54 protein-coding genes and 1 riboswitch (2 of these 55 only partly in view) are annotated in these 56,167 nt (G+C 67.9%); of the genes, 28 read left to right on the top strand and 26 right to left on the bottom strand.

Translation table 11 applies throughout. The features are described 5' to 3' along the window. The 5 genes from C5F75_RS22550 to C5F75_RS22530 all read left to right on the top strand — a co-directional run. Positions 1-158, top strand: partial view of an ABC transporter substrate-binding protein gene (locus C5F75_RS22550; protein ID WP_059574367.1) — the 3' portion only. The gene continues 793 nt to the left of window position 1, outside the view; the window shows 158 of its 951 coding nt (coding positions 794-951); its start codon lies beyond the left edge, outside the window; its stop codon occupies positions 156-158. A gap of 53 nt (positions 159-211) precedes the next feature. Next, positions 212-1,261 carry an LLM class flavin-dependent oxidoreductase gene (locus C5F75_RS22545; RefSeq protein WP_104012758.1) on the top strand — a complete coding sequence of 350 codons (1,050 nt, stop codon included), beginning with the start codon at positions 212-214 and terminating at the stop codon, positions 1,259-1,261. 10 nt (positions 1,262-1,271) lie between these two features. Further along, positions 1,272-2,627: an LLM class flavin-dependent oxidoreductase gene (locus C5F75_RS22540; RefSeq protein WP_059574365.1), complete on the top strand. Its 1,356-nt coding sequence runs from the start codon at positions 1,272-1,274 to the stop codon at positions 2,625-2,627. A 61-nt stretch (positions 2,628-2,688) separates the two neighbouring features. After that, positions 2,689-4,488: an amino acid ABC transporter permease/ATP-binding protein gene (locus tag C5F75_RS22535; RefSeq protein ID WP_081066521.1), complete on the top strand. Its 1,800-nt coding sequence runs from the start codon at positions 2,689-2,691 to the stop codon at positions 4,486-4,488. Between the two features lie 34 nt (positions 4,489-4,522). After that, complete coding sequence (locus tag C5F75_RS22530; protein WP_059574364.1) at positions 4,523-5,455, top strand: ABC transporter substrate-binding protein; 933 nt, start codon at positions 4,523-4,525, stop codon at positions 5,453-5,455. Positions 5,456-5,530: 75 nt separating this feature from the next. On the opposite strand, the gene C5F75_RS22525 is transcribed toward C5F75_RS22530, so the two are convergent. Both C5F75_RS22525 and C5F75_RS22520 read right to left on the bottom strand, forming a co-directional pair. Further along, positions 5,531-6,625 (bottom strand): LLM class flavin-dependent oxidoreductase, encoded by a 1,095-nt coding sequence (locus tag C5F75_RS22525; protein ID WP_059574363.1) that lies wholly within the window; start codon positions 6,623-6,625, stop codon positions 5,531-5,533. A gap of 70 nt (positions 6,626-6,695) precedes the next feature. Continuing rightward, the gene (locus C5F75_RS22520) at positions 6,696-7,664 is read right to left on the bottom strand and encodes an ABC transporter substrate-binding protein (protein ID WP_059574362.1); all 969 of its coding nucleotides are present in this window, start codon (positions 7,662-7,664) and stop codon (positions 6,696-6,698) included. A gap of 297 nt (positions 7,665-7,961) precedes the next feature. Between C5F75_RS22520 and C5F75_RS22515 the strand changes: the two genes are divergently transcribed. The 3 genes from C5F75_RS22515 to C5F75_RS22505 all read left to right on the top strand — a co-directional run bounded on the left by C5F75_RS22515 (position 7,962) and on the right by C5F75_RS22505 (position 11,206). Then, positions 7,962-8,879, top strand: coding sequence for an alpha/beta hydrolase family protein (locus C5F75_RS22515; RefSeq protein ID WP_104012757.1), 918 nt, complete (start codon positions 7,962-7,964; stop codon positions 8,877-8,879). Beyond that, positions 8,876-9,307: a MarR family winged helix-turn-helix transcriptional regulator gene (locus C5F75_RS22510; RefSeq protein ID WP_059574360.1), complete on the top strand. Its 432-nt coding sequence runs from the start codon at positions 8,876-8,878 to the stop codon at positions 9,305-9,307. The genes C5F75_RS22515 and C5F75_RS22510 overlap by 4 nt, the downstream gene beginning before the upstream one ends. Positions 9,308-9,760: 453 nt before the next feature. Next, a complete protein-coding gene (locus C5F75_RS22505; RefSeq protein ID WP_059639505.1) occupies positions 9,761-11,206 on the top strand; it encodes a sialidase family protein in 1,446 nt (481 codons plus the stop codon). Positions 11,207-11,266: 60 nt separating this feature from the next. Here the strand turns inward: C5F75_RS22505 and adhP are convergent, their stop codons facing one another. Then, on the bottom strand, positions 11,267-12,295 hold the full coding sequence (gene adhP, locus C5F75_RS22500) for an alcohol dehydrogenase AdhP (protein ID WP_104012756.1): 1,029 nt from the start codon (positions 12,293-12,295) through the stop codon (positions 11,267-11,269). Between the two features lie 413 nt (positions 12,296-12,708). On the opposite strand from adhP, the gene C5F75_RS22495 reads away from it, so the two are divergent. Then, on the top strand, positions 12,709-14,793 hold the full coding sequence (locus C5F75_RS22495) for a TonB-dependent receptor (protein ID WP_258048580.1): 2,085 nt from the start codon (positions 12,709-12,711) through the stop codon (positions 14,791-14,793). A 450-nt stretch (positions 14,794-15,243) separates the two neighbouring features. Next, positions 15,244-16,650, top strand: coding sequence for an alpha,alpha-trehalose-phosphate synthase (UDP-forming) (gene otsA, locus C5F75_RS22485; protein ID WP_059574355.1), 1,407 nt, complete (start codon positions 15,244-15,246; stop codon positions 16,648-16,650). 125 nt (positions 16,651-16,775) lie between these two features. On the opposite strand, the gene ftsH is transcribed toward otsA, so the two are convergent. After that, on the bottom strand, positions 16,776-18,752 hold the full coding sequence (gene ftsH / locus C5F75_RS22480) for an ATP-dependent zinc metalloprotease FtsH (RefSeq protein ID WP_060310918.1): 1,977 nt from the start codon (positions 18,750-18,752) through the stop codon (positions 16,776-16,778). A gap of 473 nt (positions 18,753-19,225) precedes the next feature. Here ftsH and C5F75_RS22470 point away from each other — a divergent pair, with 473 nt between their 5' ends. Beyond that, complete coding sequence (locus C5F75_RS22470) at positions 19,226-20,890, top strand: acid phosphatase (RefSeq protein WP_104012753.1); 1,665 nt, start codon at positions 19,226-19,228, stop codon at positions 20,888-20,890. A gap of 98 nt (positions 20,891-20,988) precedes the next feature. On the opposite strand, the gene C5F75_RS22465 is transcribed toward C5F75_RS22470, so the two are convergent. Together C5F75_RS22465 and C5F75_RS22455 are read right to left on the bottom strand one after the other, a co-directional pair. Beyond that, a complete protein-coding gene (locus C5F75_RS22465) occupies positions 20,989-22,854 on the bottom strand; it encodes a phosphoenolpyruvate carboxykinase (GTP) (protein ID WP_104012752.1) in 1,866 nt (621 codons plus the stop codon). Between the two features lie 622 nt (positions 22,855-23,476). Further along, entirely contained in the window at positions 23,477-25,063 is a 1,587-nt protein-coding gene (locus tag C5F75_RS22455) for an isocitrate lyase (RefSeq protein WP_059574351.1), read from the bottom strand. Positions 25,064-25,466: 403 nt separating this feature from the next. Here C5F75_RS22455 and C5F75_RS22450 point away from each other — a divergent pair, with 403 nt between their 5' ends. From C5F75_RS22450 to C5F75_RS22425, 7 genes are all read left to right on the top strand, one after another. Beyond that, a complete protein-coding gene (locus C5F75_RS22450; protein ID WP_104012751.1) occupies positions 25,467-25,988 on the top strand; it encodes a YbaK/prolyl-tRNA synthetase associated domain-containing protein in 522 nt (173 codons plus the stop codon). Further along, positions 25,985-26,623, top strand: a complete 639-nt coding sequence (locus C5F75_RS22445; RefSeq protein ID WP_060310914.1) for a helix-turn-helix transcriptional regulator — start codon at positions 25,985-25,987, stop codon at positions 26,621-26,623. Before C5F75_RS22450 ends, C5F75_RS22445 begins: the two co-directional genes overlap by 4 nt. A 51-nt stretch (positions 26,624-26,674) precedes the next feature. Continuing rightward, positions 26,675-27,649, top strand: coding sequence for a threo-3-hydroxy-L-aspartate ammonia-lyase (locus C5F75_RS22440; protein ID WP_104012750.1), 975 nt, complete (start codon positions 26,675-26,677; stop codon positions 27,647-27,649). 14 nt (positions 27,650-27,663) lie between these two features. Continuing rightward, on the top strand, positions 27,664-27,894 hold the full coding sequence (locus tag C5F75_RS36435; protein WP_146075221.1) for a hypothetical protein: 231 nt from the start codon (positions 27,664-27,666) through the stop codon (positions 27,892-27,894). 57 nt (positions 27,895-27,951) lie between these two features. Further along, positions 27,952-28,144: riboswitch (cobalamin riboswitch) on the top strand. A 215-nt stretch (positions 28,145-28,359) separates the two neighbouring features. Continuing rightward, positions 28,360-30,288, top strand: coding sequence for a TonB-dependent receptor domain-containing protein (locus C5F75_RS22435; protein ID WP_104012749.1), 1,929 nt, complete (start codon positions 28,360-28,362; stop codon positions 30,286-30,288). Positions 30,289-30,416: 128 nt separating this feature from the next. Then, positions 30,417-30,968, top strand: a complete 552-nt coding sequence (locus C5F75_RS22430) for a TetR/AcrR family transcriptional regulator (protein WP_257220613.1) — start codon at positions 30,417-30,419, stop codon at positions 30,966-30,968. Between the two features lie 22 nt (positions 30,969-30,990). Beyond that, positions 30,991-31,986 (top strand): alpha/beta hydrolase, encoded by a 996-nt coding sequence (locus C5F75_RS22425; RefSeq protein ID WP_104012748.1) that lies wholly within the window; start codon positions 30,991-30,993, stop codon positions 31,984-31,986. A 131-nt stretch (positions 31,987-32,117) separates the two neighbouring features. On the opposite strand, the gene C5F75_RS22420 is transcribed toward C5F75_RS22425, so the two are convergent. Next, positions 32,118-32,750, bottom strand: coding sequence for a LysE family translocator (locus tag C5F75_RS22420; protein WP_104012747.1), 633 nt, complete (start codon positions 32,748-32,750; stop codon positions 32,118-32,120). A gap of 116 nt (positions 32,751-32,866) precedes the next feature. Between C5F75_RS22420 and C5F75_RS22415 the strand changes: the two genes are divergently transcribed. Beyond that, entirely contained in the window at positions 32,867-33,328 is a 462-nt protein-coding gene (locus C5F75_RS22415) for an Lrp/AsnC family transcriptional regulator (protein ID WP_059585082.1), read from the top strand. A 177-nt stretch (positions 33,329-33,505) separates the two neighbouring features. Here C5F75_RS22415 and C5F75_RS22410 read toward each other — a convergent pair whose 3' ends face one another. The 5 genes from C5F75_RS22410 to C5F75_RS22390 all read right to left on the bottom strand — a co-directional run bounded on the left by C5F75_RS22410 (position 33,506) and on the right by C5F75_RS22390 (position 36,183). After that, positions 33,506-33,853 (bottom strand): copper-binding protein, encoded by a 348-nt coding sequence (locus tag C5F75_RS22410; RefSeq protein WP_104012746.1) that lies wholly within the window; start codon positions 33,851-33,853, stop codon positions 33,506-33,508. Between the two features lie 53 nt (positions 33,854-33,906). Beyond that, complete coding sequence (locus tag C5F75_RS22405) at positions 33,907-34,698, bottom strand: DUF2182 domain-containing protein (protein ID WP_104012745.1); 792 nt, start codon at positions 34,696-34,698, stop codon at positions 33,907-33,909. Next, positions 34,695-35,339 (bottom strand): DUF1326 domain-containing protein, encoded by a 645-nt coding sequence (locus C5F75_RS22400; RefSeq protein ID WP_059585079.1) that lies wholly within the window; start codon positions 35,337-35,339, stop codon positions 34,695-34,697. The genes C5F75_RS22405 and C5F75_RS22400 overlap by 4 nt, the downstream gene beginning before the upstream one ends. A 167-nt stretch (positions 35,340-35,506) precedes the next feature. Then, on the bottom strand, positions 35,507-35,716 hold the full coding sequence (locus C5F75_RS22395; RefSeq protein WP_104012744.1) for a hypothetical protein: 210 nt from the start codon (positions 35,714-35,716) through the stop codon (positions 35,507-35,509). A gap of 218 nt (positions 35,717-35,934) precedes the next feature. After that, positions 35,935-36,183 carry a hypothetical protein gene (locus tag C5F75_RS22390; protein ID WP_059585077.1) on the bottom strand — a complete coding sequence of 83 codons (249 nt, stop codon included), beginning with the start codon at positions 36,181-36,183 and terminating at the stop codon, positions 35,935-35,937. A 102-nt stretch (positions 36,184-36,285) separates the two neighbouring features. Here C5F75_RS22390 and C5F75_RS37680 point away from each other — a divergent pair, with 102 nt between their 5' ends. Both C5F75_RS37680 and C5F75_RS22380 read left to right on the top strand, forming a co-directional pair. Continuing rightward, on the top strand, positions 36,286-36,507 hold the full coding sequence (locus C5F75_RS37680; RefSeq protein WP_104012766.1) for a hypothetical protein: 222 nt from the start codon (positions 36,286-36,288) through the stop codon (positions 36,505-36,507). Positions 36,508-36,678: 171 nt separating this feature from the next. Next, on the top strand, positions 36,679-38,049 hold the full coding sequence (locus tag C5F75_RS22380; RefSeq protein ID WP_060009377.1) for an MFS transporter: 1,371 nt from the start codon (positions 36,679-36,681) through the stop codon (positions 38,047-38,049). A gap of 184 nt (positions 38,050-38,233) precedes the next feature. Here C5F75_RS22380 and infA read toward each other — a convergent pair whose 3' ends face one another. From infA to C5F75_RS22365, 3 genes are all read right to left on the bottom strand, one after another. Next, positions 38,234-38,497, bottom strand: coding sequence for a translation initiation factor IF-1 (gene infA, locus C5F75_RS22375; protein ID WP_006483034.1), 264 nt, complete (start codon positions 38,495-38,497; stop codon positions 38,234-38,236). Between the two features lie 464 nt (positions 38,498-38,961). After that, the gene (locus C5F75_RS22370; protein WP_006483056.1) at positions 38,962-39,165 is read right to left on the bottom strand and encodes a cold-shock protein; all 204 of its coding nucleotides are present in this window, start codon (positions 39,163-39,165) and stop codon (positions 38,962-38,964) included. Between the two features lie 281 nt (positions 39,166-39,446). Then, positions 39,447-39,797, bottom strand: a complete 351-nt coding sequence (locus C5F75_RS22365; RefSeq protein ID WP_226093947.1) for a type II toxin-antitoxin system VapC family toxin — start codon at positions 39,795-39,797, stop codon at positions 39,447-39,449. A 161-nt stretch (positions 39,798-39,958) separates the two neighbouring features. Between C5F75_RS22365 and C5F75_RS22360 the strand changes: the two genes are divergently transcribed. Beyond that, the gene (locus C5F75_RS22360) at positions 39,959-40,999 is read left to right on the top strand and encodes an acyltransferase family protein (protein WP_059585075.1); all 1,041 of its coding nucleotides are present in this window, start codon (positions 39,959-39,961) and stop codon (positions 40,997-40,999) included. A 318-nt stretch (positions 41,000-41,317) separates the two neighbouring features. On the opposite strand, the gene C5F75_RS22355 is transcribed toward C5F75_RS22360, so the two are convergent. Both C5F75_RS22355 and C5F75_RS22350 read right to left on the bottom strand, forming a co-directional pair. Continuing rightward, complete coding sequence (locus C5F75_RS22355) at positions 41,318-41,734, bottom strand: type II toxin-antitoxin system VapC family toxin (protein ID WP_179231777.1); 417 nt, start codon at positions 41,732-41,734, stop codon at positions 41,318-41,320. Then, positions 41,721-41,957: a FitA-like ribbon-helix-helix domain-containing protein gene (locus C5F75_RS22350; RefSeq protein ID WP_059585143.1), complete on the bottom strand. Its 237-nt coding sequence runs from the start codon at positions 41,955-41,957 to the stop codon at positions 41,721-41,723. Before C5F75_RS22350 ends, C5F75_RS22355 begins: the two co-directional genes overlap by 14 nt. Before the next feature lie 491 nt (positions 41,958-42,448). Here C5F75_RS22350 and C5F75_RS22345 point away from each other — a divergent pair, with 491 nt between their 5' ends. Together C5F75_RS22345 and C5F75_RS22340 are read left to right on the top strand one after the other, a co-directional pair. After that, positions 42,449-43,726 carry an acyltransferase family protein gene (locus tag C5F75_RS22345; RefSeq protein WP_059585073.1) on the top strand — a complete coding sequence of 426 codons (1,278 nt, stop codon included), beginning with the start codon at positions 42,449-42,451 and terminating at the stop codon, positions 43,724-43,726. 100 nt (positions 43,727-43,826) lie between these two features. Further along, positions 43,827-45,215: a DHA2 family efflux MFS transporter permease subunit gene (locus tag C5F75_RS22340; protein WP_059585072.1), complete on the top strand. Its 1,389-nt coding sequence runs from the start codon at positions 43,827-43,829 to the stop codon at positions 45,213-45,215. Positions 45,216-45,224: 9 nt separating this feature from the next. Here the strand turns inward: C5F75_RS22340 and C5F75_RS22335 are convergent, their stop codons facing one another. Then, entirely contained in the window at positions 45,225-45,605 is a 381-nt protein-coding gene (locus C5F75_RS22335) for a DUF4377 domain-containing protein (RefSeq protein ID WP_059585071.1), read from the bottom strand. Positions 45,606-45,899: 294 nt separating this feature from the next. Here C5F75_RS22335 and C5F75_RS22330 point away from each other — a divergent pair, with 294 nt between their 5' ends. Further along, positions 45,900-47,096, top strand: a complete 1,197-nt coding sequence (locus C5F75_RS22330; protein ID WP_059585070.1) for a tyrosine-type recombinase/integrase — start codon at positions 45,900-45,902, stop codon at positions 47,094-47,096. Between the two features lie 133 nt (positions 47,097-47,229). Here C5F75_RS22330 and C5F75_RS22325 read toward each other — a convergent pair whose 3' ends face one another. From C5F75_RS22325 to C5F75_RS22295, 7 genes are all read right to left on the bottom strand, one after another. Continuing rightward, positions 47,230-47,448: a YXWGXW repeat-containing protein gene (locus tag C5F75_RS22325; RefSeq protein ID WP_059585069.1), complete on the bottom strand. Its 219-nt coding sequence runs from the start codon at positions 47,446-47,448 to the stop codon at positions 47,230-47,232. A gap of 58 nt (positions 47,449-47,506) precedes the next feature. Continuing rightward, positions 47,507-48,664: a DUF1501 domain-containing protein gene (locus C5F75_RS22320; RefSeq protein WP_059585068.1), complete on the bottom strand. Its 1,158-nt coding sequence runs from the start codon at positions 48,662-48,664 to the stop codon at positions 47,507-47,509. Between the two features lie 2 nt (positions 48,665-48,666). Continuing rightward, positions 48,667-50,061, bottom strand: coding sequence for a DUF1800 domain-containing protein (locus tag C5F75_RS22315; RefSeq protein ID WP_059585067.1), 1,395 nt, complete (start codon positions 50,059-50,061; stop codon positions 48,667-48,669). Between the two features lie 220 nt (positions 50,062-50,281). Then, on the bottom strand, positions 50,282-50,785 hold the full coding sequence (locus C5F75_RS22310) for a periplasmic heavy metal sensor (RefSeq protein ID WP_060009371.1): 504 nt from the start codon (positions 50,783-50,785) through the stop codon (positions 50,282-50,284). Beyond that, on the bottom strand, positions 50,782-51,201 hold the full coding sequence (locus C5F75_RS22305) for a hypothetical protein (RefSeq protein ID WP_059585065.1): 420 nt from the start codon (positions 51,199-51,201) through the stop codon (positions 50,782-50,784). The genes C5F75_RS22310 and C5F75_RS22305 overlap by 4 nt, the downstream gene beginning before the upstream one ends. Then, a complete protein-coding gene (locus C5F75_RS22300) occupies positions 51,198-51,983 on the bottom strand; it encodes an RNA polymerase sigma factor (protein WP_081066381.1) in 786 nt (261 codons plus the stop codon). Before C5F75_RS22300 ends, C5F75_RS22305 begins: the two co-directional genes overlap by 4 nt. A 226-nt stretch (positions 51,984-52,209) precedes the next feature. Beyond that, positions 52,210-52,509 (bottom strand): YXWGXW repeat-containing protein, encoded by a 300-nt coding sequence (locus tag C5F75_RS22295; RefSeq protein ID WP_059585141.1) that lies wholly within the window; start codon positions 52,507-52,509, stop codon positions 52,210-52,212. Positions 52,510-52,829: 320 nt separating this feature from the next. Between C5F75_RS22295 and C5F75_RS22285 the strand changes: the two genes are divergently transcribed. From C5F75_RS22285 to yddG, 3 genes are all read left to right on the top strand, one after another. After that, the gene (locus tag C5F75_RS22285; RefSeq protein ID WP_059585064.1) at positions 52,830-54,515 is read left to right on the top strand and encodes a purple acid phosphatase family protein; all 1,686 of its coding nucleotides are present in this window, start codon (positions 52,830-52,832) and stop codon (positions 54,513-54,515) included. A gap of 100 nt (positions 54,516-54,615) precedes the next feature. Further along, positions 54,616-54,771 carry a hypothetical protein gene (locus C5F75_RS37320; protein WP_226093946.1) on the top strand — a complete coding sequence of 52 codons (156 nt, stop codon included), beginning with the start codon at positions 54,616-54,618 and terminating at the stop codon, positions 54,769-54,771. 310 nt (positions 54,772-55,081) lie between these two features. Beyond that, positions 55,082-56,026, top strand: coding sequence for an aromatic amino acid DMT transporter YddG (gene yddG, locus C5F75_RS22275; RefSeq protein WP_143328754.1), 945 nt, complete (start codon positions 55,082-55,084; stop codon positions 56,024-56,026). Positions 56,027-56,092: 66 nt separating this feature from the next. Here yddG and C5F75_RS22270 read toward each other — a convergent pair whose 3' ends face one another. Then, a protein-coding gene (locus C5F75_RS22270) for a LysE family translocator (RefSeq protein WP_059585139.1) crosses the window boundary here: on the bottom strand, positions 56,093-56,167 show its final stretch. 558 nt of this gene lie beyond the right edge of the window; 75 of the gene's 633 nt are visible here — the last part of the coding sequence; its start codon lies beyond the right edge, outside the window — the gene reads right to left on this strand; it ends in the stop codon at positions 56,093-56,095.

Genomic DNA, 56,167 nt, shown 5'->3' with positions numbered 1-56,167 from the left:
CGACGCGCCGCGGCAGCGGCCTCGCCGATCCGCTGACCGTCGCGCTGAACGGGCTGATCAAAAGCGGCCGCTACCGGCAGGTGCTCGATCGCTGGAACCTCGCATCCGAAGCGATCGACCAGTCGCGCACGAATCCGCCCGGGCTGCCGAAGAGCTGAGCGCCGCGCGCCCGCAACCGTCCATCCACGCTCACGCAGGAACGTCGCTCACCATGTCTTATTCGCTTTCGCTGCTGGACAAGAGTCCGATTGCCGACGGCGCGACCGCCGCCGATGCGCTGCGCTTCACCACGACGCTCGCGCAACGCGCGGAACAGCTCGGCTACGCGCGCTTCTGGGTCGCCGAGCATCACGGCACGCCGGGTTTCGCCAGCTCGGCGCCGGAGATCGTCGTCGCGCACCTGCTCGCGCACACGTCGCGCATCCGTATCGGCTCCGGCGGCGTGATGCTGCAGCACTACAGCCCGTTCAAGGTGGCCGAGACATTCAAGCTGCTGGCCGCACTCGCGCCGGGCCGCGTCGATCTCGGCATCGGCAAGGCGCCCGGCGGGCTGCCGCTGACCACGCGCGCGCTGCAGTGGTTCCACGACAAGGCGCGCAAGCCCGATTTCGCGGGGCAGCTCGCGGAGCTCGACGCGTTCCTCGGCTGGGGCGTGGCCGAAGATCATCCGCTCGCCGGCGCGGTGGCGATGCCGGCGCCGCCGCAGCTGCCCGAACGCATCCTGCTCGGCGGCTCGCCGGACAGCGGTGCGCTCGCCGCGCGCAACGGCTGGCGTTTGTGCTACGCGGGCCATTTCAACGGCGACGACGCGAATCTCGAACGCTCGCTCGACGCGTACCGCGGCGCGGGCGGCGAGAAGCCGCTCGTCGCGCTGTACGCGGTCGCCGCGCCGACGCGCGACGAGGCCGAGCAACTGATCGGGCCGCTGAAGATTTTCAAGCTGCAGTTCGCGGGCGGCCAGAGCTTCAACCTCGCCAGTGCACAGGCGGCTGCGGAATTCGCGCGGCAAAGCGGCGCGTCCGACTACCGGATCGACGAGTTGCGCCCGACGGTACTCGCCGATACGCCCGAGCGCATCCACCGCGCGCTCGACGCATTGAGCCGGCGGCTCGACGTCGATGCGTTCGTGATCGATTCGCCGGTCACCGACTACGCGGCGCGGCTCGCGTCGGTCGAATGGCTGGGCGGCGCGCTGTCCACCACCCCGTTGCACGCGGCCCTCAGCGCCGGCCGCTCCCTCTCCCCCGACCAGAACGCATGACGCTCCCATCATGACGACCCGACGATCGATCCCCTTCGGCCTGATGCTGCAAGGCGCAGGCAGCCACATGAACGCATGGCGGCATCCGAGCAACCCGCCGGATGCCAGCATCAACCTCGACTTCGCGATCGGCGTCGCACGCAAGGCGGAAGCCGCCGGCATCGCGTTCGCGTTCGTCGCGGACGGCCTCTACATCAACGAGAAGTCGATCCCGCACTTCCTGAACCGCTTCGAGCCGCTGACCGTGCTGTCGGCGCTCGCGGTCGCGACGAAGAAAATCGGGCTCGCGGGCACGATCTCGACGTCGTACAGCGAGCCGTTCACAGTCGCGCGCCAGCTCGCGTCGCTCGACGCGATCAGCGGCGGGCGCGCGGGCTGGAACGTCGTGACGACGCCGCTCGAAGGCACCGCGAAGAATTACGGCAAGGCGCACCCGGATCACGAGCTGCGCTACGAGATCGCCGACGAATACCTCGAGGTCGTGCAGGGGCTGTGGGACAGTTGGGACGACGATGCTTTCGTGCGCGACCGCGCGACCGGCCGCTTCTTCGATCGCGACAAGCTGCATACGCTCGATCATCACGGCCGCTTCTTCCAGGTCACGGGCCCGCTGAACATCCAGCGCTCGCCGCAGGGGCAGCCGGTGATATTCCAGGCCGGCTCGTCCGATACCGGCATCGGCCTCGCGGGCAAATACGCGGATGCCGTGTTCACGCATTCCCCGTCGATCGAGGAAACGGCCGCGTTCACGCGGCGCGTGAAACAGAGCGCGATCGAGCACGGGCGGCAGGCCGACGACGTGAAGATATTCCCCGGCGTCGGGCCGATCGTCGGCCGCACGGCCGCCGAAGCGGAGGACAAATACCAGGCGATCCGCGACCTGCTGACGATCGACGAGGCGCTCGCGTACCTCGGCCGCTATTTCGATCACCACGATTTCACGCAGTACGCGCTCGACGCGCCGTTCCCGGAACTCGGCGAGCTCGGCCGCAACAGCTTCCGCTCGACCACCGACCGGATCAAGGCCGATGCGAAGCGCAAGGGCCTGTCGCTGCGCGAGACGGCGCTCGCGGTCGCGACGCCGCGCCCGAACTTCATCGGCACGGCCGAGCACGTTGCCGACGAGCTGATCCGCTGGCACGACGCAGGCGCGGGCGACGGCTTCATCCTCGGCTTTCCGGTGCAGGCGCAGGGTGTCGACGATTTCATCGAGCTCGTGATCCCGGTGCTCGAGGCGCGCGGCCGCTACAGCCGCGACCTGCCCGGCGCCACGCTGCGCGACCACCTCGGCCTGCCGCGCAAGGCGAGCCGCTACGCGACGCCCGGCGCCGCCGCCCAGGAAACGGCCGCCGTAGCGCACGCCTGACGCGCCGCGCCGCCCGTGCGCGGCGCGCCCGCCGATCGACCGATTCGAGGATGCCAACGACATGAGCGACACGACCCACCTCGGCGGCGCGCTGCCGCCGCTCTCTTCCCCCGGCGCACGCGGGCCCGGCACGCGTTTGCGGATCGTGCCCGCGCGCCACCGGTCGCGCACGGCCGGCACCGTGCTCGCGCTCGCGCTGATCGCGATCACGCTGCATTCGATCCTCGGCAACCCGCAATGGGGCTGGCCGGTGTTCGCCGAATGGTTCCTGTCGCCGCCGGTGCTGTCGGGGCTCGCGCGCACGCTGGTGCTGACGCTGCTCGGCGCGGTGTTCGGCTTCGTGCTCGGCGCGTTCGTCGCGCTGGCGCGGCTGTCGCGTTCGCGCCTGCTGTCCGCCAGCGCGTGGACCTTCGTGTGGCTGTTCCGCTCGATTCCGCTGATCGTGCTGCTGCTGATCCTGAACAACCTCGGCTACCTGTACGAGCACGTGCGGCTCGGTGTGCCGTTCACCGACATCGTGTGGTTCGACACGCCGACGACCGACCTGATCAGCCCGTTCCTCGCGGCCGTGCTCGGCCTCACGCTGAACCACGCGGCGTTTTCCGCGGAAGTGATCCGCGGCGGCATTCTCGCGGTCGACCAGGGCCAGCTCGAAGCCGCCGCCGCGCTCGGTCTGCCGCGCGGCCGCCAGACCTCGCGGATCGTGCTGCCGCAGGCGATGCGCGCGATCCTGCCGACCGCGTTCAACGACCTGATCACGCTCGCGAAAGGCACGTCGATGGTGTACGTGCTCGCGATGCCCGAGCTGTTCTACACGGTGCAGGTGATCTATCGCCGCAACCTCGAAGTGATTCCGCTGCTGATGGTCGCGACCGTCTGGTACCTGATCATCCTGACCGTGCTGTCCGCGATCCAGGTGCAGGTCGAGCGGCACTATGCACGCGGCGCGCTGCGCAATCCGCCGCCGTCGGTGGTCACGTTCGCGCTCGCGCGCGTCGGCGGGCTGTGGCGGCGTGTCGCGTCGCGCCGCGCGGCCTCGATCGCTCGTGCACACAGCAATGCCGGCACGCATGCCGATACCGCTGCGGCCGTCTCGCGCACCGGCGGCGAAGTGGCCGTGCATGGCGTGTCGAAGCAGTTCGGCATGCAGCGCGTGCTCGACAACGTGTCGTTCGTCGCGCCGCGCGGCAGCGTGACCGTGATCGTCGGGCCGTCGGGCTCCGGCAAATCGACGCTGCTGCGCACGATCAACCATCTCGAACGCGTCGACGACGGTTTCATCGACATCGACGGCGAACTGATCGGCTATCGCCGCGACGGCGACGTGCTGCACGAGCTGAAGGAGCGCGACGTGCTGAAGCGGCGCACGGCCGTCGGCATGGTGTTCCAGAACTTCAACCTGTTCCCGCACCTGACGGTGCTCGAGAACCTGATCGAAGCGCCGGTCGCCGTCACCGGCGTGACGCGCGATGCGGCCGAGCACACCGCGCGTACGCTGCTCGCACGGGTCGGCCTCGCGGACAAGGCCGACGCGTACCCGCGCCAGTTGTCCGGCGGCCAGCAGCAACGCGTCGCGATCGCGCGGGCGCTTGCGTTGCGTCCGAAGGTGCTGCTGTTCGACGAGCCGACGTCGGCGCTCGATCCCGAACTCGTCAACGAAGTGCTCGACGTGATCAAGGAACTCGCGCGCTCGGGCACGACGCTCGTGATCGTCACGCACGAGATCGGCTTCGCGCGCGAAGTCGCGGACCACGTGCTGTTCATGGAGCGCGGGCGCATCGTCGAGGCCGGGCCGCCCGCCGTCGTGCTCGACGCGCCGGCGCATGCGCGCACCCGCGCGTTCCTGTCGCGGGTGCTGTGATGCGCGCCGCTCCCGACTCGCGAGGTGCCGCACGATGACCGATCGACGCCAGTTCATCGTGGCCGCGCTGGCCGCGGCATCGGGCCTGCCGTGGCATGCGGCGCGCGCGGCGGCCGCCACTGCCGACCTCGACCCGCGCCAGGCCGGCCGCCTGCGCGCCGGCCCCGACGACGCGGCCATCCGCGCGGCCAGCGGCTACCGCTGGGTGCGCGACGGCGCGTTCACGGTCGCGATTTCACCGCACGCGCCGCCCGTGTCGACCTATGCGACCGACGCCCGCACCGTGGTCGGCGCCGATCCCGACTATGCGCAATTGGTCGCGGACACACTCGGCCGCACGCTCGTGCTGGTGCCGATCGCGTGGGCCGACTGGCCGCTCGGGCTGACGTCCGGCAAATACGATGCGGTGATCTCGAACGTCGGCGTGACCGAGAAGCGCAAGGAGAAATACGATTTCACGACCTACCGGCTCGGGCTGCACGGCTTCTACGTGCGCACCGGCAGCCCCATCGCGAAGATCGCGGAGCCGAAGGACGTCGCGGGTTTGCGCATCATCACCGGCGCCGGCACGAGCCAGGAGCGCATCCTGCTCGAATGGAGCAAGCGCAACGTCGCGCAGGGGTTGAAGCCGGCCGAGCTGCTCTATTTCGACGACGATGCGACCGCGCGCGTCGCGCTGCTGTCGGGCCGGGCCGATGCGGAGCTGAACCCGAACGCATCGCTCGCGTACGAGGCCGCGCGCACGGGCAAGATCCGCCGCGTCGGCGTCGTCAATGCGGGCTGGCCGGCGAATGCGGACGTCGCGATCGCGACGCGTCGCGGCAGCGGGCTCGCGCCCGCGCTCACGCTCGCGACCAACGCGCTGATCGGCAACGGCCGCTACGGGCAGGCGCTCGCGCGCTGGGGTTTGCAGAGCGAGGCGATCGCGCGGGCAGAGACCAATCCGCCGGGGTTGCCGTCGTTCTGAGCGTTTCGTTCAAAACCATCGCCCCGGCATGTCGTCACGGACATACCGGGGCGATTCGATTGACTTGTCGTTCCCCTACGCGGGCACCGCGGACCGGGAGCGATCGAGTTCCGCAATGTGCGCGTGAATCGCCGGGATCAGGTCGCGCCCGTAGGCCAGCGCATCGTCAAGCGGATCGAAACCGCGAATCAGGAACGTCGAGACGCCGAGCCGGTAATACGCGCCCAGCGCTCGCGCAACCTGTTTCGGCGTGCCGACCAGCGCGGTCGAATTCCAGCGTGCGCCGGTCAGGTTCGCGACACCCATCCACAGCCGCTCGTCGAGCACGTCGCCCTGCGCGGCGGCCGCCATCAGCCGCTGCGAGCCCGCATTCTGCGGCGCGTGGCCGTCGATCGGCTGGCCGTTCGCGAGCCGCGCCGCACGCACGCGCTCGCGGGTCGCCTCCGCTTTCTCCCACGCGGCCGCCTCGGTATCGGCTACGATCGGCCGGAACGACACGCTGATGCGCGGCACACGCCCGAACGGCGCGGCGGCGGCCCGCACGCGCGCGATCTGCTCGCGCACCGCGTCGAGCGGCTCGCCCCACGTCATGTAGACATCCGCATGCTCGCCCGCGACCGCGAGCGCAGCCGGCGACGAGCCGCCGAAATAGATCGGCACATGCGGTCGTTGCGCGCCCTTCACGACCGGCGACGCACCGCGCAGCCGATAGAACGGGCCGTCGTGATCGACCGGCGCATCGGCCAGCCAGATCCGTTTCAGCACGTCGAGATATTCGCCGGTGCGGCGGTAGCGCGCATCGTGCGGCACGAAATCGCCGTCGCGCTGCAGGTCCGCATCATCGCCGCCCGACACCACGTTCAGCGCGAGCCTTCCACCGCTGAACACGTCGAGTGTCGCGATCTGCCGCGCGGCGGCCGACGGCACGATCACGCCCGGCCGGTGCGCGAGCAGCAGGCGGATGCGTTCGGTCGCGGCGGCCGCGAACGACGCGACGATGAAGCCGTCCGCCGCGTTGCTGAAATGGCCGATCAGGATCTGGTCGAAACCGGCGGCCTCGTGCGCCCGCGCGAAGCGGCGCACGTAGTCGGGCTGGACGGCCGCGCCGCCCGGTACGTCGACCTCCGCGCCGGGTGTCGCGGTGATCATGCCGATGATGTCGACTGGCATGTCGGGATGTCCTTGGGTATGTCGATCAGGAATCGCGGGAATCGCTGCAATCGTGACGCGGGCCGCCCGGTCACTGCGCGGCTGCCGTCTTTTGCGCGGGCGCGGCGAACGCGCCCGCATACGAGCGGTCGAGCAGCTTCGACGTGTCGTACGCGGCCGGAATCACGCCGGCCTTGTACAGGAAATCGGCCGTGTTCTGCGCATCCTTCGCGGCCGTTTCGTCGACCGGGCCGACGCGCTGTTTCGCGTTGTCGAGCCAGCGATACGCGACGTCGGGTTCGAGCTTCGCGCGCTTCGCCCACAGGTCCGCGTACTCGCGCGGATGAGTGTCGACCCACTGGCGCGCCACCACCACGCGCCGCAGGAAATCGGTGATCTCGGCGCGCTTGCCCGACGCGGCCTGCTCGTTCGCGGCGACGAAGCTCAGCGCCGGCATCAGCCCTTGCGCGGTCGCTACGGGGCGCGCGCCTTGCCGCAATGCGAGCGTGCTAACGAACGGCTCCCACAGCGACACCGCGTCGACCGAACCGTTCGCGAGCGCGTTGGTCGCGTCGATCGGCATCAGGTACGCGTACTTCACCGAATCGGCGCGCAGGCCTGCGTGTTCGAGCGCGCGCAGCACGAGCTGCTGGCTCCAGGCGCCGCGCCATACCGCGATGGTCTTGCCCTGCAGATCGGCCACGGTCCGCACCGGCGAGTGCTTCGGCACGAGGATCGCGACGCCGTCGAGGCTCTGCCGCGACACCGCGACGACCTTGACCGGCGCGCCGCGCGCGGCCAGCGTGAGCAGCGCGGAATCGCCGAGGAAGCCGAGGTCGATCGCGTTGCCGTTCAGGCTTTCGGCCACCGGCGCGGCGGCCTGGAAGTGCTTCCACTCGATCGTGTAAGGCAGGTCCTTCAGCACGCCGGATGCTTCCATCGACGCCTGGATGTTGAAGTAGTTCTGTTCACCCACGCGCAGCGTGACGGTGTCTTTGGCGATGCCCGGCTGCGCGGCGAGCGCCAGCAAGAGCGCCGTGACGATTCGGCTCGGCAACATGATCTCCCGGAAGGTTGGCGGGCGGCCTTGCGACGGCGACGCCCCGTGGTCCGCCGTGCGAAACCGCCAGCGCGACGGATGGAACCGGTGAAGATACGTCGATCCACTTCATGACACAAACGCAATATTCTTCTATGCAAAGATGCAAATATTTTATGAATTACGCGTGCATGCCCGGGGCTCGCCGCACCACGGCCGCCACGTGAAATTCGAATGATTCCTCGATGGATATTTCGTGCACGAAATAAATCCCACACTATATTTCGCATACGAAACAACTGCCCGAACGAGGACGCCATGACCGCCCAACCCATCGAGTTTTCCGCCGCCGACGGCTATGTGCTGCACGGCACGCTGTGGTCGCCGCATGCACCGCCGCGCGCGCTGGTGCTGATCCATCCGGCGACGGCCGTGCCCGAGCGGCTGTATGCAGGCTTCGCGCGCTTCCTGACGGAGCGCGGTTTCGCGGCGCTGACCTACGACTATCGCGGCATCGGCGCATCGCGGCCCGCGCGTCTGGGCGCGCTGCAGGCCCGCATGCGCGACTGGATGGAGCTCGACGTCGGCGCCGCGACCGCTTGGGCCCGGCACACGCATGAAGGGCTGCCGCTGCTGGCGGTCGGCCATAGCGTCGGCGGACATGCGATCGGGCTGTCCGGCGCGACGACGCATCTGCGCGCGGCCGTGCTGGTCGCCGCGCACGCGGGCAGCACGCGGCTGATCGCGCGGGCGGCCGAACGCCTGAAGGTGCGGCTGATCCTGCGCGTGCTCGGCCCGCTGACGTCCGCACTGCTCGGCTACGTGCCCGGCAAGCGGCTCGGGCTCGGCGAGGATCTGCCGGCCGGCGTGTTCCGCGAATGGAGCCGCTGGACGACGCTGCCGCACTACTTCTTCGACGATCCGACGCTCGGCGCGGCCGAGCGCTTCTCGAAGCAGCGCTTGCCGATCCTCGCGCTCGGCTTCGACGACGATCCGTGGGCGAATCCGGCCGCGATCGGCCTGCTGGTAAGCTATCTGACCCGCGCGAAGGTCGAACGCCGCCAGATCGATCCGCGCGCGGCGGGCAGCGGCCCGGTCGGGCACATGGGCTTCTTTCGGAGCCGGCCCGGCGCCGTGCTGTGGCCCGACGTCGCCGACTGGCTCGCGCAGGCGCTCGACACGCCGCGCACCGCGGGCCGCCCCTCCCTTTCCATTGCAGCCGGGAACCCAGCTTGAGCGAAGACCGACGACTGTTTTTCCTGTTGAACATCGGCCAGCGGCGCGTGCAGCGCTGGATCGACCGCAAGGCCGAAACCGACACGCGCGCGAGTGCCGCGCAGGCCGGCGCACTGTTCTGCCTCGCGAAGCAGGACGGCGCGCTGATCGGCGAAGTCGGCGCCGCGCTGCAGCTCGCGCCGTCCGCGATGACGGGGCTCGCCGACCGGATGGCGAAGGCCGGCCTCATCACGCGCCATGCCGATTCGGACGACGGCCGCGCGACGCGGCTGTACCTGACCGACGCAGGCCACGCGGCCCTCAAGCGTGCGCGCGTGCTGCTGCGCGAACTCAACGGCAAGCTCTGCGACGGGTTTTCCGACGACGAACTCGACGTCGTCGCGCGCTGGCTGCACGCGTTGCAGGAGCGGTTTCCGGCGGAGCGCTGAACGGCGCTTCACACGCACGCGACCGGCTCGTGCCGGCATCGATCGCAAGCGATTGCGATTCGCGTTTTCGATTCGATTTTCATGCCGTCGCAACGGCAAATCTTGCGTGCCGGACGCCCGCTTCCGGCAACGCTTTCCGGCTACGTCCTGTTACAAAAAACCGCCTGTCGCGCGACATTCGAATCGCCTACATTGCAATCCACTTCGACACATTCGTCGCATGCCCGGACTGGCTTTCCCGACGGGTCGACATCGCAGACACAGCCGACAAGCAAGGAAAACGAAGAGGAGTCTTGACCGAAGCGCTGGCGGCATCCAGCGCACGCGGATCGCGATGGCTGAAACGGCATGCTGAACGGCACGTAACGACGCGTGCGGCACGACCGGTCGCACCGGTTCGCGTCGTCTCGTCGTGCCCCGCCATCGCCTCCGCACCTCACCGAGGAGTCGTCCATGCGACGCATGATCGTGTCCCATCCGCTTGTTACCCGCCTGTCCGCCGCGATGGCGCTGGCCGCCGCCGCCGCGGCGCACGCCGAGCCCGTCGTCGTGTCCGGGCCGAGCCCGTTCGCCGCGTGCACCATCGGCGGCCCGGGCACCAACTACGTGAATGCAGAAGTCGAACCGTGGCTCGCCGTCAATCCGGCGAACCCGAACAACATGATCGGCGTGTGGCAGCAGGACCGCTGGTCGAACGGCGGCGCCCACGGGCTCGTCGCCGGCTATACGTTCGACGCCGGCGCGACCTGGGCGCGCACGCCGCAGCCGTTCAGCGCCTGCGCGCCGGGCGGGCTCAAGTACGAACGCGCGTCCGATCCATGGGTCTCGTTCGGGCCGGACGGCACCGCGTACTCGGTGTCGATCTCGTTCAACCAGTCGAACAACGGCAACGCGGTGGGCGCGTCGGTGTCGACCGACGGCGGACAGACGTGGAGCAGCCCGGCCGTGCTGATCGCGAACGACGAGCCGACGACGCAGTTCTTCAACGACAAGGAATCGGTGACGGCCAACCCGGTGAAGGCCGGCACCGCATACGCGGTATGGGACCGTCTCGAACTGCCGAACGGCAACCCGTACGCGAACCTGCACACGCAGGCGTACCGCGGGCCCACGCTGTTCTCGAAGACGACCGACGGCGGCAAGACGTGGAGCGCCGCGAAGGTCATCGTCAACGTGCCGTCGCGCCAGCAGACGATCGGCAACCAGATCGTCGTCGATCCGAAGAGCGGCACGCTCTACGATTTCTTCGACCTGATCCAGCCGCCGTTCGGCAAGGCGGCCGGCAAGGTCGCGTTCGTCAAGTCGACCGACGACGGCGCGACGTGGACCAAGCCGCGGATCATCGCGGGGCTGCAGACGGTTGGCGTCACGGATCCGAACACCGGCGAACCCGTGCGCACCGGCGACATCATTCCGGAACCCGCGATCGACCCGGCATCGGGCCAGCTCTACGTCGTGTGGCAGGACAGCCGCTTCAATGGCGGCACGTACGACGAGATCGCGATATCGACGTCGAAGGATGGCGGCGCGACGTGGAGCGCCCCGCAACAGGTGAACACGCCGACCGGGCGCCCCGCATTCAATCCGTCGGTGCGCGTCGACAATGCGGGGGCGGTCATGGTCACGTACTACGACTTCCGCGACCTGCAGGCGGGCAACACGACGACGCTGCCGACCGGCTTCTGGCGCAAGATCTCGCACGACGGCGGCGCCACGTTCGCCGACGAGCGGCGCGTCGGCGGCCCGTTCGACATGAAGCTCGCGCCCAACGCCGGCGGGTTCTTCATCGGCGACTACCAGGGGCTCGACGTCATGCCGTCGTCGTCGTTCCATCCGTTCTTCGTGCAGACGAGCGCGGGCAATCTGACGAACCGCACCGACGTGTTCTTCGCGCCGTGATGCGCGGATGACCGTCACGCCGCCGCGACGCCATGCGTCGCACGGCGGCGTGCGTGGGCATCAATGCATGTCGGTGAGCACGATGCGCCCGTCGACCTTCCCTTCCCGCAGCTTCGCGAACACGTCGTTGATGTTGCCGAGCCGGTCGCGATGGATATGCGCGCGCACCAGGCCGTCCGCCGCGAAATCGAGCGACTCCTGCAGATCGCGGCGCGTACCGACGATCGACCCGCGCACGGTGATGCCGTTCAGCACGGTCGAAAAGATCGGCAGCGGGAAATCGCAGGGCGGCAGCCCGTTGAGCGCCACCGTACCGCCGCGCCGGACCATCCCGAGCGCCTGCGCGAACGCGCTGCGCGACACGGCCGTGACCAGCACGCCGTGCGCGCCGCCAATTTCCTTCTGGATCACTTTCGCGGGATCGTCGACCGACGCATCGATCGTCAGATGCGCACCCAGTTGCCGCGCCAGCGCGAGCTTGTCGGGTGAAATGTCGATCGCAGCGACGTGCAGGCCCATCGCACGCGCATACTGCACGGCCACGTGCCCGAGGCCGCCGATGCCGGAGATCGCGAGCCACTGGCCCGGGCGCGTATCGGTGACGCGAATGCCCTTGTAGACCGTGACGCCCGCGCACAGGATCGGCGCGATCTCGTCGAATGCCACCTGCGCGGGCAACTGGCCGACGTAATCGGGATCGGCCAGCACGTATTCGGCGTAGCTGCCGTTCACCGAATAGCCGGTGTTCTGCTGGCCATGGCACAGCGTTTCCCAGCCCGTGCAGCAGTACTCGCAATGGCCGCAGGCCGTGTAGAGCCACGGCACGCCGACGCGATCGCCCTCGCGCACGTGCGTGACGCCCGCGCCGACCGCCGCGACGATCCCCACGCCTTCGTGGCCGGGGATGAACGGCAGCGACGGCTTGACGGGCCAGTCGCCGTCGGCCGCGTGCAGATCGGTATGGCAGACGCCCGACGCCTTGATGTTGACGAGAATCTGGCCGGGCCCCGGCGTCGGGACCGGCACCTCCTCGATACGCAACGGCTCGCCGAACGCGTGTACCACGGCCGCTTTCATGGTCTGGGTCATGCGTTGCTCCTGTCTGGTCGATGAGCGACCCAGTATCCGGTTTCGGAATCGGAGCGCGTTGATACGCGTCAACGCATTGGAACGGATGCAGCGGTCGACGCGGCTTCGCCACGATCGGCGTCGTTTGACGCGCAAGCGCGAGCCGGCGGTTGCACGCCGCCCGCCGCTCCCGCCGCGCTTTCACCGTTCCAACGGAAAGCCGACGAGATCCCGTCATCCAGCTTGGAATTTGACATGATATAACATATCATTTCGCGTGCTCGTCCCCCTGACACCGTTCCAGCCAGGTGGCCGCGCGTCGCCGAGCCATGTTCCCACGGGTCACTGCGCGTCACTGACGCAACAATATATCGTATCTATCCGTGTCCCGTATCGCTCGTTATCCGATCCCGATTCCAACCGATTCACCGACCATGCGCGACCTCCCTCGCTTACCGCTTCGCCCGCTCTCGTCCCTGTCGCTGATGCTGTTCGCCGCCGTCGCCCACGCGCAGACCGATGCGCCCGCCGCATCCGGCACGCCAGCCGCCTCATCCTCGCCGCTCGCACCGATCTTCGTGACGGCGAACCCGCTCGGCGACGCCGAACCGATCGCTCCGACCGTCCAGCTTTCCGGCGATGCGCTGACGCGCCGCCAGGCCGATTCGCTCGGCGAAACGCTCGACGGGCTGCCCGGCGTGTCGACCACCACCTACGGGCCGATGGTCGGCCGTCCGATCATCCGCGGGATGGACGGCGACCGGATCCGGCTGCTGCAGAACGGCGTCGCGGCGTATGACGCGTCGTCGCTGTCGTACGACCACGCGGTGCCGCAGGATCCGCTGTCGATCGAGCGCGTCGAGATCGTGCGCGGCCCGGCCGCGCTGCTGTACGGCGGCAATGCGGTGGGCGGCGTGGTCAACACGATCGACAACCGGATTCCGCGCGAGGCGATCCAGGGCGTGACCGGCGCGCTCGACGCGCGCTATGGCGGCGCGAATTCCGTGCGCGCCGGCGCCGCGCAGGTCGAAGGCGGCAACGGACACTTCGCGTTCCACGTCGACGCGTTCGATCGCGAAACGAGCAAGCTGCGGATTCCCGGCTACGCACGCAGCAGCCAGCAACGCGCGATCGACGGCCCCGACACGCCGCAGCCGGAAGGCAACGTGCCGAACAGCGACGGCCGCGTGCACGGCGGTGCGGTCGGCGCGTCGTATACGTGGGCGGACGGTTTCGCGGGCCTGTCGTACAGCGGCTACGAATCGAACTACGGCTCCGTCGCGGAGAGCGACGTGCGGCTGCGGATGCGCCAGGAACGCCTCGCGCTCGCATCCGAGGTGCGCAACCTGAGCGGGCCGTTCACGAAGCTGAAATTCGATTTCGCCTACACCGATTATCGCCACAAGGAAGTCGACAACGGCGAGACCGCGACCACCTTCCGCAATCGCGGCTACGAGGCGCGCATCGAGGCGCGCCATCGCAAGATCGGGCCGTTCGAAGGCGCGATCGGCGTGCAGTTCGGCCAGAACACGTTCTCGGCGCTGGGCGACGAAATGCTCGTGCCGTCCACGCGCACCAACAGCGTCGCGCTGTTCGGCCTCGAGGAATGGCAGGTCGTCCCGGCGCTGAAGCTGAGCTTCGGCGGCCGCTTCGAGCACGTGAAGGTCGATCCCGATCCGGCCGGCGTCGAGAAATTCGCGCTCGCGCAGCCGCGCGACTTCAACGCGGGCAGCCTGTCGGCCGGCGCGCTGTTCTCGCTGACGCCCGTATGGTCGGTCGCGGCGAACGTCGCGTACACCGAACGCGCGCCGACGTTCTACGAGCTGTATTCGAACGGCCCGCACGATGCGACCGGCCAGTTCCTGATCGGCAACCCGAACGCGTCGAAGGAAAAGGCCGTATCGACCGACCTGTCGCTGCGCTATGCGAGCGGACCGAACCGCGGCAGCGTCGGCGTGTTCTACAACCGCTTCTCGAACTATCTGACCGAATACAACACCGGCCGCGTGGTGGACGACGACGGCGAACCGGTCGCGCCCGGCACCGACGGCTCGCTCAACGAGGCGATCTATAGCGGCGTGCGCGCCGAGTTCTACGGCATCGAGCTGGACGGCAAGTGGCGTGCATTCGCGCGACGCGGCCATACGGTCGATCTCGAACTGACGGCCGACTACACGCACGCGCGCAACGTCGATACGGGCCAGCCGCTGCCGCGCATCGCGCCGCTGCGCGCGACGCTGGCAGCCGACTACGGCTACGGCCCGTTCGGCGCGCGTGCGCAAGTCACGCACGCGTGGTCGCAGCATCGCGTGCCCGACAACGACTTCTCCACCGACGGCTACACGTCGCTCGGCGTGATGCTGACGTACAAGTTCCGCGTCGGGCCTACGCACTGGCTCGCGTACCTGCGCGGCGACAACCTGACGAACCAGGAGATTCGCTACGCGACGTCGGTCGTGCGCGGCTTCGCCCCGCAAGGCGGCCGCAGCGTGATGGCCGGACTGCGCACCACGTTCTGACCTTCGTACGGCCCGCGGCGCCCGCTGCGGGCGAACACGACGCGCTTCGAGGGGAATCTCACGATCGCGCAGATGGACGAGACGACGCAGCGGAACGCGGCGCGGCAGCGCGGCGTCGTCGGCCGGTACGCGCCGCGGAGGCTTGCGCACACTGCGTTCGCCGTGCGATGCAAGTTTCGGTCCCGCTCGGGCATCGCCCGTTACCGTATCGCTGCCATGGATACCGCGCGGCAGGCGCGCCCGCCCCGTCCGTCGACACGGACTTTTAAAACGCACGAATGACGAGTATCCTAAAAAAAGCACTTTTCGACCGGGCGGCGAATCGCGTGCCCTGACTCCCGTCCGATCGCCATGCGGCCCCGTCGTATCGCGCACCGCGCGCCGACGGTGGCGTCTGCCTCTCGCGCCTCGGCCGCACGAACCTTCCCCCAACAATCGTCAGGAGAGCTGGTGAGCCGACTCGTCGTCGTATCCAATCGCATCGCGGACCCTCGTAAAGCCGCGGCCGGCGGCCTCGCCGTCGCCGTGAAGGACAGCCTGCAGGAAACCGGCGGCGTCTGGTTCGGCTGGAGCGGCAGGCTACGCGGCGGCGACGATCAGCCCACGCATGGTGACGACGTGCAGGTCCAGAACGTCGGCGGCATTCAGCTCGCGACGGTCGATCTCGATCCGCAGGACTACGACGCTTACTACCTCGGCTACTCGAACAACGTGCTGTGGCCGGTGTTTCACTACCGGCTCGATCTCGCGCAGTTCGACCGACGCTTCGCCGACGGCTACCGGCGCGTGAACCAGTTGTTCGCGCGCAAGCTGCGCACGCTGCTGCGGCCCGACGACGTGATCTGGGTGCACGACTATCAGCTGATTCCGCTCGCCGCCGAGCTGCGCGCGATGGGCTGCACGAATCCGATCGGCTTCTTCCTGCATATTCCGATGCCGCCGCCGCCGATCATGGCCGCGATCCCGGAACACGAATGGCTGATGCGCTCGCTGTTCGCGTACGACCTCGTCGGCTTCCAGACCGAATCGGATCTGCTCCACTTCGAGCATTACGTCGAGGCGGAAGCCGGCGCGGCGCGGCTGCCGGACGGACGGCTGCGGGCATTCGGCCGCACGCTGTCGGCCGGCGCGTTCCCGATCGGCATCAACGTCGACGAGTTCGAGTCGCTCGCGCGCGATCGCGACGGCCTCGACATGTTCGAGCGCATGCGCGACGAATATTCGCGGCGCCAGTTGCTGGTCGGCGTCGACCGGCTCGATTACACGAAAGGGCTGCCGCAGCGCGTGCATGCATTCCGCGAGCTGCTCGAACAGTATCCGGAGAACCGCGACCGCGCGACGCTGATCCAGATCGCCGCGCCGAGCCGCGAGGATCTCGGCGCGTACGACGACCTGCGGCGCGAGATGGACAGCCTGTGCGGCGCGATCAACGGCGACTACGGCGAGCTCGAATGGATGCCGATGCGCTACATTCACCGCACCGTCGCGCGCAAGCGCCTGCCGGGCCTTTACCGCGCGAGCCGGGTCGCGCTCGTCACGCCGCTGCGCGACGGGATGAATCTCGTCGCGAAAGAGTTCCTCGCGGCTCAAGACGCGGCCGACCCGGGCGTGCTCGTGCTGTCGCGTTTCGCGGGTGCGGCCGAACAACTGAAGTCGGCGCTGCTCGTCAATCCGTACGACACGCAAGGCACCGCGCAGGCGATCCAGCGCGCGCTCACGATGCCGCTCGAAGAGCGCCGCCAGCGTCACGCGGCGCTGATGGCGATCATGCGCAAGACCGACGTGCACTGGTGGCGCACGCGCTTTCTCGAAGCGCTCACCGAAGCGGCCGAAGTGGCGGCCGCGACCGAATCCTGACGCGCCGACGCGCGCTCACGCCCCTGCCGCCGCGCATGCGAGCACGACGCCGCTCGACCGATACGTGCGCGTCGCTCATGGCGACTCCGTGGCGGGAAAGAACGGAAGGAAAACGCGCGACGGCTTCATCGATCGGTTTCGTGCGGCCGGCCGTACGCGACGAAATCGCGCTCGACCGCCGACGCCTGCTCCGTTTCGATCGCACCGCCGCGCGCGCTCGTTTCGTCGCCGGGTAATACCGGCGTGGCCGACGACGGTTCGATGCGCCCGTCGATCAGCGCCTGCAGCACATCGCGTTCGAGCACCTCGCATTGCAGCAGCCGTCGCGCGATGCGTTCGAGCGCGTCGCGACGTTCGCCGAGCGTCGCCGCGACCCGCGCATGCGCATCGGCCAGCAGCGTGCGCACCTCGTCGTCGATCATCCGCGCGGTGTGCTCGCTGCAGCGGCCGTCGCCCGCATGCCATGCGCCGGGCAGCCCCTGGCGCGCGTCGCCGTCGTCGAACGTCGCGAGCCCGATCTTCTCGCTCATTCCATACTGCATGACCATGTGGCGCGCCATCGCGGTCGCGCGTTCGAGATCGTTCTGCGCGCCGGTCGACACATCGCCGAACACGAGTTCTTCCGCCACGCGCCCGCCGAGCAGCGCGTCGATCCGGTCGAGCAGCTCGCTGCGGCGCAGGACGTAGCGATCCTCGGTGGGCACCTGCTGCGTGTAGCCGAGTGCGGCGACGCCGCGCGGAATGATCGACACCTTCTTCACCGGGTCGCAATGCGCGCGGCTTTCCGCGACGAGCGCATGGCCGGCTTCGTGATACGCGATGGTCAGCTTCTCCTGCTCGTTCATCACGCGGCTCTTGCGCTCGAGGCCCGTCAGCGCGCGGTCGATCGCCTCGTCGAAGTCGGCCATGCCGACTGCCGGCTTGCCGAGTTCGGCCGCATGCAGCGCGGCCTCGTTGACGACGTTCGCGAGATCGGCGCCGACGAAGCCCGGCGTGCGCGACGCGAGCTCGCCGAGATCGACGTCGGCCGCGAGCTTCACGCGCTTCACGTGCACGCCGAGGATCTGGCGGCGGCCGTTCACGTCCGGCCGGTCGATCGCGATGTGGCGATCGAAACGCCCCGGCCTCAGCAGTGCAGGATCGAGGATCTCGGGCCGGTTCGTCGCGGCCATGATGATCACGCCGGAGCCGGCCTGGAAACCGTCCATCTCGACCAGCAACTGGTTGAGCGTCTGTTCGCGTTCGTCGTTGCCCGACATCGGGCCGACGCCGCGCACCTTGCCGAGCGCATCGAGCTCGTCGACGAACACGATGCACGGCGCCTTCTGCTGCGCCTGCTCGAACAGGTCGCGCACGCGCGCGGCGCCCACGCCGACGAACATCTCGACGAACGCCGAGCCGCTGATCGAGAAGAACGGCACGGCCGCCTCGCCCGCCACCGCGCGCGCGAGCAGCGTCTTGCCCGTACCCGGCGCGCCGACGACGAGCACGCCTTTCGGAATCTTGCCGCCGAGCCGCTGGTAGCGATCGGGGTTGCGCAGGAATGCGACGAGCTGCTGCAGTTCGGCCTTCGCTTCGTCGATGCCGGCGATGTCGTCGAACGTGATGCCGGTTTCCTGCTGTACGTACACGCGCGCGCGGCTCTTGCCCATGCCGGTGAAGTCCTGCAGCCCGCCGCGCTTGCGCAGCATCATGTTCCATACGAACACGAGCAGCATCAGCGGCAGCAGCCACGACGCGAGCGATGTGAGCCAGCCGGTGTCGGGCGTGCCGTGATAGCGGATGCCGGCGGCGGTCAGCGTGTCGATCAGGTGCTCGTCGGTCACGCGGCTGGTCGTGAAGCGCCACGGCGCGCCGGCCTGCCGCACGACCGCGGCGTCGGACGCAGGCAGGATCGTGCCGGCCTGCGGCATCTTCAGCGTGCCCGAGATCGACGCCGGGCCGACCTCGAGATCGTCGACGAGCCGCGCCGCGACGAGCCGGTGGAAATCGCTGTATGCAATCGGCGCGGACGTCGGGCGCAGCATCAGCAACTGCGCGGCGAACAGCACGAAGAAGCCCGCCGCGATCAGCAATCCCGGGTAGTCGAATTTCCTGTCCATGGCATCGGGCCGGCCCTGCCTGCTGCGCGGCGTGCGCTCACGCCGGCACGCGCGCGCATCCGGTATGCGGCCGCGACAGCCATGCGAAAACGGCATGCATCCGCGCCATCGTCGCCTCGCTGTGTCGCGTCGTTCGTCGCATCGATCCCGCCTCGGCAACCCCATCGGCCGGCGTCGCCGGGCGGTCCTCGCCCGGGCGGCACGCCGCGACGCACCGCCCCTGGTTCAAGTCTAGTTCGCGCACGGACGTCGCGCATCGCTCGCCGCGCGAGCGTCGAATCGTCAGACGAACGGCTTTCATCCGCCCCCTTGCCGCGTTATAGTCGCGTGCATGACATTTTCGTGACAGCCGCAGTGCGCCGCCTCGCACGATGCCGGCCGTTGCATTTTTTCGCCCTGCGTCGCGGCAGTCCGCGCGATGCCGGCGCGCATCGAACGACAACACCCACCCGCCCACCCGAGGAGCCCACGACGTGAACGACACCCCCGATCGCCCCGACGACCTTCCCGCCGATCCCGACCGCCGCCGTGTGCTCGGCGGCCTCGCCGCGATCGGCGCCGGTGTCGCGCTCGCCGGCTGCGAAACCACCGCGGGCAACGCGCCGCGTTCGGCCGCCGACCTGCGCATCGACGAAGCGTTGCGCCAGCGCGTGCGCCACATCGTCGTGATCTATGCGGAAAACCGCAGCTTCGCGAACCTGTACGGCGATTTCCCCGGCGTGCGCTACCCGCTGAGCGAAGTGCGCCCCGAGCACGCGCAGCAACTCGATCGCGACGGCAAGACGCCGCTGCCGGTGCTGCCGAAGATCTGGGGCGGGCTCGTGCCGCAGGCGCAGGAAGTGGACGGCAAGCGCTACGCGATCGCGGAGCGCGACATCGACAAGCTGCCGAACGCGCCGTTCCGGATTTCGGACGCGCAGGGCAAGCCGCTGCCGAACGGCGTGATCACGCGCGACCTGTGGCATCGCTTCTACCAGAACCAGATGCAGATCGCGGGCGGCCGCAACAACCAGTTCGCCGCGTGGGCCGATTCGGGCGGCCTCGTGATGGGCCATTACCGCAATTCAGCCGACACGCTGCGACTGTGGAATCTCGCACGGCAATACACGCTGTGCGACAACTTCTTCATGGCGGCCTTCGGCGGCTCGTGGATGAACCACATGTTCCTGATCTCCGCGCAGCCGCCGCTGTATCCGGACGCGCACAAGCATCCGCATGCGGCGAAGCTGTTGTCGAAGGTCGAAGGCGACGATCCGGCCGGCACGCGCCTGAAGCTCGCCGACGATTCGCCCGCGTCCGCGCTCGACGGCCCGCCGAAATTCGCGGTCGACGGCCCGCTGACGCCGGACGGGTACGGCGTGAACACGATGGCGCCGCCGTACCAGCCGAGCTACGTGCCGCCGCCCGATCCGGGCAACGCCGCGTATGCGGATCCGGCCGACCATCGCGTGATGCCGCCGCAGGGCTACGCGACGATCGGCGACCGCCTGTCGGAGAAGAACATCGACTGGGCGTGGTACAGCGGCGCGTGGCAGTACGCGCTCGATCATCGCGACACGGGCACGGTGCCCGACTTCCAGTATCACCACCAGCCGTTCAACTACTTCGCGAACTACGCGCCCGGCACCGAAGCCCGCCGCAAGCATTTGCGCGACGCGGGGCTCGGCGACGAACCGTCGACCAACCACTTCATCGCCGACATCGACGCGGGGCGCCTGCCTGCCGTCACGTTCTACAAGCCGCAGGGCAACCTGAACATGCACGCGGGCTATGCGGACATCGAATCGGGCGACCGCCACATCGCAACCGTGATCGACCATATCCGGCGCGGGCCGCAATGGGAACACACCGTGATCGTGATGACGCACGACGAGAACGGCGGCTGGTGGGATCACGTCGCGCCGCCGGTCGGCGATCGCTGGGGCCCCGGCTCGCGGATCCCGGCGCTCGTGATCTCGCCGTTCGCGAAAAAGGGCTTCGTCGATCACACGCTGTACGACACGAACTCGATCCTGCGCTTCATCAGCCGCGTGCACGGCCTCGCGCCGCTCGACGGCGTGGTCCGGCGCGACAACGCGTTCGCCGCGCGTGGCGCGACGCCGCCGGGCGATCTGACGAACGCGCTCGATCTCGGCTGACAACCGGTCGACCGCGTGAAACGACGACGCCCCGGGCCAAGCGACGGTGGCCCGGGGCGTTCATGGCGCTTGCAGAGCGGTGACGTCGATGCCGCTCGTCAGCCGCCGATACGCTGCTCGATCTTCTTCATCGTGTCGGTCATCTCGGCGGGCAAGCGCAGCTTCAGCATGTCGAACAGCGCCGCGTGCAGCTTCAGCTCCTCGCGCCATTCGTCCGCGTTCATCGACGTCACCGCATCGAACTGCTCGCGCGTGAAATCGAGGCCGTCCCAGTGCAGGTCCTCATACGCGGGCGACACGCCGAACGCATGCTCGCCGCCACCGCCGGTGCCTTCGAGACGGTCGAGCATCCACTTCAGCACGCGCATGTTCTCGCCGAAGCCCGGCCACACGAACTTGCCGTTCGCATCCTTGCGGAACCAGTTCACGCAATAGATCTTCGGCAGCGTCGCGCCGGCGGCCTCGAGCTGCCGGCCGAGTTTGAGCCAGTGCGCGAAATAATCGCTGACGTTGTAGCCGCAGAACGGCAGCATCGCGAACGGATCGCGGCGCACGACGCCCTGCTGGCCAACGGCCGCCGCGGTCGTCTCGGAGCCCATCGTCGCGGCCATGTACACGCCTTCGACCCAGTCGCGCGCTTCCGTGACGAGCGGCACCGTCGTCGAGCGGCGGCCGCCGAAGATGAACGCGTCGATCGGCACGCCGGCCGGGTTTTCCCAGTCGTCGTCGATCGACGGGCACTGCGCGGCCGGCGCGGTGAAGCGCGAATTCGGATGCGCGGCCTTGCGGCCGGTTTCCTTGCCAATCTCGGGCGTCCACGGATTGCCCTGCCAGTCGGTCAGCTTCGCGGGCGGCGTGTCGGTCAGCCCTTCCCACCACACGTCGCCGTCTTCCGTCAGCGCGACGTTCGTGAAGATCACGTTTTCCTTCAGCGTGGCGATCGCGTTCGGGTTGGTCTTCACGCCGGTACCCGGCGCCACGCCGAAGAAACCGGCTTCCGGGTTGATCGCATACAGGCGGCCGTCGCGGCCCGGCTTCAGCCACGCGATGTCGTCGCCGATCGTCGTGACCTTCCAGCCGTCGAAGCCCTGCGGCGGGATCAGCATCGCGAAGTTGGTCTTGCCGCACGCGGACGGGAACGCGGCCGCGACGTGATATTTCTTGCCGGCCGGCGACGTCACGCCGAGGATCAGCATGTGTTCCGCGAGCCAGCCCTGATCGCGACCCATCGTCGACGCGATGCGCAGTGCGAAGCACTTCTTGCCGAGCAGCGCATTGCCGCCGTAGCCGGAGCCGAAGCTCCAGATCTCGCGCGTTTCGGGAAAGTGCACGATGTACTTCACCGGATTGCACGGCCACGGCACGTCCTGCTGGCCGGCTTCGAGCGGATGGCCGACGCTGTGCACGCATGGCACGAAATCGCCGTCCTCGCCGAGCACGTCGTACACGTCGCGCCCCATGCGCGTCATGATCCGCATGTTCACCGCGACGTACGGGCTGTCGGACAACTCGACGCCGACGTGCGCGATCGGCGAGCCGAGCGGGCCCATCGAGAACGGCACGACGTACAGCGTGCGGCCGCGCATCGCGCCGCGGAACAGACCGTTGAGCGTCTCGCGCATTTCGGCCGGATCGATCCAGTTGTTGGTCGGACCGACGTCGTCGCGCGAAGCCGCGCAGATGAACGTGCGATCCTCCACGCGCGCCACGTCAGACGGATCGGATTGCGCGAGATACGAGTTCGGGCGCTTCGCCGGGTTCAGGCGCGTGAGCGTGCCCTGGTCGACCATCGCCTGGCACAGCGCGTCGTATTCTTCCTGCGAACCGTCACACCACACGACGCGCTCGGGCTCCGTGAGCGCCGCGATGCGCGATACCCAGTCGATCAGCTTGCGATGCTTGACGAAGGCCGGCGGAGCGATCAGCGGGCCATGTGTTGCTTCGGCCAAAGTGTTTTGCGACATGGGGATGTCTCCAGATTATTGGGCGGGGGATGGGGGATGCGGGGTGAACCCGCGAGATGGGAATGCGTGCGGAGCGCAGGGAGCGGCAGCGCGCAGCAGAACGGGACGCGCGAGCGGAGCGCGCGTCGATGCCGCGATGCGGGCGAGAGAAGGTGATGTCTCGTATATAAGCGTGCGAACGCGAGTTTCGCCATGCAAGCAACCTGCCATACAACTCCATGTCGGCCAGCATACCATCGCCGTTATTGGGCGGGCGTTGCGTTGCAGCAAGAAACCCGCTGCGCCGGCGCGCCGGCATGCGCGTTGCAGGCAGGTTCTTTTTACGGCGTCGTCGCGCACACTTTGGGGACGAAACGCGTGTGACGACCGCCCTGCAAGGGTTTCGTACGAGCGGCAATTTCAACCTGCCGCTTGGGCAAACGAACAACGCGAACACACGCCGTGCGAATCAGCGTTTTCGCTACTCAGGCAAACCCTGAATCAGTTGCGTACACAAACATCCTGTTCGAATCGCGATAGACACCCCCGCTCGAAACGAGGTGCCGGGCAATCACGCGCTCCACGCGTCGAATGAAAAAAAGCCAACCCGTCACGGATTGGCTTTCTGCCGCGGATATGACGATTACGCGAACTGGTTCATCGTGTTGTCCTTGCCCGCTGCCTTCAGCGCCGCTTCGCCGCTGAAGTATTCCTTGTGATCGTCGCCGATGTCCGAACCGGACATGTTCTGGTGCTTCACGCACGCGATGCCCTGACGGATTTCCTTGCGCTGCACGCCGGCCACGTAGCCGAGCATGCCCTGATCGCCGAAGTATTCCTTGGCCAGGTTGTCGGTCGACAGCGCGGCCGTGTGGTACGTCGGCAGCGTGATCAGGTGGTGGAAGATGCCTGCTTCACGCGATGCATCGGCCTGGAACGTACGGATCTTCTCGTCGGCGAGCTTGGCCAGTTCGGTGTCGTCGTATTCGACGCTCATCAGTTGCGCGCGGTCGTACGCCGACACGTCCTTGCCTTCGGCCTTCATCGCGTCGTACGCCTGCTGACGGAAATTCAGCGTCCAGTTGAACGACGGGCTGTTGTTGTACACCAGCTTCGCGTTCGGGATCACCTTGCGGATCTCGCTGACCATGCCGCCGATCTGCGCGATATGCGGCTTTTCGGTTTCGATCCACAGCAGGTCGGCGCCGTTCTGCAGCGACGTGATGCAGTCGAGCACGCAACGCGCTTCGCCCGTGCCGGCGCGGAACTGGAACAGGTTGCTCGGCAGGCGCTTCGGACGCAGCAGCTTGCCGTCGCGCTTGATGACGACGTCGCCGTTGCCCAGTTGATCGGCCGACAGCTCCTCGCAGTCGAGGAACGAGTTGTATTGATCGCCCAGGTCGCCCGGCTGGTTCGTCACGGCGATCTGCTTGGTCAGGCCGGCGCCCAGCGAATCGGTACGCGCGACGATGATGCCGTCGTCCACGCCCAGCTCCAGGAACGCGTAGCGAATCGCGCGGATCTTCGCGAGGAAGTCCTCGTGCGGCACCGTGACCTTGCCGTCCTGGTGGCCGCACTGCTTCTCGTCCGACACCTGGTTCTCGATCTGGATGCAGCACGCACCCGCTTCGATGAACTGCTTGGCCAGCAGGTAGGTCGCCTCCGCGTTGCCGAAGCCGGCGTCGATGTCGGCGATGATCGGCACGACGTGCGTGACGTGGTTGTCGATCTTTTCCTGGATCGCGGCCTTGGCAGCCGGGTCCTTCGCCGCATCCAGCTCGCGGAACAGGCCGCCCAGCTCACGGGCGTCGGCCTGGCGCAGGAACGTGTACAGCTCGCGGATCAGCGCGCTGACCGAGGTCTTTTCGTGCATCGACTGGTCCGGCAGCGGGCCGAACTCCGAGCGCAGCGCGGCGACCATCCAGCCCGACAGGTACAGGTAGCGGCGTTCGGTGCTGTTGAAGTGCTTCTTGATCGAGATCATCTTCTGCTGGCCGATGAAGCCGTGCCAGCAACCCAGCGACTGCGTGTACTTGGACGGATCGGCATCGTACGCGGCCATGTCGGCGCGCATGATCTTCGCGGTGTACTTCGCGATGTCCAGGCCGGTCTTGAACTTGTTCTGGGCACGCATGCGGGCCGCATACTCGGGGCTGATGGCGTTCCACGCGCTGCCGTGGTTTTCCTTCAAGCCAGCCACTGCCTTGATGTCGTCTTGATATTGGGACATGTCTATCTCCTGGGAACGAAGCGCATTTGAGTAAAGAGTTCAGCGTGCCCGCCGCGTGTGACGAAGCGAACTGCATGGACTCAATAGTAATCCCGTCCGGCAACATTTCGGTCAAGTCTTATATAAGACATAAGATATAAATTTTTGTTGTTTTTCAATGAGATAGCCAAGCGTTTTTGCGATGCAAAACACGGTTTCAAGCGGCGGTAAAACGCGGCGGCGGGAAACCGATGCGAATTCCGCGATATGAAATCTCCTTTCGGCTGCTGGAGAACGGGCCGCGTCGGCAAGGCCGGACAGCGACGACCGGTCTCGCCTTTGTCAGGGCTGCGACAAAACGTCTATACTTGGACAATTCTTTAATCCCAGCGCGTCTGCGCCTCTGCCTGCCTCCCGGAGCGCCATGAACGACTCTCCCGTTTTCGACACGCTTTGCGACCTGCTGACTACCGCCGGCGCGCGTTTCCGCGTGCTCGAGCATCCAGCGGAAGGCAAATCCGACGCGATTGCCGCGCTGCGCGGCACGCGCCCCGAACAGGGCGCGAAGGCGATGCTCTGCACGTTCAAGGACGGCGGCGGCGCCACCGCGCTCGCGGTAATTCCCGGCCACCTGAAGATCGACTTCCGCAAGGTCGCCGATGCGCTTGGCCGGCGCAAGGCGACGCTCGCCTCGCCCGACCTCGCGGCCGCCGTCACGCGCTGCGTGATGGGTGCCGTGCCGCCGTTCGTATTCGATGCGAACGTGACGCTCGTCGTCGATCCGGCGCTGGTCGAGCGCAACGCCGAGATCGCGTTCAACGCGGGCCGCCTCGACCGCTCGGTCGTGCTCGACGCAGCCGACTACGTCCGGATCGCGCGCCCGCTGCTGGCCGACATCACGCGCCCCGAGACGACGGACGCCCCCGCCCCGCAGGAGCACGCATGAGCACGAACCGCAAACCACTGCTGTCGGAGCAGGCATCGCTGATCGAGCAGGTGCAGCGCATCGCCGAAGGGCTCGGCGAGATGTTCGCGCCGTTCACCGAGGTCGTCGTGCACGACCTGCGCACGCCCGAGCACGCGATCCTCGCGATTCACAACAACCTGTCCGGGCGCGCGGTCGGCGATCCCGCAACCGAACTCGGCCTCGCGCGCATCGCCGACGACGATTTCCCGCAGGTGCTCGCGAACTATCCGAACCGCTTCGCCGACGGCCGCACTGCGAAAAGCACGTCGATCGGCATCAAGGATTCGACCGGGCGCTACGTGGCCGCGCTGTGCCTGAATGCCGACGTCACGCTGTTCCGCGGCTTCCAGGGCATGCTGAGCCAGTTCTGCCGCACGGACGGCGAAGCCGTCGTCGAAACGCTCGACCCGGCCGGCGCGGACGCGATCCGGCAGCGCATCGACGCCTTCGCGACACGCCTCGCGACGACGCCGCGCGAGCTGAAGACCGACCAGCGCCGCGAGCTGATGCAGACGCTGAAGGCGGACGGCTTCCTCGAGGTGCGCCGCGCGATGGAGATCGTGTCGCAGCATCTCGGCGTGTCGCGCGCCACCGTCTACAACGATGCGAAGTGACGCGGCGCGCCCCGCATTCCAGTTGACTGACTTTTTCGACCCCGAGCGACCATGAATTCTCCGACTCTCCCCACGTACGACGACGTCGCCGCCGCCGCGGCCCGGCTCGAAGGCCATGCGCACCGCACGCCGGTGATGACGTCGCGGACGATCGACGACGCGCTCGGCGCACAGGTGTTCTTCAAGTGCGAGAACCTGCAGCGCATGGGCGCGTTCAAGTTCCGCGGCGCGTTCAACGCGCTGTCGCGCTTCGACGCGGAACAGCGCCGCCACGGCGTCGTCGCGTTCTCGTCGGGCAACCATGCGCAGGCAATCGCGCTGTCGGCGCGCATCCTCGGCATTCCCGCGACGATCGTGATGCCGCAGGACGCACCGGCCGCGAAGATAGCCGCGACGCGCGGCTACGGCGGCAACGTCGTGACCTACGACCGCTACACCGAGGATCGCGAGCAGATCGGGCGCGAGCTCGCGGAAAAGCACGGGCTCACGCTGGTTCCGCCCTACGATCACCCGGACGTGATCGCCGGCCAGGGCACCGCGGCCAAGGAACTGTTCGACGAAGTCGGGCCGCTCGACGCGGTGTTCACGCCGCTCGGCGGCGGCGGGCTGCTGTCGGGCACCGCGCTCGCCACGCGCGCGCTGTCGCCGCACGCGAAGCTGTACGGCGTCGAGCCCGAAGCCGGCAACGACGCGCAGCAATCGTTCCGGTCCGGCACGATCGTGCACATCGACACGCCGCGCACGATCGCCGACGGCGCGCAGACGCAGCACGTCGGCAACCTTACGTTCCCGATCCTGCGCCGCGACGTCGACGACATCCTGACCGCGACGGACGCGGAACTGGTCGACTGCATGCGCTTCTTCGCCACGCGCATGAAGCTCGTCGTCGAGCCGACCGGCTGCCTGGCGTTCGCCGCCGTGCGACGGATGAAGGACGCGCTGCAGGGCAAGCGCGTCGGCGTGGTGATCAGCGGCGGCAACGTCGATCTCGAGAACTTCTGCGCGCTGGTGTCGGCACCGGCCTGAGCGTCGCGGCGCGCATGAAGATCCTGTCATGCGCGCACCGCCCCGCCTCCACGTCGCGCCAGGTTTCGCGCCCCGGACTGATTACGTCGTCGTCCCGAAGTCGGTCTGAAGGCGTCTTCATGAATACGCGCGCGATCGCCGCCGCGCGGATGCGACGGATGCGTTCGAACCCGACCGTTTCTTCAGACCTGAAACGCCGCCCGGGCACCTCGAACGCAAGCATCCGGAAAGCCGACACCGGGTAATGACGTTTTTTCGCATCCGCGCGCGCCCGGACGATTGACGTGCCCGACCGCGCGCCATTACCCTTGCGCGCTGATGGTTCCCAGGGATGGGATCAAAAGGGAACGCAGGCGAGGCGACGTCTCGAATCTGCGGCTGCCCCCGCAACTGTGAGCGGCGAATCCGTGCCACCGCATGCCACTGGGAAACCGGGAAGGCCCGCACGGATGGCGACCCGCGAGCCAGGAGACCTGCCATCGACCCGAGGTCCAGCAGCCGCACCGGGCGGGGTGTCCCGATGTGCAAGCACCGCCGTTGGCGGCCGCCTGTTGCATGGACGACCCGACCTCAGGATCCGTCAGATGTCCATCGTTCCCGAATCCGCTTCCCGGCCGGAAGCGCCGCCCCGACACGCCGTCGGCATGCATCCCCTGCCGGCCCCCGGCTCACGGTCGCCGTACACGTCACACGCTTTGTCCCGCTGTCTCATGAACCTTCGTCACCTGCTTGCCACGTCCGCCGCCACCGCGCTGCTTTCCCCGCTCGCCCATGCGGCCGGCGACGCGGCGCCTGCGCAGCCCGCGGCACTGGCGTCAGGCGCGGACCTGCCCACGATCAGCGTGACCGACACGCGGCACCTGCCCGAATCGTTCGACCGGCGCTATGCGTCGACGCAGGTGCTCACGCGCGAGGATCTCGACCGGCTGTCGCCGGCCGACCCGAGCATCACGCAAGCGCTCGCGACGCTGCCGGGCGTGACCGTCGCGCAGAACGGCGGGCCCGGCTCGTCCGCGTCGGTCAGCATCCGCGGCTCGTCGGCGAGCCAGGTCGCCGTGTTCATCGACGGCATCCGGATCGGCTCGCCGACCACCGGCATCGCGCCGTGGGCCGACCTGCCGACCGAAGCGTTCGAGCGCGTCGAGGTGATCTCCGGCCCGGCCGCCGCATCGTTCGGCAACAACGCGATGGGCGGCGTCGTGCAACTCTTCACGCGCCGCGCCGCCAACCAGCCGAACCAGACCACCGTGTCGTTCGGCGGCGGCTCGAACAAGACGTTCGACACGCAGTTCCGCACGTCGGGCACGGTGCCGTCGACCGGGCCGCTGGCCGCGCTGGGCGGGCTCACCTATTCGCTCGGGCTGCACGACTACAACACGGCCGGCATCGATGCGACGCGGCCCTTCTTCTACGGCCACGAAGACGGCCGCAACCCGTATCACGCGCAGGATCTCGACGCGCGGCTCGGCTATGCGCGCGACAACTGGTCGATCTCGACGTTCGCGCTGTACCACCGCTCCGATCTGTCCTACGACAACAGCGGCTACGCGAATCGCGAACGCGATCACCAGTTGACGACCGGCGTCGCATTCCATCTCGACATCACGCCCGATACGCAGTTCGACCAGTCGTTCGGCTATGCGAACGATCGCCAGTTCATCTACGCGGACAACCCGGCCCTCGCGACGGACCAGATCAATTCGCAGCGCATCAGCACGTCGACGTCGCTGACCCATCAGGCGCACGGTTTCCACCTGTTCGGGCTGCCGCTGTCGGGCGAATCGAAGCTCGCGTACGACTTCACGCGCGAACAGGCGTTCCTGCCGGTCGACATTCCCGGCGGCGTGCCGACGCGCAACGATTCCGCGTTCTCGCTGCACCAGTCGGCGACGCTCGGCAACGTGACGATGTTCGTCGCCGGCCGTCACGAGATCATCGCCGGGCAAGCGGTGAACACCGGCAACGCCGCGCTGTCGTGGGCGATCACGCCGGTCTACACGGCGCGCGTGTCGTACGGCAACGCGTTCCGCCTGCCGACGTTCAACGACCTGTACTACCCGGGCTACGGCAATCCGAACCTCAGCCCGGAACGCAGCACGTCGGTCGAGGCCGCGCTCGACGCGAACACGGCGTACGGCATGTTCACCGCGGCGATCTACGACACGCGCGTCAACAACCTGATCGCGTACAACCCGGCGACGTTCTCGCCGATGAACATCGGCCGTTCGCACATTCGCGGCATCGACCTGTCGTACAAGGGAACGATCGGCCGCTCGACGCCGGTGAGCGTCGCGGTCGGCATCCTGAATCCGCAGGACGAGACCAACCAGACCTGGCTCAGCCGCCGGCCGCGCCAGACGGTCAGCCTGAACGTCGACCACACGTGGGACGAACTGAAGCTGCACGCGCTGAGCACAGGCGCGTCGCTGCTGTACGGCGGCTCGACGTTCGACGACCCGGCCAACCGGCAGTATCTGGCGTCGTACCTGACGGTGAGCCTGCGCGCGTCGTACCGGATCAATTCGCACTTGACGGTGTCGGCGTCGCTGTCGAACCTGTTCGACCGGCAATACATGACCGCGTACGGCTACAACACGCTCGGGCGCACCGCGTTCGGCAAGGTGAGCTATACGTTCTGACGGCCCCACGCAGCGGCGCGACGCACCACACCGGCACGCGCGGAAAATTGACAGCACGGCAAAAGCTAATAAAATTAGTTTTTTGACTAACCCGCATAGCATTCGTCATGGCGCGTGCCGGCATTACCGTGGACAAGCTCGTCGAAGCCGGCGCGCAGCTCGCCGATGAAACCGGCTTCGAGCAACTCACCGGCGCAGCGCTCGCGCGGCATTTCGACGTCAAGCTGGCGAGCCTGTATTCCCATGTCGCGAGCTTCGACGATCTCAAGAGCCGGATCGCGCTGTTCGCGCTGCAGGAGCTGGCCGAGCGCGCCGCCGACGCGCTGGCCGGCCGCACCGGCAAGGACGCGCTGGCCGCGCTCGCCAACGTCTATCGCGACTACGCACGTGCGCATCCGGGCCGCTTCGCGGCCGCGCGCCATCCGGTGAGCGGCGGGCGCGCCACCGCAAGCGCGGGCGGGCAACTCGTCAGGATGACGGCAGCGGTGCTGCGCAGCTACGGCTTGCCCGATAGCGAACAGGCGCATGCGATCCGCCTGCTCGGCGGTTTCTTCATGGGCTACGTGACGCTCGAAAGCGCCGGCGGCTTCTCGCACAGCGCGCCGGATTCGGACGTGTCGTGGGCACGCAGCCTCGATGCGCTCGACGTGATGCTGCGCCACTGGCCTTCGGCCGCATGACGTACCGAACGGAATCCAAGCAATGAAAGACAAACCCGACGGCGTCGTGCTGCCGAGCCGTGTCGTGCCCTTCCCGACCTCGATCAGCGACGAAGCACGCGCCGCGCTGCAACGCCTGACCGGCGACGACGGGGTGCCGCTGAATGCGTTGCACGTGATGCCGGCGCCGGACGACATCGACGCATGGATGCGCGTGAAGGCCGGTGCCGACGCGCATTACACGGCCGCGGTCGAGCAGCTCGCCGGCTATTTGCGCTCGAGCGTCGAGACGATCCGCGTCGGCGATGCGGACGTGCATGTCGCGACACCCGACGACGCGGCTTCCGGCGCCTGCGCCTACATCGATCTGCATGGCGGCGCGCTGGTCGTCGGCGGCGGCGCCGCGTGCCGCGCCGGCGCGCAGATGCAGGCCGACCGGCTCGGCGTCCGCTGCTACGGCGTCGACTACCGGATGCCGCCGGAACACCCGTATCCGGCCGCGCTCGACGATTGCATCGCCGCTTATGCTTACGTGCTGGCGCGTCACGCACCGGAAAACGTCGTCATCGGCGGCCGCTCCGCCGGCGGCAATCTCGCCGCCGCGATGGTGCTGCGTGCCCGCGACGAAGGCTTGCCGCTGCCTGCCGCGCTCGTGCTGCTGTCGCCGGAAGCCGACCTGACCGAATCCGGCGACAGCTTCGAGACCAACCGGCTCGTCGATGTCGTGCTGCCGGCGCCGCTGATGGCGAACAACCTGCTCTACGCGAACGGCGCCGATCTCGCGCATCCGTACCTGTCGCCGCTCTTCGGCGATTTCGCTGCCGGCTTCCCGCCGACCTTCATCCAGAGCGGCACGCGCGACCTGTTCCTGTCGAACGCCGTGCGCCTGCATCGCGCGTTGCGGCGCGCGCAGGTGCCGACGGAGCTGCACGTGTTCGAGGGCATGCCGCACGGCGGGTTCATGGGCGCGCCGGAGGACATCGAGCTGAGCCAGGAAATCGCGCGCTTCGTGCATGCGCATTTGCATGGGTCGAATTGAGCCGGCGATCGACGGACGAGCACACAAGGACGACATCGGCATCGGCATCGGCCGGATCGCTGGCTCCCCGGATCGAATGCGGCAAATCCCGCGGGTGACGCGATCCGGTCGCCCCGCGCCGCGCCGTGCACCTAGATCAGCCCGCGCACGCCCGCGGCGAGCTGGATCGCGCCGAATACCGCGACGACGGCCGCCGACGCGCGCGACAGCCCGTGCATGAACGCGAACGACAGCTTCGTGCGCAGCGCGGCGGTCGCGCTGCTCAGGCACAGCCACCACGTGGCCGAGCCGACGAACACGCCGGCGACCATCCACGCCACCGTCGCCCACATCGCGCCTTCCCGTGCCCCCGGCAGCGGGCCGAGCGCCGCGAAGATCCCGACGAACGACACGATCGTCATCGGGTTCGACAGCGTGAGGCCGAACGTCGTCAGGAAATCGCGCAGGACGGTCGTCCGCGGCAAGTCGCGTGGCCCGGCCGGTGCGGCCGGCGCCTGGCGCGCGATGGTCCACGCGAGCCACACGAGAAACGCGCCGACGCCGATTTTCAGGCCGACGGTCAGCATCGGAAATGCGGTGACGATGCCCGCGACGCCCAGCGCGCCGAGCAGGCCGTAAATCGCGTCGGCGCACGCGGCGCCGATGCCCGTCGCGAATCCCGCCTGGAAACCGCGGCTCAGGCTGCGCTGAATGCACAGCATGCCGATCGGGCCGACCGGCACCGCGATCGACAGCCCCATCACGACGGATTTGATGAACAGCATCGCCTGCTCCTTGCGACATTCGGTGGATCGAACAGGCATCGTAGGGAAAGTCCGGCCCTCGCTGAATGCGGTTTTTAAGGAAGAATGGCGGCTCTACCTTAAAAACGCCCGCCGCGATGGACGATCTGGACTGGAAGATACTGGCGCTGTTGCAGGACAACGGGCGCATCAGCTATACGGAGCTCGCGCGCCAGGTTCACCTGTCGGTGCCGGCGGTGACGGAGCGCGTGAAGCGTCTTGAAGCAGCCGGCGTGGTCGAAGGCTATACGGCCCGGATCAATCCGTCCGCGGCCGGCTATCCGGTGAGCGCGCTGATCGGCATTACGGTGCCGCAACCGGCGAAAGCGAAGTTCCTCAAGCTGCTGGAGACGATTCCCGAAGTCGTCGAATGCCATCACGTGACGGGCGCGGATTCGTATGTGATGCGGTTCGTCGCCGTCAGCATGGCCCATCTCGAACAGTTGATCGAACGCATCAACCTGTACGGCGAAACGCGCACGTCGATCGTGATGTCGACGCCGCTGCCCGCGCGCGGGCTGGCACGGCCGGCGGCAAGGGCCGATATCGTCAGGAAATGAACGAGCGCGGGCCGCCCCGCCGCCCGCGGCGGTCCCACGACCGTTGACCACGGTCGCCGGTGTGGCACCGACGACACGGGCGACCATGCCGGAAATCGGCGCCGCGCTGGCCCTCGGTTACGTAGCACGTGCAGAGAAAAACCGACGGCGTCGCTCCGTGCACGCGCCGCATCCTCGTCACTGCCGCCTCGCCAGCTTCACGATCGTCAGCGTGCCGTCGACGTTTTCCACTCGAACCCGGACCTTGTCGCCCACATGCAGCGGCGGGATCATCGCCGCGTCGCCGGCCTTGAACGTCATCGTCATCGGCGGCACCCCGAGGTTGTCGAGCGCGCCGTGCTTCAGCGTCACGAGCCGTCGCGCGGCATCGATGTGCTTCACCTCCGCATCGGTCAGCTTCGTGTCCGGCGCGGACATGGTCGTGTCGCGCGGGTTCATGCCGGACATGTCGCCGCCCGCGAGCGCCGGCATGACAACGATCGCCATCGCGCACGACACGGCAACAGCATGAAAGCAGGTCTTCATCGAGCATCTCCCGTCCGGCTCGACATGCTTCTTCCGCGGGCAGGCGCCGCACCTCACACGATCAACGTCACACCGGCCCACGCGATCAGCACGACACCCAGCACACGGCCGATACGATCGCCGCCGGGCAGGACCTTTTCCACGAACACGAACAGCGACAACGCGACGATCCACACGACGTTCATCACGCCGCCGACGAACAACAGCGCCATCAGCAGCCAGCAGCAGCCCACGCAAACCGCACCATGCCGCGCACCCAGCAGGAAACTGCCGGCAACGCCCGGACGCCAGTGCGCGACCAGGAACGCAGCCGGCGCGCGGCATTGCCGCAGACACGCGCGTTTCAGCGGGGAGAATTGATAGAGCCCGGCCAGCGCCAGCACGATGGCGGAAAGGCGCGCGCTCTTCGACCACAGCATCATCGCGGAGATCAGCCCGGCCGGCTGCAGCAGCGCCTGAAGCAGCGCGGCGCCGATCGAGAACGCCAGCCACGTCGTCAGATAGCCGGCCAGCAGCGCCATGGACGTGAACACCGATCCCGCCGCTCCGTCGCCGTGCTGCCGCAGCACGCGCCGGTACAGCATCACGAGCGGGGCGGCGCCGGGCGTCATCATCGCGATCATCATCACCCACCACATCGCGATCACGGTCGGCAGCGACGGATCCATGCTGCCCATGCCGTCCGCCAGGCGATGCGGAAACAGCGCGACGGTCGTCATCTCCCGCGCCGACATGCCGGTTCCCGCACCCGTCCACAGATAGAACCAGCACAGGCCGACGAGCGCGGCCATGCCGAGCAGCGTGACGACTCGCTCGCGCGCGAGCCAGGTATCGACCGGCGTCATGCCGCGGCGCGATGGCGAACCAGCCCGTGGTTGTTCAGATGCAGCCGCGCGAATTGCGCATAGGTTCCGTCGAGATTCAGCGCGATGTTGCCCTGCGAGCGCCCCGTGCCCGAACCGATCTCGGCCAGCTCGTATTCGAAACCGTGCGGCAGGTCGATCCGCACGCGGTGCTCGTCACCGGTCACCGGATTGCGGATGGGTTCGCCGGCCGCGTCGAACACACCGTCCACGTGGATCCGGCCGCGCCGCGCATCGACATCGACGTCGAAATCGATCTTCGTGAAGATCGGCTCGAACGCGTGCTCGAGCGTCGACGCATACACGGAAAACATCGTCGCGAATGGATCGGTATCCTGACCGGTCATGATCTTCAATACGGCGTCGCGCTGCGCCGGACTGGCGCGCTCGTCGACGACCGGCTGGCACTTGCCGTGGCCTTCGTGAACGGCGCCCGGCCACTGGAACACCACCGCGATCCTGACGCCGTCGAGCACCACGTCGCCGTAATGTCCACTGTCGATCGAAATCGCGCCCATCGCTTCGCAGTTGCCGTTGGTCGGCAGCGCATTGAACTGGCAAGGGCAACCGTATGAGCAATTGCAACTGATCATTTCGGTGCCCTGAATCTCCCACGGCGTCATGGCTCCACCTCGCGCTCTGAAACAAACGAACGCTTCGAATCTAGTGCACGCAATGGGGGAAAGCAACGCGGTCATGGCGACGTGAAAACCCTGCGTTCCGGCCTCACGTAAGACGTTTCGGGAGGCCCTCGCCGGGCTGTTGCGAAAACCGTCGCGTCACCCCGTTCTCACACGAACAGCGACGCGACGATCGCACACCACACCGCACCCGCGCCGCACAGAAACACGCGTCGCGCGACGAACATTCGCGACTCGTCGTCGGACGTCTTCATCGGCGATGTGGCGAGAAACGGCACGCGGGCGAGGCACGCGAAACCCGCCAGTGCGGGCACGATCACGACGAAGCCGCCGCATCGCCAGGGCAGCGCTTCGTGCAATCACGTCCCGTCGCGCAGTGCGCGATGCGACGCCCGCAGCCGAAGATCGCCACGATGTCGCCCGACGGCCGCGGACTCAGGCGTTCGTTTCGGGCCCGAATGCGTCGAGCGCGCCGGCTTCGCCCGCGAGCCCATGCGCGTTGTCACGAATTGACAGATTCGATCCGGTCGAGCGGGATGTCGTGCCTGCTCGATCGAGCAGCACGTGCATGACGTCGCTAACCCGGCTTCTTCGCGCCCTGCGCAACGGAAATCCACCCGACCACCGCCGCGGCGACCCAGCAACAGGTGATCATCAGGTCCAGATCCATCCAGCCCTCGAAATTCGTGCTGTTTTCGAAACTGCAGCGCTGATGGCCCCTGACCCACATGCAGCCGCTGATCAACTGCTGGATGTGCATGTAGACGCTGTACACGGCAACGGCCGAAGCGATGACGGCGACCCGCAGGCTTATGCTCTTTTTCATTGACGCTGAAGGCGTGGGATGATCTCGCGACGATCTTAAGCCAATGGCGATGCGTGACGCAATCGATCGGTATCGGCGCCGGTGGTGTACGCGGTGTCATGCATGCAGCCGGCCACGTACGGCGAAATCGTCGCAACGGAGTCGTCGCGCGCGATCGAGCCGGTCACGCTCGGGAACATCGACGCATTCGCTGAAGCACGATTGCGCGTCCGACGGCAATCGCGCATCGTTGTTCATCAAAACCGATGGGCTCGGCGATTATCTTGCCGAAGTACGCGGACGACCATGCCGATGAAGCGCTCGCCGCGGTATGCGACCGGATGAGGATCGACGCAGGCCGTTGACGCACTCGCGACCCGAACGCGGAGTGGCGACCTGAGCGCATGCGCAGGTGCGGGCATGGCGCTTGCACCGCCTGATGCCCTCGCCTGCTGACATGACGCTGGCAGCAGGCGGCGCTCAAAGTTGCACGAGCGCCTGCCGAGGAACGCCGCCATGACCGATACCGCAGCACTCGCCGACCACGCCCTCAAACGCCGCGGCGTGACGCTGATCGCGCTATGCATCGCCGTGCTCGTCGCCCAGGTCGATACGGCCGTCGTCAATCTCGCGACGCGCGCGATCGGCGCCTATTTCCATGCCGGTGTCGGCGCATTGCAGTGGGTCGTCGACAGCTACAACCTCACGTACGCGGTGTTGCTGCTGACGGGTGGCCTGCTCGCCGACCTGTACGGGCGCCGCCGCATCTTCATGGCCGGCACGACGATCTTCACGATCGCGTCGCTGCTGTGCGCGCTGGCGCCGTCGGTGTCGGTGCTGATCGCCGCACGCGCGCTGGCCGGCGTCGGCGCCGCGTTGTTGTTGCCGGCATCGCTTGCGATCGTGCGCGTCGTGTGGCGCGACCCGGTCGAACGCGGTCGAGCGCTCGGCATCTGGGCCGCATGCAATGGCGTCGCGATGGCGATCGGCCCGACGCTCGGTGGCGTGTTGATCCGGCACTTCGGCTGGCGCAGCATCTTTTTCGTCGTCGTGCCGCTGAGCATCGCCGCGATGCTGCTCGCGATCCCGGCCGTGCCCGAGTCGTCCGATCCGCACGGCCGGCATTTCGACGGCGCCGCGCAAGTCGCGGGCGCCCTCGCGCTCGGCGCGCTCGCGTATGCGGCGATCGTGTTCCGCGAAGCGCCGACCGCCTGCGCGATCGCCGGCTGCATCGCGATTGCGTCGTTCGTCGCGTTCGTGGCGATCGAGCGCCGCCACGGCGAAGCCGCCCTGGTACCGCTCGATATTTTCCGGATCGGCGCGTTTCGCGGCGCGATCGCCGCGACCACCGGCATGACGTTCGGAATGTACGGTGTGCTGTTTCTGCTGCCGCTGACGTGGCAGAGCGTCGGCCGCCTCGATTCGATCGGCGCGGGCCTCGCGCTGTTGCCGATGGCGCTCGTGTTCGTCGTCGTATCGCCGTGGTCGGGGCCGCTTTCCGAGCGCATCGGCACGCGCGCGACGACGGCCAGCGGTGTCGCGGTGATCGCAAGCGGGCTCGCCGCGATCGGCGCGTCGGCGGACGCGTCGAGCCTGTTCGGCGCAGAAATCGGCCTCGCGCTGACGGGGCTGGGGATGGGAATCGCGACGGGCCCGTTGATGACCGTTGCGGTCGGCGCCGTCGACGCGACGCGCTCGGGCACCGCCAGCGCGCTCGTCAACGTCGCGCGAATGACTGGCGCGACGCTCGGGATCGCGGTGCTCGGCACGGCGTTCGCCGCCATGCACGGCGGCGCGACCGGCCTGCGGGTGGCGATGTTCGCCGGCGCGGCGGTTCAATTGACGGGCGCGGCGGTGGCGGCAGTTGCCGTACAGCGGTCGGCATGACGCGTGACATGCGCGCTCGGCACACGCGGCGCCGGTAAAGGCGGGGAAACAGAAGAAGCCGCGGCGCGACAGCGCCGCCGACTACCGACGAACGGCACACGATGTGCCGTTCAGCCGGTTCGTCCGGCCACGAGGCCGGACGGGGAACGATCGGTGCGCGCTGCCGCGCGCCGATCGTGGTCGCTTAGCGGCGCGGCTGGCCGCTTCGCGGCGGACGCGGGGAATTCGCGTCCTTGTGCCGGAAGTTGATGCGGCCCTTGGTAAGGTCGTACACCGACAGTTCCAGCGTCACGCGATCGCCCGCGAGAATGCGGATGTGGTTCTTGCGCATGCGGCCCGACGCGTACGCGCCGACCACGACACCGTTTTCCAGCGTGACACGGTATTTGCTGTCCGGCAGCACTTCGTCGACGATTCCGTCCAGTTCCAGCAGTTCTTCTTTTGCCAAACCAATTCCTCCAGACAAGGTGATTGACCGCGGCCGCGGCGACTGCCCGGCGCCGACTCCCGCAAACGGGACGGCGGCCGGCAAGCGGCCGGGATCGGTTCGTTCAGACGGGCCTCGGGCCAGTCTTGCGATCGGTGCCCGGCGCGTTGCGACGTTCGGGCGGTCGGTGGCTGCGGCGCCAGCGGCGCCGCGCAAGTCGGGACCGCGCCAGCTACGGCATGGCGGCGGTCTGCTCGGGTTGATGCGTTCAAGCGGTGATGCGCTCGCGAAACGGCATGCATTTCACGAGGGCGTTGCGTCGCATGCGGTCAGGCATGCGATGAGGGAGGCGTCACGACCGATGCATCGTGAATGTCGCGATGCATCGGTCGTGCGCATCGGAACGCACAGGCTGCCGTCGAGCGGCGCCCGCGCGATACGCTATCCGGCAGCGGCCACCGATGGGCAACCGATGCCGATGCGGCTTACTGCGGCGTGATGTTCGACGCTTGCAGACCCTTCGGGCCGCGCTTCACTTCGAAGCTGACCTTCTGGCCTTCGGCCAGGGTCTTGAAGCCCGTGCCGCGAATTTCCGAGAAATGGGCGAACAGATCGTCGCCGCCGTTGTCCGGGGAAATGAAACCAAAGCCCTTGGTTTCGTTGAACCACTTGACGGTACCGGTATCCACAAATACTTCCTTAATACAAATGACGAATGATGAAGATGCGCCCGTGACGGGCACAGAAAGAATCAAAGAGGGAGAGACCAACGACTGCCGCACGGTGTGCGGCCAATGATGAGCAATCGAACTTCTTGACGACTTCGGTCTCGGACACTACGCGGTCGCGGCCGTTTCGTCAAGTTCTTTTGGTGCAGCGCACAAGCGCGGACCCGCGGGCGCTGCGCAGGATGCCGGCCGGCCAAGGGCGCTACATCGTCTGTTGGGACGGGAGGACCGCCCCTGCGACGCTAGTCGAATGGATTCAGCAACCGGACGCCGGTGCGAGCGAAATCGTCGACGTTGCGCGTGACGACCGTCAGATCGTTGATCAGCGCGGTGGCCGCGATCAGCTTGTCGAGCTCATGCGTCGGATCCGGCACGCGCAAATGCCCCCACATCTGGCTGGTCTCGACATCGACCGGCAGGATGTTCGGCGCATAGCCGGACAGGATCATCGCCACCCAGGCCTCGAGCGCCGACGCCTGACTGTGATCGCCGCGATGACGGATCAGGTCGACACCGCGCCGCAGTTCGGCCACCGTCACGACCGACAGGTAAAGCGGGCTGTCGGCTTCGGCCTGCCGGAAGAACGCCCGCACGCCCCGGTTGGTTCGCTTGCCCTTCCTGTGATGTCGTCTTGGCTCAAAAATTCCAGTCGGACACGGCGCCTTGCAGTCAGTAAAATCAAGCATTTGTCATATGCTTCTGAACGGCATGCCTGCTGGTTACCATACGTGCCGGAAAGACCGGAAACCTTACCATGAGCTCCAATAACCAAAACGCCTTCACCTTCCTGCGTCTGTTGGCCGCATATGCAGTGATCGTCACCCACAGCTACGTCGTGCTCGGACTGCCGCATGACTGGCTTGAGGCGCATGGCTTCCCGCAGTTCAGTGAGTTCGGTGTGAGCGCGTTCTTCGCGATCAGCGGGTACCTTGTGTGTAAGTCGCTGCAACGGAACCCGAATTCGATCGTCTATCTGCGCAACCGCGCGCTGCGCATCTTCCCGGGCCTGGCGGTTTTGCTACTGCTGACGATCTTCGTCGCCGGCCCGATCATGACGCATACGTGGTTGCCCGAGTGGCTCGAATACATGACAAACCTGTCGATGTACCAGCTCGTCCCGACGCTCCCCCACTTCTTCGCGACGAACCCGGTTCCCGTCATCAACGGCTCACTCTGGACGTTGTCGCTCGAGGTAACGTGCTATCTGATGCTGCTTGGCGTATCGTGGGCCGGAGCATTGAACTGGAAGGGGCTATTGCTGATGCTGATCGGCTGTTACGTGGCGCTGATGGGTGATTTGCTCTGGCAAGGGAACAATCTGATCGGCGTGAACACCTTCCAGCTTTCTCGCCTTGGCGTGTTCTTCTGGGGAGGAGCGTTTCTCGCGACCGTAACCTTGCCGCGTAGCTGGATCCTGTGGACAGCTTCGGTCTTGCTGGCCCTGCTGCCCTTCTATCTGTTCGCGTCCCATTCAGACTGGAAGATCAGGGCGTACGCCTTCAACCTGCTGCTGCCGTTCGTTGTCATTTTCGCGGCGGAACGCCTGCCCAGGCTGGCGTTCCTGAACCGCTTCGACATTTCGTACGGCGTTTATATCTACGCGTTCCTCGTGCAACAGATTCTGGTATGGCACTTCGGAACCGGCATCGGCCCGACCAAGCTATCTCTTTTCACCGTCGCGATCGTCACCCCACTCGCCGCTGCTTCGTGGTTCCTCGTAGAGAAGCCAGCGCTCGCGCTGAAAAGCAGATTCGCCGGCTTTCGGAGGAAAGACGTGCAAACGTCTTCTGCATAGCAGTGCCACGCATTGACACGCGACACCTCGACGACATAACCCGCGCACGGACGTCGATCATGCCGGCCGCCTCCTGATTCATATCCGTTGTTCGTGAAGGATTCTGGCCGGGCCGATGTGGCGTTAGATCGTCTGTCGGGGACGAGGAAAGCGAGCGCTAAAAGACGAGGATTGCTGCGCGAAAGGCACGCCGGAGGCGTTTCGATGCTCGGAGCGTGACATGTAGCTGCCGTGTTGGCCCTGCCACGGGAGCCGGCGTCGGGCGGGCCGACCGCCGCCCGTCCCGGCTTCTCGGGATGGTGGACCGCCCCTGCTACGCTAGTCGAATGGATTCAGCAGCCGGACGCCGGTGCGAGCGAAATCGTCGACGTTGCGCGTGACGACCGTCAGATCGTTGATCAGCGCGGTGGCCGCGATCAGCTTGTCGAGCTCATGCGTCGGATCCGGCACGCGCAAATGCCCCCACATCTGGCTGGTCTCGACATCGACCGGCAGGATGTTCGGCGCATAGCCGGACAGGATCATCGCCACCCAGGCCTCGAGCGCCGACGCCTGACTGTGATCGCCGCGATGACGGATCAGGTCGACACCGCGCCGCAGCTCGGCCACCGTCACGACCGACAGGTAAAGCGGGCTCGCGTCGGCTTCGGCCTGCCGGAAGAACGCCCGCACGCCCCGGTTGGTTCGCTTGCCCTTCCTGATTTCGCTGATGACGTTCGTATCAATCAAAAACACGGCCGACCTCGCCTGAATCCTGAACACGTTGGAAATCCGCGTCTTCGCCAACCTCCGGCATGCTCATCAGCACCTGCGCGAATGTCCGCCGCTTCGGCCGACCGAGCGCTTCGGCCAGAATGGCTCGATGTTCGGCCTCGGCGCTCCTGCCGTTGGCCGCTGCCTGCTCACGCAGGCTTTGAACGATAGTGTCATCCACGTTACGCACCAGAAGATTTGCCATGAGTACCTCCATCCAGATTTGCTATCAATGATAGCGTCACGAGGGTAAATTGCAAGCGTTGCTATCACTCTTGTAACCGGATGGACACGGGAGTCGACGCGAACCGGCGGCAACGGACGGCGAGCATTCGCCCCCTTTCGCCGCTGGCCCGACGCATCGACCTGCTGTCGCTCAAGGTAAGCCGGAGCGGGACGATGTGGAAGCCGGCCGAACGGCCAGTGTGGCGCCCATGGATCACGATGCGCGTTGGCCCGCGAGGAACGCAATTTGCGACGCAGCCCTCGTCGGCGACATGCGCGACGACCGCGGCCCGTCGCGTCGATTCGCGCTGAAACATCGTGTTGCATAACCGACCGCGGGCATCGCTATCGTTTGATACCATCAGACCACAAGACCGGCGATCGAACGCCGTGCGAAGCGCGCAGAAGACCTTGCATCGACGCGGACCCTCCGTGCCTGAAATCCCGATCCAAGACACGAGACGCTCTTCAGTGGACCTTGTTACGCCAACGCTGGAAACCCTCTTCTCCCCGACACCCGACAAACTCTACTTCCCGGCCTGCCTTGCGGCCGTGGCGATCATTGCGTGGCTCGTCGCCCGACACGTACCGTTCTACCGATCGGCCGTCGACAAGTCGCTGTCGATGCGCTATCGCAATCTCGACGGTTTCCGCGGCATCCTGGCCACCTCCGTGGTCTTTCATCACTTCGCGTGCAACCAGGCGTTGCTGTCGACCGGCGTCTGGGGCGCCGGCACCGAATTCCTGCGCAATCTCGGGACGATCCCCGTCGCGATGTTCTTCATGGTCACCGGGCTGCTGTTCTGGGAACGTGCATGCCGAGGCACGCTCGACGTGCGGACTTTCTTCGTCGGGCGCGTGCGGCGCCTCGCGCCGCTCTATCTGTTTTACGCGGCCGTCATCGTCGCATGCACGCTTTACTGGTTTCCCCGCAACGCCGTCGGCGCACCGACGCAGTTGCTGGCCGACCTGCTCAAGACCGTTTCGCTCGGCTGGTTCGGGGCATTCCCGATCAACGGAGCAGAGCGCACGCCCTATCTGAGCGGCGTCTGGTGGACCCTCGCCTACGAATGGCGGTTCTACGTCGCCGTTCCGTTTCTCGCGTGGTTCGTCGCCACGCGTGCGTGGCGCAAGCTGCTCGCGCTCGCGATCGTCACGGCCTGCGCCGCGCTGTACGGGCCGCCGGGCGGCATGGCGCTGCTGTTCGCGTTCGGCGCCGTGGCCTACGAGGTGTCGCGACATCCCGCGATCCGCGCGCGGCTGGCCACGAAACCGGCGGCAACCGTCGCGCTGCTGATCCTCGCGACGTCTCCGTCCCCGGCCGAACGCTATTCGATCGAAGGCGCGCTGCCGCTGCTTCCGGTGTTTCTCTGCATCGCCAGCGGAAACACGTTCTACGGCGTGCTCAAGACCCGGCCGCTCGCGCTGCTCGGCACCACCAGTTTCAGCATCTACATGATCCACATGGTGATCGTGTACATGATCATCCATGCGTTCAACAAGTTCGTTTTCCCGATCAATTCGGCCGGCGACTCGGGCATCTGGGCGCTCGCACTCGCATGCGCGCTGATTGCCGTCCTGTGTGCGCTGCTGACTTACCGCTACGTCGAGCATCCGTTCATCGCCACGCGCAACGACGCACGCCCGGCCCGCGGCGCGCCCGAGCGAACGCGCGTCCGCCGCGTCGAGCACCGTCCGTCCGACGAGGAACATGTCGTCGATGCAGTAGGCGAAACCGCTTCCCGATGACGAGCGGAATCGGTACCATCGGGCGATCGACGTCCGGCCGCCGCCGTGCGACCATGCAGCGGCGCCGCTCACGCCGGACTTCCGTACCACCGATTTCGCCATGTCCCGGGAACCCACACATTCCGCGCTGCTCTGGATCGTCGCCGCTGCCTTCTTCATGCAGTCGCTCGATACGACGATCGTCAACACGGCGCTGCCTTCGATCGCCCAAAGCCTGCATGCGTCGCCGCTCGCGATGCAGCCCGTCGTGGTCGTCTACACGCTGACGATGGCGATGCTCACACCGGCATCCGGCTGGCTCGCCGACCGGTTCGGCACGCGCCGCGTGTTCTCGGTCGCGATCCTCGTGTTCGTGCTCGCGTCGATCGGCTGCGCGGCGTCGCACACGCTCGGCCAGCTCGTCGTCGCGCGCGCCGTGCAGGGCATCGGCGGCTCGATGCTGCTGCCGATCGGGCGGCTCGCCGTGCTGCGCCGCGTGCCGGGCGAACAGTACGTCGCGGCCATCGCGTTCGTGTCGATCGCCGGGCAGCTCGGCCCGATCGTCGGGCCGACGCTCGGCGGCTGGCTCACACAGGCGATTTCGTGGCACTGGGTGTTCATCGTCAACGTGCCGGTCGGTGTGGTCGGCTTCATCGCCGTGCAGCGCTACCTGCCGCACGACCAGGCGACGCAGCCGCCACCGTTCGACTTCGTCGGCTGTGCGCTGCTGTCGGCCGCGATGATCGCGCTGTCGCTGGCGATCGACCCGCCGATGTCCGCGCATCGCGCCGCGTGGGCGGCCGCGCTCGCCGGGCTCGGGCTGGCGAGCGCGCTTGCGTACCTGCCTCACGCGCGGCGACGCACGCAGCCGCTGTTCCGCCTCGGGCTGTTCCGCGAGCCGAACTTCGGGTCGGGGCTGCTCGGCAACCTGCTGTGCCGGATCGGCACGAGTTCGGTACCGTTCATGCTGCCGCTGCTGATGCAAGTGCAGCTCGGCTATACGCCGCTGCAGTCGGGGCTGATGATGCTGCCGGCCGCGATCGCGGGCGTCATCGCGAAGCGGTGGATCGCGCCGCTCGTGAAGCGCTTCGGCTATGCAGCGTTTCTGGTCGTGAATACGGGGATCGTCGGCTGCGCGATCGCAGGGTTCGCGCTGGTGTCGGCGCGGCCCGCGCCGGTGCTGGAAGGTGCGCTGCTGATCGTGTTCGGCGCCGCGAATTCGATGCAGTTCGCGGCGATGAACGGCGTGACGCTCAAGGGGCTGTCGCATGCCGACGCCGGCAGCGGCAACAGCCTGTTCACGATGATGCAGATGCTCGCGATGGGTTTGGGCGTGTCGATCGGCGGCGGACTCGTCAACCTGTTCGCCACTTATCGGGGCTCGACGGCGCACGGGTTCATGCTGTCGTTTGCCTGCATGGGTGCGGTGACGCTGCTGTCGTCCGTCGTGTTCCGGCGGATCGATACGGCCGCGCCGGCGGCCGGTACCGCGGCGCGCCCTTCCGCGTGATCGCGGCCGTCAGTTCACCTGGCGGCGCTCGACGACGCGCTTGAGCACCCAGCGGATCGACGAAGCGTCGGCCGGCGGCCGCGCGACGCGGTATTCGTCGACTTCGAGCGTGTACAGGTAGCCGGGCTGGTACGCGAACCCTTCGATTCCCGCGTACCACAGGCTCCACGGCTCGCTCGGGCTGCCGCGCACCTGCAGGCACTCCATCGGCGCGACGCCCGTGCAGCGCGCGGACTGCGGCGCGACGTAGACGGTTTTGGTCACCGGCTTGCCGTCGGCCGGGCGAGCGGCATTCGGCGCGGTGGCCGCCGCGTCGGTCTGGCATCCGGCGACGAGCATGCTGCCGGCAATGGCGGCCACGCCAAGCAGCGTTCGGGTCTTGTGAATCATCGGGCATGCCTCTGGGAGCGTTGCAGGGCCAATTAGACGAGCCACCCGGCGAGAAGGTTCACAAACACCTTGCAGAACGCGTTCGGCCATTCCGGTTTGTCGGATGTCGCGTGCGAGCCGATACGTTACCGCCTCCCGGGCCCGCGGCGTGCATCGTCACCGGCCACGCGATCGCCATCGACGGCCGCTTCACCGGGTAGTGATCGTGTACCATCGGCGCTTCCCGACACGCTTCGACGCACTGCCTTCGTTCGCCGACCACGCCCGCGCGGTTCGCGCAGCGCGTTCCTTCGCATGACCTCATCCGCTCTGTCCGACACTGCACTCCGCCCGCTGCCGATCGATACGCTCGCCGTGCCGGCCGCGCTCGACGGACGCACGGGCACCAACCGCTCGGGCAGCGCGCATCCGCAGATCGCCGCGACCAACGACCTCGACGCCGTGCGCGCGTGGCTCGCCCGCTTCGTCGATACGCCGACCACGTTCCAGAACTACCGCAAGGAAGCCGAGCGCCTGCTGCTGTGGGCCGTGATCGCGTGCGGCAAGCCGCTGTCGTCGCTCACGCACGAGGATCTCGTCGTGTACCGGCAATTCCTGCTCGCGCCCGCGCCGGCCGAGGTGTGGTGCGCGAACGGCGGCCGCAAGCATCCGCGCGACGATCCGCGCTGGCGGCCGTTTTACGGGCCGCTGTCGGCGGCCAGCCAGCGACAGGCGCTGGTGATCCTGAACGTGATGTTCTCGTGGCTCGTGCAGGCCGGCTATCTGGCCGGCAACCCGCTCGCGTTGTCGCGACAGCGGCAGCGCCGGCCCGCGCCGCGCGTCACGCGCCATCTCGGGCAGCCGCTGTGGCAATCGGTGAAGGACGCGATCGCCGCGATGCCGCGCGACGATGCGCGCGCGTGCTTTCATGCGGATCGCGCGCGCTGGCTGTTCACGCTGCTGTATCTCGGCGGGCTGCGCATCACCGAAGCAGCCGATACGACGATGGGCCAGTTCTTCTGCCGACGCGACGCGAGCGGGCACGAGCGCTGGTGGCTCGACGTGACGGGCAAAGGCGGCCGGCAGCGGCTCGTGCCGGCCACCGACGAGATGATGGCCGAGCTGGTGCGCTACCGGCGCGCGCATGGCCTGCCCGCGCTGCCGCTTGCCGGCGAACCGACCCCGCTCGTGCTGCCGGTCGGCCAGGCGCGCAAGCGGCTCACGCGCGCGGCGCTGCACCGGATCGTGAAGCAGGTGTTCCGGTACGCGGCCGATCGGCTGCGCGCGAACGGCGAAGCCGGCGAACAGGCGGCGCGCGTGCTCGAACAGGCGTCCGCGCACTGGCTGCGCCACAGTGCAGGCTCGCACATGGCCGACGGCCGCGTCGACCTGCGGCTCGTGCGCGACAACCTCGGGCATGTGTCGCTCACGACGACGAGCCAGTATCTTCACGCGGACGACGACTGGCGGCATCGCGAGACGGAGGAGAAGCACCGGATCGGGTGGGACTGAACACCTGGCCGGCGCACCGCGACTCGGTGAACGAGGTCGAGCCCGCCCCAAACGCGTCGTGGTTGCACTTCGCACGATTGCTTGCCGCACGCATGTCGAGCTCGCCGCGCGACGCGTCGACACGCGTGCCGTGTCAGTACACGGCGACCCAGTGCCCCGGCACCCACGCCCAGTGATTGCCGGCCCACCGGTAATGCCCCTTCGCCCACCGATAGCCGGGCGCGGGCGGCGGCGGCGCCACCTCGACGACGGGCGCGGGCTGGGGTGGCCGCACGGGCTCGACCACGCAGGCGGACATCAGCGCGGCACTTGCGCTCACCAGCATGGCCAGCGAAACGGATCGGATCTTCATTGTCGATTTCTCCCTGTTGTGTAATGAGTTGATCGGGCCGCGCACGGCATGCACCGCGTCACGCGACCCCGCGAATCAGGCCGCTCATCGGCCGTATCGCGCCGCTTTCCGCGAACAACGCGGACGCGGTGCGGCGCGGGTCGAGCCCAAGGCTGTCGGCGGCCGCGCCCGCGATCAGCGCGTCGAGCGACGCGGTCGGTTTCAGGTCGCGCCCTTCGTACAGGTCGCCGGGCCGCAGCCCCGGCCAGTCGGCGATCACACGCCCGCCTGCGACCGCGCCGCCCGCGAGCATCGCGACCGACGCCTGCCCATGATCGGTGCCGCCCGTGCCGTTCGCCGCGGCCGTGCGGCCGAACTCGGTCGCGACCAGCACCGTGGTCTGCTGCCATGCCGGCCCGAGGCCGTCGCGCAGTGCGGCGAGCATCGTATCGAGCGCCTTCAACTGATTCGCGAGCCGCGCGTTCTGCGCGCTGTGCGTATCCCAACCGCTCGTCTCGATCATCGCGATCCGCGGCCCGTCGTCGCGCGCGAGAAACGTCGCGGCGAGCTTGCCGACGCCGGCCGGGTCCTGCCGCGCATGCGCGTCGCCTGCGAGGCCGCGCGCTTCCATCGCCGACTGCCACAACGGGCCGAGCTGTGCGTCGGCTTCGTAGAGCGCCGACACGCGCGTGAGCAGATCGTCCGGCGCGGCCGGCAAACCGGACGGCGCATACGACGCGGCCTGCACCGTGCCGCGCAGCGCAAGCGGCACGGTCGGCGCGAACGCGATTGCGCTGTCGCGCGTCGCCGGCAGCAGCGCGGCGAGCCGGTTCAGCCAGCCGTCCTTCACCTGGTACGGCGCACGGCCGCCCGTTTCGAGCACGTTCTGGCCGTCGAAATGCGAGCGGTCGCGATACGGCGACGCGATCGCATGGACGAACAGCGCGTGGCCGTCGCGGTACAACTGCGCGGTCTGCGCGAGCGACGGATGCAGCGCGAACGTGCCGTCGAGCCGCGTCGCCGCCGCCGTGTCGATCGCGAGCGGGCCGCGCAGCGACGCATACGCGGGCTCCGCATACGGGACGACGATGTTCAGGCCGTCGGCCGCGCCGCGCTGGATCACGAACACGAAGCGCCGGTCGGTTTCGACATTCGCGAATACGATCCGCGGCGCGACGAGGATCGCGCCCGCGCCGGCGGCGGCAACGCTGAGGAATTGTCGGCGGGACAGTGCCATGGTCATCTCCGTTGGAAATCGGGCGACACGAGCAGCAGCGCAAGTGACGTCGTCGCGCTTTCGGCGCGCGCGAGCGCGGTCGCGGTCGGCGCGCTCATCGAACCGGCGAGCAGCGTGTCGCCGAGCGTGCGCGGGTCGAGCCGGTCGCCCGTACGCGCGGCGAGACGCTGCGCGATCTCGACGCGGCGCACGAGCGCGTCGGGCGCGGCCCAGCTCGCGGCGACGTCGTCGTAGCCGGCCGGCGAGCCCGGCCGCCACACCGGCTGGCCGAGCTGCGCGAGCAGCGGCGCGGCCTCGAGATCACCCGTGTCGCGCCACCCGAGCCCGCGCAGCGACGATACGGCCCACTCCCACGGCGTCTTGAACTTGCGGTTGACCGGCGCCCACGCATCGGGCGCATCGACAAGCGCGCGATAGACGGTCGGTAAATCGCCGCCGCTCGCGGCGAATGCGCGCGCGAGCCGGTCGGTCAGCGCGGGCGGCAGGTTGTCGGCAACGAAATGACGAGCAAGCTGGAACGCGATGTGCCGGCCCGTCGCCTCCGAACACGCGAGGTCATGCAGGATCGCGCGCGCCTGCGCTTCGCCCGGTTGATCGTAGGTGCGGCCCATCACCGTGCGCGTGCCCGGTTCGTGCAGATTCGGGCGAAACACGAATGCGCCGGGCGCCGCATCGCCCGGCTGCGGCCCGCGCCCGCCGGCGATGCTCCAGCCGGTCAACGCACGGGCGAATTCCGTCACGTCGGCTTGCGTGTAACCGGTACGCACGCCGAGCGTGTGCAGTTCCATGATTTCGCGCGCGAGGTTCTCGTTGAGCCCGCGCTTCGCCGACGGATTGCGTGCCTGCGCACGCAGCGCGGCCGGGCTGTCGGGGCCGACCGAGCGCGCCTGATCGAGGAACACCTGCATCGCGGGATGCTGCTCGACGGCGACGAGCATGTCCTCGAACCGGCCGAGCACGTGCGGACGGATCGCGTCGCGTTCGAACGCGCCCGCATACGCGGCCACCTGCCCCTTGTCGACCGATACCGCGAAATGGTTCGCCCAGAAATGCACGAGACGTTCGACGAACGGCGCGGACGTGGTCAGCGCGCTGTTCATGCGCGCGGCGACGGCGCTGCGATACGCGTCGTAGCCGTCGCGGCGGATCGATTGCGCGGTCGCGCGCTTCGCGGCCGCGTCGTCGCCCGTCATCGCGTTGCGGATGTTCGCGAAGCGCGTGGCAAGCGTGACCGCGTCCGGCTCGCCGGCCCATGCGGCGGGCCGCGCGTCGTAGCGGTCGAATTGCGCGACGAGTGCCGCCTTCGGCTCGGCGGGCGGTGCTTCGTCGGCCCGTGCGCCGAGACCGAAACGGTTCAGCGCGATCGCGGCCGGCGTGGCGTCGTTCGGATGGTCCATGACGGGCTCTCTTGCGGTGCGTACTCACGTTCAACGCAAGCGCACCGGGAAATCCGTCGCGGGGCGGGAAAATATTTCTCGTGATCGGGGAAACGCCGGGCGGAAATCTCGCCGCACGGCGGCGCACATCGTCGACGGACAACGCCCGGGCGATGCGCCGGAACCGGCACACGCATGACGCGCGAGCAATACGCGGAGTCGCGTGCCGCCCGCGCGCGGCTTACTCGCTCGCCGATGCGTCCGGCTTCTTCCGCAGCTTCGGCGGCAGACGCCAGTTGCCGCTGTGCTGCAACCCGTCGACGAACTTCACGCGCTCGTCGGGCGTCAGCGTCGCCGCGAAATCGACGACGCTGCGCTCGACCTGCGCACGCATCGCGGTGTCGGCCGCGCGCGTGCGATCGAGCGCCGCATCGATCGCTGCGCGATCGAGTTGTGGCGCGGCGAGCAGGTCCAGCACGGTGATTCGGCCGTCGCGCCCTTCGCGCGCGAAATCGCGGCCGCTCTTGCGCGCCGCCTTCAGCGCGGCGGCAAACTCGCGCTGCCGCGCATCGGGCAATTCGTCCGCCGCGAATCGCAACGCCGTGCGCTGCGCGGGCGTGCCGCCCGCATGCAGGTCGCGATGCGTCGAGAACCATTGATATGCGCCGCCGCCGATCGCGCCGAGCATGAACACGTTCAGCACGACCGAGCCGACGAGGGTGAGTTTCCAGCCGCGTTCGGTCATTCGTCGCTCCCGTCCACGCCCGGACTGCCGAACGTCGTCGTCAGATAGCCCGGCTCGTGCGGCGCCGGCGGCGCGCTGCCGAGCATCAGCATCGACACGGCCACCGCGCCCGCGAGCGCACCGGCCAGGCCGACGCCCGCGAACGCCGCGCCCGACCACCATACGGCGCCGCGCCGGCGTGCGCGCCGCGGCGCGGGCGCCGTCGCGACGATGCGCTCGACGAGCGACGGCGCCGGCGGCTCGACCGTATCGCACGCGAGCCACGCATCGAGGTCGGCCGCATCGTCGAGCGCCAGCAGCGCGTCGCGCGGGTTCGCGTGCGCCCACGCCTCGGCGGCCGCGCGCTCGGCGGCCGGCCAGCGCCGCGCGTCCGAGCCGTACGCGGCGACGATGGTGCGAAATCGTTCGGGTGTCATCGCTTGTCCTCGCTAGGTGGGTCGCCGGCCAGTTGCGCGCGCAGATTGCGCCGCGCACGGGCGAGCAGGCTTTCCAGCGCATCGACGGTGATGCCCATCAGGTTGGCCGCTTCCACGTTCGACATTTCCTGATAGTACTGGAGCACCAGCGCTTCCCGCTGCCTCGGCGGCAATGCAGCCAGGGCCTGGCGCACGCGCGCGTCGCGCGAACGCAGTTCCGCATGCGCGGCCGGCTCCGGTTGCGTGTCGGGCACGTCGGGCAGCGTATCGACGGGCTCCTCGCGCCGGCCCCGCAACCGGTCGTAGCACAGGTTCAGCACGACGCGATGCAGCCACGTGTCGAAGCGGGCTTCGCCTTCACGCCAGCGCGGCGCCTGATTCCAGATTCGCAAGAACGTCTCCTGCGCGACGTCCTCGGCTTCGTTCCGGTCGCCGAGCATGCGCGTCGCCAATGCGAGCAGCCGCGGCAGCTTGCGCGCGACGAGCACGCGCACCGCCGATGAATCGCGCGCGCCGACGCGCGCGACGAGTTCCGCGTCCGGATCGCGGTCGCCGCGATCGCTCAACGCCGCCGGCTCCGTCGAGCGGCGCGCGAGCGCTGCACTGTCACGGCAGAGGGAACCGCCGCCCGGCTGAAGCTCATCGTGGTGCTCTCCTTGCATGCGTCGGGCCGGCGCCGGACGGCGCCATGCCGCCCGTTCGTCAACGCCGCGCGCGTCGCGCCCGACATGGCACACGGTGTCGGCCATATCCGTTTCATCGACGTCCGGTTCGCGCCGCATGTCGATCCCGTCAGCCGGCCGCGCGAGCGTCGGCCGGCGCGCTCAATATACGACGACCGGCGCGGGCCGGTAATACACCGGACGGGCCGGCACCACGACGCAGCCGGCCAGCACGATGGCTGCGGCCGCCACGATTACGATGGTTCGAAAAGGCATCGCTTCGGCTCATGATATTGCGTGGAAAATCCGCTGCGCCGGCATCGCATGCCGGGCGGCGGCCTGCGCGTCAGGCCCAGTGACCCGGCACCCAGCGCCAGGCCGGGCCGCGCGCGGCCCAATGCCCGGGCACCCAGTGGTAACCGACGCGCACGACCTGCCAGTGTCCCGGAATCCACACGTAACGGCCTTGCCGCCAGTGCCAGTGGCCCTGGTCCCACACGTAACCGGCACGGGGCGCCGGCATCACTTCGACGCGCGGCGGTGGCGGCGCGTAAGGCGCGACGATGACGGCCTGCGCGAATGCCGCCGACGCCGCAAGCGCGGCCACGCATCCGGCAGCCAATCGCAACTGAACGGAAAGTTTCATGAAAGACTCCGAAATAACGGGCATCGACCAGAAGCGGTCGTTCATGCGTTAAACGGAGCAGGCAGAAGAAATCCGTCGCGGTGTCGGCAAATAAATTTCGGGTGCGCCCCGGCACCGATGGTGACTGGAGGCGCACAACGCGCGGTTGTCCGCACCGGCCACCACGCATGCCGGGTCGCGGTACTGTCACACCGCGGCAAAACTGCCCTTCGACAATGCATGCGACCGGGATCCCGCTCGTTTCCGGCCCAGGCCCCGGCCGTGCTCGCGCATGGCCGCACGGTTCCCCACCTCGCGCCCCATCAACGAAAACACCGACCATGTCGAACCAGGACACTCTCCCTGACCAGCCGAACGAGCCGGCCGCGTCCGTGTCGCGTCGCGGCTTCCTGAAACTCGCCGGCGTCTCCGGCCTCGCCACCGCCGCCGGCGGGCTCGCGGCTGCCCGCGCCGGCGCGTCGAACCCGGACGGCACGCCCGAACAGGTTCACCTGACGTGGGGCAACGACCCGACGTCCGAAGTCGTGATCTCGTGGGCGTCGCTCGCGCCGGCCGTGAACCCGCGCGCGCGCATCGTCGCCGACGGCGAGCCGGCGCGCACCGTGCACGGCGTCCAGCGCCTGTACACCGACGGCCTGAACGGCGAAACGGTGTTCACGTACCACGCGCGCGTGCACGGGCTGAAGCCGGATACGCGCTACCGCTACGAGATCACGGCCGACAACGACAGCCATGCCGCGCAGCCGTTCTCCGCGAATTTCTCGACCGCGCCGCGCGGCCGCGCACCGTTTCGTTTCACGAGCTACGGCGACCTCGCGACGCCGAACGGCGCGTGGGTGCTGTCGTCGCCGCAGAGCCGCTTCGCGGTGCAGGCCGTCGAGCAGTTCCAGCCGCTCTTTCACCTGCTGAACGGCGACCTCTGCTACGCGAACCTGAACCCCGCGCACCAGCCCGACGTGTGGCGCGATTTCGGCAACAACAACCAGACGTCGGCCGCGAATCGCCCGTGGATGCCCTGCCCCGGCAACCACGAGATCGAATTCAACAACGGTCCGCAGGGGCTCGACTCGTACCTCGCCCGCTACACGCTGCCGGAGAACGGCACGCACTTCCCGGGCCGCTGGTACAGCTTCCGCGTGAGCTCGGTGCTGTTCGTGTCGCTCGACGCCGACGACGTCGTGTACCAGGATGCCGCCGCGTTCGTCGGCGGCCCGGCGCCGCTCGTGCCGGCCGCGAGCACCGGCCGCCCGCCGATCGAGCCCGGTACGTCGTTCTATGTGCGCGGCTACAGCAACGGCGAGCAGACACGCTGGCTCGAACGCACGCTGCGGCACGCCGCGCATGACGACGACATCGACTGGATCGTCGTGCAGATGCACCAGGACGCGCTCAGTTCGTCGAAGACGGGCAACGGGTCCGACAAGGGCATTCGCGAAGCGTGGCTGCCGCTGTTCGACCGCTACGGCGTCGATCTCGTGCTGTGCGGCCACGATCACGACTACGAGCGCAGCTATCCGGTGCGCGGCTGCAATCACCGCGCGGGCGTCGATGCGAAAACCGGCGAAGTGGTCGAAACGCTGCAGCCGCGCCCGGTCGGCTCGAACGATCCCGGCCGCACGACGTTCGACACGAGCCACGGCACGATCCACCTGATCCTCGGCGGCGGCGGCACCAGCGCGCCGCTCGACGTGTACGGCGAAAACCCGTCGACCGGTTTCGCGCAGGCGAAGGTGTTCACGAAGCCGAACCGGCCGGTGCCGGGCACCGCGCCGAACACGTTCGTGCGCCAGCCGGCCGATGCGCTCGAGGATGCGATCTGGTCCGCGCGCCGCGATACGGGCACCGGCTACGGGATCGCGGTGTTCGACCACGATCCGGGCAAGCCGGGCGGCCACACGACGATCACGATGCGCTACTACCACGCGCCGGGCGCCGACCAGCAGCCAACCGCGCAATACGAACTGTTCGAGACGATCGAGCTGAGCAAGAAGCGGCACGAGCGGTGATCGACGCGTCGGGCGCCCGCTGCGGCGGACGTCCGACGCGTTGCCGTCGAGAACGGAATACCCCGGCGCGAGTTAGACTGCCCGCCTCGCACACCGCCCCATGCAGATGAGTTTCGAATACCGCATTCACACGCCGCCTTCGGCCGCCGCATTCGATGCCGTCGCCATGTGCCGCGACAAGCGCATGGCGACGTCGACGTCGATCCACACGAACGGCGGCTTGAAGTTCGCGATGCGGCCGGCGGCTGGCCGCTGATCGATCTGTCGATCGACGAAGCCGGCTTCCTCCTTGTCACCACGCTCGGCCCGATGCGGAACGCGATGCTCGACTCGATCGACCCGCGTTGTCGGAAATCGGCGCGCCGTGGCGCATCGACGACGCGTGATCGGTTCTCGCGACTGCGTCGGTCATACAGGTGCGGCTGCAACGCCGCAACGGCCGCGCCCCCGTAAAATGCGCGTTTCCGGCGGAACCTTCGCTTGGTACCGCTGCTTGCGACAACAGCACGCGCGAGCCGACCCGAATCATCCGAAATCGAATGGGCATGTTGAAACACGCAGCAAGCATGAAACGCAAGAACCAGGCAACGCTCCTCGGGCTCGGCGCGGTGCTGTTATGGGCGTCGGTGGTCGCGCTCGTTCGCGGGGTCAGCGAAAGCCTCGGCGCGACCGGCGGCGCGGCGATGATCTATACGGTGGCGTCCGTGCTGCTGCTGTTCTCGATCGGCTTCCCCGACCTGAGCCGATTCCCGAAAAACTATCTGCTCTGGGGCGGGCTGCTGTTCGTGTCGTACGAGGTATGCCTGTCGCTGTCGATCGGCTATGCGCGCAACGGTCAGCAAGCGATCGAAGTCGCGATGGTCAACTATCTGTGGCCGAGCCTCACGCTGGTCGCCGCCATCGTGTTCAACAAGCAGCGCGCGAACCTGCTCGTCGTGCCGGGCGTCCTGCTGTCGATGCTCGGCATCTGCCGGGTGCTCGGCGGCGACCAGGGGCTCGATCCGGCCGGCATGCTGCGCAACGTCGCGGACAATCCGCTGAGTTACGGGCTGGCATTCTTCGGCGCGCTGATCTGGGCCGGTTATTGCACGGTGACCGCGCGCATCGCCGACGGCAGGAACGGCGTCACGCCGTTCTTCATGCTGGTCGCCGCGGTGCTCTGGATCAAGTTCGCGATCGAAGGCGGCGGCGCCATGACGTTCAGTTTGCACGCGGTCGCGTATCTCGTGCTGGCCGCGTCGGCGCTCGGCTTCGGCTATGCGGCCTGGAACACCGGCATCATGCACGGCAACGTGACGGTCATCGTCGGCGCATCGTACTTCACCCCGGTGCTCGCCGCTGCCCTCGCCGCGATGCTGCTCGATGCGCCGCTGTCCGCCGAATTCTGGCAAGGCGCGTCGATGGTGTGCGGCGGGTCGATCCTGTGCTGGCTCGCGACACGCGGCCGGCGTCGTGACAAGGCCAAGCGCGTGCGGACGAGCAAGCAGGCCGAGGGCAATTGCCACGGGTGACGATGGCCGGGGCATTGACGGCAGGCCGGATCCCGACCGGCCGTGCTCGGAGCCGCGTCCACCGCGCTAGCTTCGCGATTCGAGCGCGATCCGCATCGCCAGCCCGGCCAGCACCGTCCCCATCAGCCAGCGCTGAGCCGC

The sequence above is a fragment of the Burkholderia anthinoferrum genome (assembly GCF_002925705.1).
GTDB classification, from domain to species: Bacteria; Pseudomonadota; Gammaproteobacteria; order Burkholderiales; family Burkholderiaceae; genus Burkholderia; species Burkholderia semiarida.
Note: the sequence above shows the minus strand (reverse complement) of the source record. Positions and strands in the feature narration are given on the sequence as shown.

What these genes read in the sequence shown, in the direction of transcription:
- C5F75_RS22545 (WP_104012758.1), top strand. Translation starts at nt 212, where the DNA reads ATGTCTTATTCGCTTTCGCTGCTGGACAAGAGTCCGATTGCCGACGGC.
- C5F75_RS22540 (WP_059574365.1), top strand. Translation starts at nt 1,272, where the DNA reads ATGACGACCCGACGATCGATCCCCTTCGGCCTGATGCTGCAAGGCGCA.
- C5F75_RS22535 (WP_081066521.1), top strand. Translation starts at nt 2,689, where the DNA reads ATGAGCGACACGACCCACCTCGGCGGCGCGCTGCCGCCGCTCTCTTCC.
- C5F75_RS22530 (WP_059574364.1), top strand. Translation starts at nt 4,523, where the DNA reads ATGACCGATCGACGCCAGTTCATCGTGGCCGCGCTGGCCGCGGCATCG.
- C5F75_RS22525 (WP_059574363.1), bottom strand. Translation starts at nt 6,625, where the DNA reads ATGCCAGTCGACATCATCGGCATGATCACCGCGACACCCGGCGCGGAG.
- C5F75_RS22520 (WP_059574362.1), bottom strand. Translation starts at nt 7,664, where the DNA reads ATGTTGCCGAGCCGAATCGTCACGGCGCTCTTGCTGGCGCTCGCCGCG.
- C5F75_RS22515 (WP_104012757.1), top strand. Translation starts at nt 7,962, where the DNA reads ATGACCGCCCAACCCATCGAGTTTTCCGCCGCCGACGGCTATGTGCTG.
- C5F75_RS22505 (WP_059639505.1), top strand. Translation starts at nt 9,761, where the DNA reads ATGCGACGCATGATCGTGTCCCATCCGCTTGTTACCCGCCTGTCCGCC.
- adhP (WP_104012756.1), bottom strand. Translation starts at nt 12,295, where the DNA reads ATGACCCAGACCATGAAAGCGGCCGTGGTACACGCGTTCGGCGAGCCG.
- C5F75_RS22495 (WP_258048580.1), top strand. Translation starts at nt 12,709, where the DNA reads ATGCGCGACCTCCCTCGCTTACCGCTTCGCCCGCTCTCGTCCCTGTCG.
- ftsH (WP_060310918.1), bottom strand. Translation starts at nt 18,752, where the DNA reads ATGGACAGGAAATTCGACTACCCGGGATTGCTGATCGCGGCGGGCTTC.
- C5F75_RS22465 (WP_104012752.1), bottom strand. Translation starts at nt 22,854, where the DNA reads ATGTCGCAAAACACTTTGGCCGAAGCAACACATGGCCCGCTGATCGCT.
- C5F75_RS22455 (WP_059574351.1), bottom strand. Translation starts at nt 25,063, where the DNA reads ATGTCCCAATATCAAGACGACATCAAGGCAGTGGCTGGCTTGAAGGAA.
- C5F75_RS22450 (WP_104012751.1), top strand. Translation starts at nt 25,467, where the DNA reads ATGAACGACTCTCCCGTTTTCGACACGCTTTGCGACCTGCTGACTACC.
- C5F75_RS22445 (WP_060310914.1), top strand. Translation starts at nt 25,985, where the DNA reads ATGAGCACGAACCGCAAACCACTGCTGTCGGAGCAGGCATCGCTGATC.
- C5F75_RS22440 (WP_104012750.1), top strand. Translation starts at nt 26,675, where the DNA reads ATGAATTCTCCGACTCTCCCCACGTACGACGACGTCGCCGCCGCCGCG.
- C5F75_RS36435 (WP_146075221.1), top strand. Translation starts at nt 27,664, where the DNA reads ATGAAGATCCTGTCATGCGCGCACCGCCCCGCCTCCACGTCGCGCCAG.
- C5F75_RS22435 (WP_104012749.1), top strand. Translation starts at nt 28,360, where the DNA reads ATGAACCTTCGTCACCTGCTTGCCACGTCCGCCGCCACCGCGCTGCTT.
- C5F75_RS22425 (WP_104012748.1), top strand. Translation starts at nt 30,991, where the DNA reads ATGAAAGACAAACCCGACGGCGTCGTGCTGCCGAGCCGTGTCGTGCCC.
- C5F75_RS22420 (WP_104012747.1), bottom strand. Translation starts at nt 32,750, where the DNA reads ATGCTGTTCATCAAATCCGTCGTGATGGGGCTGTCGATCGCGGTGCCG.
- C5F75_RS22415 (WP_059585082.1), top strand. Translation starts at nt 32,867, where the DNA reads ATGGACGATCTGGACTGGAAGATACTGGCGCTGTTGCAGGACAACGGG.
- C5F75_RS22410 (WP_104012746.1), bottom strand. Translation starts at nt 33,853, where the DNA reads ATGAAGACCTGCTTTCATGCTGTTGCCGTGTCGTGCGCGATGGCGATC.
- C5F75_RS22405 (WP_104012745.1), bottom strand. Translation starts at nt 34,698, where the DNA reads ATGACGCCGGTCGATACCTGGCTCGCGCGCGAGCGAGTCGTCACGCTG.
- C5F75_RS22400 (WP_059585079.1), bottom strand. Translation starts at nt 35,339, where the DNA reads ATGACGCCGTGGGAGATTCAGGGCACCGAAATGATCAGTTGCAATTGC.
- C5F75_RS22390 (WP_059585077.1), bottom strand. Translation starts at nt 36,183, where the DNA reads ATGAAAAAGAGCATAAGCCTGCGGGTCGCCGTCATCGCTTCGGCCGTT.
- C5F75_RS37680 (WP_104012766.1), top strand. Translation starts at nt 36,286, where the DNA reads ATGCAGCCGGCCACGTACGGCGAAATCGTCGCAACGGAGTCGTCGCGC.
- C5F75_RS22380 (WP_060009377.1), top strand. Translation starts at nt 36,679, where the DNA reads ATGACCGATACCGCAGCACTCGCCGACCACGCCCTCAAACGCCGCGGC.
- C5F75_RS22360 (WP_059585075.1), top strand. Translation starts at nt 39,959, where the DNA reads ATGAGCTCCAATAACCAAAACGCCTTCACCTTCCTGCGTCTGTTGGCC.
- C5F75_RS22350 (WP_059585143.1), bottom strand. Translation starts at nt 41,957, where the DNA reads ATGGCAAATCTTCTGGTGCGTAACGTGGATGACACTATCGTTCAAAGC.
- C5F75_RS22340 (WP_059585072.1), top strand. Translation starts at nt 43,827, where the DNA reads ATGTCCCGGGAACCCACACATTCCGCGCTGCTCTGGATCGTCGCCGCT.
- C5F75_RS22335 (WP_059585071.1), bottom strand. Translation starts at nt 45,605, where the DNA reads ATGATTCACAAGACCCGAACGCTGCTTGGCGTGGCCGCCATTGCCGGC.
- C5F75_RS22330 (WP_059585070.1), top strand. Translation starts at nt 45,900, where the DNA reads ATGACCTCATCCGCTCTGTCCGACACTGCACTCCGCCCGCTGCCGATC.
- C5F75_RS22325 (WP_059585069.1), bottom strand. Translation starts at nt 47,448, where the DNA reads ATGAAGATCCGATCCGTTTCGCTGGCCATGCTGGTGAGCGCAAGTGCC.
- C5F75_RS22320 (WP_059585068.1), bottom strand. Translation starts at nt 48,664, where the DNA reads ATGGCACTGTCCCGCCGACAATTCCTCAGCGTTGCCGCCGCCGGCGCG.
- C5F75_RS22315 (WP_059585067.1), bottom strand. Translation starts at nt 50,061, where the DNA reads ATGGACCATCCGAACGACGCCACGCCGGCCGCGATCGCGCTGAACCGT.
- C5F75_RS22310 (WP_060009371.1), bottom strand. Translation starts at nt 50,785, where the DNA reads ATGACCGAACGCGGCTGGAAACTCACCCTCGTCGGCTCGGTCGTGCTG.
- C5F75_RS22305 (WP_059585065.1), bottom strand. Translation starts at nt 51,201, where the DNA reads ATGACACCCGAACGATTTCGCACCATCGTCGCCGCGTACGGCTCGGAC.
- C5F75_RS22300 (WP_081066381.1), bottom strand. Translation starts at nt 51,983, where the DNA reads ATGCGGCGCGAACCGGACGTCGATGAAACGGATATGGCCGACACCGTG.
- C5F75_RS22295 (WP_059585141.1), bottom strand. Translation starts at nt 52,509, where the DNA reads ATGAAACTTTCCGTTCAGTTGCGATTGGCTGCCGGATGCGTGGCCGCG.
- C5F75_RS22285 (WP_059585064.1), top strand. Translation starts at nt 52,830, where the DNA reads ATGTCGAACCAGGACACTCTCCCTGACCAGCCGAACGAGCCGGCCGCG.
- C5F75_RS37320 (WP_226093946.1), top strand. Translation starts at nt 54,616, where the DNA reads ATGCAGATGAGTTTCGAATACCGCATTCACACGCCGCCTTCGGCCGCC.
- yddG (WP_143328754.1), top strand. Translation starts at nt 55,082, where the DNA reads ATGAAACGCAAGAACCAGGCAACGCTCCTCGGGCTCGGCGCGGTGCTG.